Source organism: Nocardia sp. MDA0666, from assembly GCF_003023875.1.
GTDB classification, from domain to species: Bacteria; Actinomycetota; Actinomycetes; order Mycobacteriales; family Mycobacteriaceae; genus Nocardia; species Nocardia aobensis.
The window spans coordinates 1-54,029 of record NZ_PYHT01000036.1; the positions used below are offsets into that span (position 1 = coordinate 1).

Genomic DNA, 54,029 nt, shown 5'->3' on the forward strand with positions numbered 1-54,029 from the left:
ACGGGCGGGGGAACCGGTGGGGGAGGAACTGCTCGGCGATATCGCCGAATTCGCCGACCGGCTCTCGGGCCCGATCGGTGCGGCGCTGGCCGAGCACATCACCGACGACGAGATCGAGGCCCTCGAGGCGCGGGCGCGTGAGCTGCTGAACGATCCGGTGCTGCCGCAACCGATCAGCTCTCGCCCCATTCCCTGGCCGGCGTTCTGATCCGCGGCGGCTCCGGTCGCGTCGATCCGCCGACGTGCGGGCCGCATTCGGTGCGCGCGGCGCGCAACGGTTGACTTCGCCGGATCGGCGGCCTCGGCCGAGGTCGGATGTGGTGGCGAACACCCCGCGACGGGCCCGGTAGCCGGGGTCGGCGGGCGAGGTGCCCGCCCGGACCCTTACCCTCGAATCATGCAGTCCTGGTCCGAAATCTCCGTTCCCGCCGTCCCCGGATCCGGACCGCCGTTGCGGTTGTTCGATACCGCCGACCGGCAGGTGCGCCCGGTGTCGCCCGGAGCGACCGCCACCATGTACGTCTGCGGCATCACACCCTACGACGCCACGCATCTGGGGCATGCGGCGACCTATCTGGCCTTCGATCTGGTCAACCGGATCCTGCGCGACGCTGGCCACGAGGTGCACTACGTGCAGAACATCACCGACGTCGACGATCCGCTGTTCGAGCGGGCCGAACGCGACGGGGTGGACTGGCGCGAACTCGGCACCGGCGAGATCGAGTTGTTCCGCGAGGATATGGCCCAGCTGCGGGTGTTGCCGCCGCGCGATTACATCGGCGCGATCGAATCGGTCGGCGAGGTGGTGGAGCTGGTGGACAAGTTGCTGGCCGCCGGGGCGGCGTATGTGGTCGACGACGCCGAACACCGCGACGTCTACTTCCGCCACGACGCCACCGAACAGTTCGGCTACGAGTCCGGCTACGACCGGTCCACGATGGAGCGGCTGTTCGCCGAACGCGGCGGCGATCCGGAGCGCCCGGGTAAGCGCGACCCGATCGACGCGCTGCTGTGGCGGGCGGCGCGGCCGGGCGAGCCGTCGTGGCCGGCGCCGTTCGGCGAGGGCCGTCCGGGCTGGCATATCGAGTGTGCGGCGATCGCATTGAACCGGCTCGGTCCCGAATTCGACATTCAGGGCGGCGGCAGCGACCTGATCTATCCGCATCACGAGTATTCGGCCGCGCACGCCGAGGCGCTGGTGTCGCATCGCCGCTTCGCCCGCCACTACGTGCATGCCGGCCTGATCGGCCTGGACGGCGAGAAGATGTCCAAGTCGCGGGGCAATCTGGTGTTCGTGTCGAAGTTGCGGCGCGCCGGCGTGGATCCGTCCGCGATCCGGCTGGGCCTGTTCGCCGACCACTACCGCACCGATCGGCAGTGGTCGGATGCCGTGCTCGAGCAGGCGCAGCAGCGGCTCGCGCGCTGGCGGCAGGCGGCGGCGCTGGAGTCGGGTCCGGCGGCCGAGGAAACGGTCGCGCGGTTGCGTCAGCATCTGGCCGACGATCTGGACACCCCGAAAGCTCTTGCCGCCGTGGACAGCTGGGTGCAGCAGGCGCTGGAGTACGGCGGTCCGGACACCGCGGCGCCGGGACTGGTCCGCACGGCGGTCGACGCGCTGCTGGGCATCACCCTCTGAGCATCGGGTGACCGCCTGAGCACAGAGTGCGCGGTGCACCGGCTGCATGTTCGCAGTGAATGCAGGTGCAAGCCAACGCAACTGCGGGCCGGATAGCCGATCCGCGGGTGTCGCACCTGCGGATCGGCCGAATGCACCCGCTGCCGTCCGAAGAGAACGACCCTGTGCCCGTCACCGGGCACAGGGTGCGAGTCGGCTCGGCCGTTTTAGGCGCGGCGGTCGGCGAGTACCCACGAGGTGATCGCCACCGCGCCGGAGACCACCGCCACCGACGGCCACGCGCCGATCTTCTTGGCCAGCGGATGCGAGGCGCCCATAGCGCCCACCGAGAGCCCGGTCAGCGCGGCCGCCCCAGGAGTGCCCACCGCCGCACGCCAGCGCGGGACCGCGGCCGCGGTAGCCGCGGCGAAGACCACGCCACCGAGTTGCCGCTGTTTGGTCGCCTGGGCGAGCGCGAAACCGCCGAGCAGCCCACCGGCGGCCAGCGCCGACGTCGGCACCGAAGAAATTCCGGCCATACTCACAAACCTCCACACACTTAAACCCGAATCGGGACCGCGGCCGGATAGGATGCGCCACGACGCAGCGCCGACCGGCCGCGCCCCATTGTTCACCGTGTACACCGAGCGCCAGATGGCAGCCGGTGCAACGCACGGCGGGTCAGCCGAACAGCGGCAGCGACCCGACGACTTTGTCGACGTATTTGCGCGGCCGTGCAGCCCCGCGAGGTGGTAGTATTCGCCGAAAAAACAACGGATATGTGTAATCGGTTGGTAGATAACTATTTTCGTGCCCCGGATGCGGGTTTCGGCTGGTAGTGCTTGGCTTGGCGCTGATGGTGCTGGTCGGCGTGGTGGAGGTCGGCCTCCGTGACTGCTGAATATTCGCTCAATGTGGGGGCTTTCGCTCTTGATCGAGTGGAACGCCGTGCGCTCCGCAGCCGGACAACGCGTTGCGTCCACGGGTTCTCAGCAAGATCAACCGGCCGGCGACGATTCGAGCATTTACTAGAATAGTATTGACTAGCAAGATTGATCCCACGCATGCTCGCCTTATGCGAACGGCAGATAGCAACCTCACCGTCGAAGAGCTGGCCGCGCGAGTTGGTCTGCCCATCAGCACCGTGCGGATGTATCAGTCGAAGGGGTTGCTGCGTGCGCCGCGCCGAGTCGGACGCACCGCACGCTACGACAGCTCCCACCTGCAACGTCTCGAACTGGTGCAGCGTCTGCAGGACCGAGGCTTCTCACTCGCCTCGATTGCCGAGTTGTTGACCGCGCGCGAGCAGGGGGCGACAGTCGCTGACTTGCTCGCATTGCCGGGCGGGCCTGAGGATTGGGTACCACTCGGCGTGGGCGATATCCGATTGATGATCAAGCCGAAGGGACTGCGACCTGCCTTGCTGCGCAAGGCAACTCGGCTCGGATTGATCCGGTGGCGGCGCGGCCGTCCGCAGACGCGACGCTGGACGCTCAGCAGTGGCCTGCGGGTCGCCGAACTGGACTTGCCGCCGAGCGAGGTGCTCGATCAGATTGTCCGGCTGCGTGCACATACCGATCAAATCGCAGCCGATTTCGGCGACATCTTCGAGCGAACGCTGTGGCCCCGAATCCAAGTCGGCAGCACCGAGACCGACCAACTCGACCGGACTCGCGCCCTGCTGCAGGAGCTGACCAGCTTGGCCGAGGGAGTAGTCGTCAGCGCCTTGCGTGAATCGGTCCGGCACCTGGCCGAAGAATTCGTCGAACGACACGAGCTACTGCCCGTCGGCGGCGAACGGCCCGATTGGCTGGACCACTCGATTCCCGTACTCAGCGAGCGTCTGCTCGAAGCCCGCGAGGACGACAGCGAAGACGTGGACCAATTCCTCGCCGCCGATCATGCCCAGGAGCAGTGATGAATCCGCACCCCGCCCCCCAAATGACAAGAACTGACCAAGAACTCGGCGAACGAGTGCCACTCGGTAAGGCTGGCATGCACGGCGGGGGTATCGGGAGAATGGCCTGGACCTGGTTCGGGTACTGCTGGCACGTGATCGGGGGCGCCTTGGCCGGGTTCGCCATGTTCGTCCTCTGTGTGCTTGCGCTGGTGGGAGTGCTTTACTTCTGGGCCCTCCCGATGGGAGCAATCCTCGCGCTAGCAATCTGGGCAGCGACCGCGACCATCAGCACCATACGCATGCGCCGCCGAGGGCGGAACGCCACAACGATTCGATTCCTGGCCGGGTTCGGAATCATCCCCTGCTCCGCCGGCATAGCGGCGATCATCAGCGTATGCCTCGACGGGTGGGGCAATCCCTTCATCGGCTGATCCTCACGGCACCGCAGCAGGATCTCTCATCGAGACGGCGAAGTGGCGTCGAGAATGACGATCGGGTTCCTGCGATGGCCGGCATTGGAAGACCACCGGAGAGATGCGGCGGATCAGCGGCGCGAGATCGTGCACGTGCGAACCTCGATGATCTTCAGTCACGTCCGGCGCACGGTGGTCCTGCCGCTGGAGGGCGTCTCGCCCTGACTCGCTCCTGACCAGCCCCGGACGCGGAAGTCAGGCGGCCGCGGCGGCGCGGGCGTAGGTGTCGGCCAGTCCGGGCCAGCCGCCGGGTGAGCCGACCGCATCGCGCATGGATTCCCAGCCCTCGCCGTGGTTGCCGAAGTCGCCGTGGACGAGGGTGACGGCCGTGTGGGTGGCGTCGACGGCAGTGAAGGTGACATCGACGCGGCTGGTCAGCGCCGGGTCGGGCTGGTATTTCCAGTCCAGGGAGATGTCCCAGGAGAAGGCGAAGTGGCCGGGACGGTCCCAGACGAGAACACGGCCCCACGGGCATTCGGTGCCGTCGGCCTCGCGGCCGAACAGCCGTCCGCCGACGCGGGGTTCCACCACCACTTCCGCCAGCGGCCCCGCGCCGATGTGATGTTCCCGAGGCCACCAGCTGTCCATGCCGGTGGTGAAGACGTCGAAGGCGGTGTCGATCGGCGCCTCGACGGTGAGTTCGACGCGGACCTGGGTGTCGCTGGTTTGCTGTGTCATGACTTCTCCTCGGATGTGGTTGTGCCGCTGAGTATTTCGGCCGACAGCGGCTGCCCGGCGCGTGCCGCCGCCTCGGCCCGGTCGCGGAACGACGACATCGCCGTGGTCCAGAACCGGGTGAAGTAGCCGCGCAGTGCGTCGATGCCGTTCGGGTCGAGCCGGTAGATCCGGCGGGTGCCGATCGCCTCGTCGAGTACCAGCCCCGCCTGTTTGAGCACCTTCAGGTGCTGGGAGACCGCCGGACGGCTGACCGGGAGTTCGGCGGCCAGCTCGCCGACCGCGCAGGGTCCGCGCCCGAGTCGTTCGAAAATCGCTCGCCGGGTCGGGTCCCCGAGAGCGTCGAGCGCACCATCTTGGTAAGTCCCCACGAACCGTAAGTGTAGACTTACGTAATGCAGATCACAAGTCTTTGACGCCTCGAAAGAGCGGGTGATTAATTGTCTCGAGACGCAACAAGGAGGTTGTCGGTGTCGCCATTGCCGGGATCGGATCGAATCCGCGCCGCACGCACCAAGCTCGAGGCGGGAAGTGCCCTGTTCGCGGCCGTGCGCAAAGATCCGCGCATCGCCCGTGACCTGATCACCGGCCTGGTCGGCGCCGCCCGATCACAGCCCGCCCCCGAGGCCGTGCACGCCGAAGAGGCGGACGGTTACCTCACGCCCGCCGGGGTGAGCGACTACGCCAAATCCGCGCACGCCCGCCGCAGCATGGCCGTGGCACCCGACACGGTGGCCGCTTATCTGTCGGATCTGAGCCGGCTGGCCGACTGGTTCACCCTGCACGCCGGCTGGCGCGGCCAAGCCCCCGGCGCCGTCCGGGAGGGCCTGACCTTCACACAGCAGGCGCTGGTGATGGGCATCCCTGCCGAGTTGCGCTGGACGGTCGTCGAGGCCGGTGAGCGCGGTTTCGCCCTGGCCGGGGAGGGCCCGCAGGGCGTGCGGCTGGGATATTGGCTGACCGTCGCCGGTTCCGGCAATCAGACAACGGTGTATTTCGATGCCGGGCTGGGCGGCCCGCCGGTCGAGGGCCCGCTGGGCGCGTCGGTGGCCCGCAGCCTCGGCGAGGCGATGGAGCAGTCCCTGGCCCGGCTGCCGGAAGCGATCGCCGCGGCCGGGCCGGTGAAAAAGCGTGCGGCGCAGCCCATCCGGCACCGTGCCTCAGGCACTGATATCGATCCGCGAACCCCCGTATTGGTGGGCGTCGGGCAGATCACCCAGCGCACACCGGATTCCGGTTACGGTGATCCGGCCGCGCTCGCGGTCACCGCGTTGCGCCGCGCCGCGGCCGACAGCGGAGCAGGGGAGGACCTGCTGCGCCGCGCGGACGCGGTGTTCGCGGTGGCGTGCACGTCGTGGCAGTACCGCGATATGGGCGCGGTGGTCGCGCAGCGATTGGGCGTGGCCGGTATCGACACCGCGCAGTCGAGTCCCTTCGGCGGCGACGGCGGTCAGCTGGTGATCAACGAGGCCGCGGCGGCGATCGCAGCCGGTGACTACGACATGGTCCTGGTCACCGGCGCGGAGGCCGGAGCGACACAGGCCGCCGCGCAGCGCGCCGGTGTCGAGCTGTCCTGGCCGCAGCAGGATTCCGAGGTCGCGCCGACCCGATCGATCGGTATCGACAAGCCGGCCAACAATCCGGCCGAGACGGCGGCGGGCCTGATCGCGCCGATCAATATGTACGCCCTGCTGGAGTCGGCGAACCGGCATCGGCTCGGCCGCAGTCCCGGCGATCACGCCAAGGCCGTGGCCGAACTCTGGTCGCGGCTGTCGGCGGTGGCCGCGCGCAACGAATATGCCTGGCAGCCAGAGGAATTCGATGCCGATCGGATCGCCACCCCCGGTCCGGACAATCGCATGGTCTCCACGCCCTACACCAAGCTGGAATGCGCGAATCTGACCGTCGATATGGCCAGCGGCATCGTGATGTGCAGTGCCGCGGCCGCGCAGGAGGCCGGAATCGCGCAGGACAAGTGGATATTCATCCACGCCGGTGCCTCCGGCCACGACGAGTGGTTCACCAGTGAACGCGCCGAGCTGGCCGCCTCACCGGCGATCGCGACGCTGGGCCGGGCGGTGCTCGAACACAGCGGTATCGGTGTCGACGCGCTGACCCATGTGGATCTCTACGCGTGTTTCCCGGTGGCGGTGCAGATCGCGGCGCGCGAATTGGGGCTGGCGATCGACGATCCGGCACGTCCGCTGTCGGTGACCGGCGGGCTGACCTTCGGCGGCGGTCCGGGCAACAATTACGGCGGCCACGCGGTGGCGACGATGGTGGCGCGGTTGCGGGCGGAACCGGGCACCTTCGGCCTGGCGAGTTCGCTGGGCTGGTATGTCACCAAACACGCCCTGGGCGTGTATTCGTCGCTGCCGCCCGCCCAGCCCTACCGGCATCTGCGCCCGGTCATCGAGAATCCGCCGGCGCGTCCGGCCCGCGGCACCCACGACGGTCCGGCGGTGGTGGAGGCCTACACCGTCGCCTATGCCCGCGACGGGCAGCCGGAAGCGGCGATCCTGAGCCTGATCGAACCCGCGGGCGGCCGAATCCTGCTGCGCAACAACGATGCCGAGCTGATCGCGGAACTGGTCGACGGCGATCTGCTGGGCCTGCCGGTGACGGTATCCGGCCACGACATCAGCGTCGAGGGCCGCGAACGGGTGGAATTGCCTGCCCCGCCCGCACCACCGGTACTCGTGGAGCGGCGCGGCCCGATCACGATCATCACGCTGAACCGCCCGCAGGTGCGCAATGCGGTGAATCTGGCCACCGCCCTCGGACTGGAACGGGCCCTGGACGCCTACGAGGCCGATCCGTCGGCGCAGGTCGCGATCATCACCGGCGCGGGCGGATATTTCTGCGCCGGAATGGATCTCAAGGCCGCCGCGCGCGGTGAGACACCGATGACCGAGAAGCGCGGCCCGCTCGGTATCACCGCGCAGCCGCCGGTGAAGCCGTTGATCGCGGCGGTCGAGGGGCCTGCTCTGGCCGGCGGCTGCGAGCTGGCGCTGGCCGCGGATCTGGTGGTGGCGGCCCAGGATTCGACGTTCGGGATCCCGGAAGTCAAACGCGGACTGGTGGCCGTCGGCGGTGGCGTGTTGCGGCTGGCGCAGCGGTTGCCGCGTGCGGTGGCGATGGAGCTGGCGCTGACCGGTGATTCGATCTCCGCCGACCGCGCGGCGGCGCTGGGACTGGTCAATCAGGTGACCGAATCGGGGAAGGCGCTCGACGCCGCGCTGGAGCTGGCGCAGCGGATCGCGGTGAACGCGCCGTTGAGTCTGGCGGCGAGCAAACGCATCATCGACGAATCACCGGACTGGTCCACCGATGTCGCGTTCACCCGCCAGCTCGAGGTGTCGGGCAGTGCGCTGGCGTCGGAGGATGCGGCCGAGGGTGTGCTGGCGTTCGCGCAGAAGCGCACGCCGGAGTGGAAGGGCCGCTGAGCAGCGCCACGCGCACGGCCGCAACCGGTGCCGGTTGCGGCCGTGGCATTCACGCGGTCAGAGCGGTGTAGGCGTCCGCGTAGAACACCGACTTGATCGAGCCCAGGGTGCCCTGATCCTTGGCACCCAGCGGGGCCAGCAGCGCGGCGGCGGTGTCGACCTCCGTGCCCGCGGCGGCGGTGGCGTCGACCAGGCCGTATTCGTGTGCCTCGACCCCGCCGAATCGGCGGCCGGTGAGTACGGCGGCGGTGACGGCTTCCGCCGACAGCTTCGCCCGAACGAGCGCGGCCAGCGCCGGGGTGAACGGGACGTGGATGTCGACCTCGGGGAAGCAGAAGTAGCCGCGATCGGCGCGCATGACGCGCTGGTCGTGCGCGAGGGCGAGCATGGCGCCGGCGCCGAAGGCGTGGCCGGGCAGTGCCGCCACACTCGGTACCGGCAGCGTCAGCACGCGCGCCAGCAGACTCTGCACCTGTTCGACGTACCACGGCGTGCGGTCGCCGTTGGCGCTCAACCAGTCCAGGTCGAGTCCGTTGGAGTAGAACTTGCCGCCGGCGGTGGTGATCAATCCGGTGGCGCCGTCGGCGAGCACGGTGTCGAGATGAGTGTCCACGGCGGCGAGGAACTCGGGTGAGAAACGGTTCTCGTCCGTGCCGAGATCGAGGACGGCGACGCTGTCACGGTAGGTGAGGGTGGGGGACATCGGGTCTCCTTCGGTTTTTCGGTGATGGCGGTTTTTGTGCGGGTCACCGTTTCGGTGGTGGCCCGGCGGTGACGGCGGCACGGACGGCCGCCCGCAACCGCATGCGGGTGTCGGGGTCGGCGAGGCGGTCGCGCGACAGCAGCAGCGCGGTGGGCAGATCGACGATGCAGGCGGTGATCACCTCGACCGCGCGCCGATCCTCGCGTTGCCACAGGTGCGCCGACAGCCTCCGCATCACCGCGACGAGCCCGCGGTGTTGTGCGCGGACCTCGGCGGCCACACTCTCGGGCAGCTCCGCGGCCAGGACCTCGTCGTGGCGCAGCATCGACACCAGGCGCGAGGAGGCCGGATACCGTTCGGCGAACTCCGCGGGCGCCTCGGCCGCGCGCACGACCGCCTGCACGGCGGCATCGCTGCCGGAACCGTCGGCCAGCGCCGCGTCGACGAGTTCGTTCTGTACGTCGAGGAACCGGCGCGCGGCGCGAATCCACATGCGCGCCACCAGTTCCGCGCGCGAGCCGAAACTGTGGTAGATCGCCCCGTTCGACATCCCGCTGGCAGCCGCGACCGCGCGGATGGTCACCGCCGGCACACCGGCGGCCACGGCGAGCGCTTCGGCATGGTCGACAACGACATCGAGATCGTGAATGCGAGGGCGGGGCACATCCTCACCGTAACAGAGCAACTGCTCTATTACTCGGTGTTGTGCGCCACTCCGGCGAGGCCGCCGACATCGCGGTCCGTGATGATCCGAGGCGCTGCGCGGCGGCGAGCGCGCCGGTAGTGTCGCGCTCATGTGTGCTGCACCTTCGCCCGACCGATTCCGCACCGCATTGGTACTGGGCGGTGGCGGCCCCGTCGGGATCGCGTGGATGGCGGGGGTGATGGTCGGATTGCGTGCCGCCGGGCTCGATCCCGCGCGCGTCGACCGGATCGTGGGCACGTCGGCGGGTTCGGTGGTCGGCGCGGTGCTCGCGGCCGGAGGAGATCTGGAACACCTGGGCGCCACCCGGGCGCCCGGCGGTGAATCGTTCGCGCCGGATCCGCGGCGGCTCGCCGAGATCTTCTCGCTGCGGACCTCGGGCGGCGACGCCCGCGAAATCCGCCGCCGCATGGGCGAATTGGCGCTGGCCGCCGATGCCGGACATCCCGGCGACCACGTCGAGCGGATCGCCCGGCTGGCCGGTGTCACCGAATGGCCGGATGCCGACCTGCGTGTCACCACCATCGATATCGGCACCGGCGAACTACAGGTGTGGACCCGCGACACGGCGGCGACGTTGCCGCAGGCGCTGGCCGCGAGTACTTCGGTGCCGGGAGTCTTCCCGCCGATACCGATCGGCGAATCCCGCTACTTCGACGGCGGCGTGCGCTCGGCCCTCAATGCCGACCTGGCCGCCGGCGCGGAGATCGTGGTGATCATGGAACCGCTCGCGCACATGTTCCCCCGCACCCGCGCCGACAGCGCACACGGCGCGGCGACCGAGATCTCGCTCGCCCCCGACGCCGACGCGGTGGCCGTGTTCGGCTTCGACGTGTTCAACCCGGCCGCGTTGACTCCCGCCTATGAGGCCGGCCTGCGCCAATCAGCGGATGCGGCAAAACAATTGGTCGACGTCGGATTCGATGCCTGAGACCGGCGCCTGAAAACCGACGCCTCGCGCCGGGGCCTCGGATATCCGGCTCAGCTGCCGACCGCACCCAACCCGTGCTGCGGCAGTTCGGGCAGCGCGGTGCGGTAGAGCCAGCTGTCCCACAGCTCGCGCAGGGGTGCGGGGCTGTAGTGGCCGGCGAGGTCGGTGAAGTCCTCGGCGGCGACGGTGCCGTAGCGGTGCCGGGCGGTCCAGTCGCGCAGCAGGGTGAAGAAGGCGTCGTCGCCGAGGCGCAGGCGCAGCGCGTGCAGGGTGAGGGCGCCGCGTTTGTAGACTCGGTCGTCGAACATCGATGCCGGTCCGGGGTCGCCGATCACGAGGTCCTGCGGGGCCCGGGAGAGGTTCTGGCGGGCGGCACGGGCCAGCTGGTCGGCGCTGGGTCCGCCGCCGGCCTGGGACCAGATCCATTCGGCGTAGCAGGCGAACCCCTCGTGCAGCCAGATGTCGCGCCATTGCCGCACGGTGAGGCTGTTGCCGAACCACTGGTGGGCCAGTTCGTGCGCGATGAGCCGTTCCGCGCCGCGCTGCCCGTCGCAGTGGTTGGCGCCGAAGATCGACAATCCCTGTGCCTCGATGGGGATTTCGAGGTCGTCGTCGGTGACGACCACGGTGTAGCCGTGGAACGGGTAGGGCCCGAACCGGCGCTCGAATTCGGCCATCATCTGTGGTTGCCGGGCGAAGTCGTGGTCGAAGGCGGTGCGCAGCCGCGGCGGCAGCACCGCGGTCATCGGCACCTTCGTGGCGCGTCCGGCGTCGATGCGTTGCGACCGGTAGGGCCCGATCTGAATGGTGGCCAGGTAGGAGGCCATCGGCTCGGACTGCTCGTACACCCAGGTGGTCTGGCTGGATTTGGTGGTGCGGGCGGTGAGCACGCCGTTGGCGAGTGCGTGGTACGGGGAGTCGGTGGTGATCGAAATCCGGTAGCTGGCCTTGGAACTGGGGTGATCGTCGCACGGGAACCACGACGCCGCGCCGTTGGGCTGGCTCGCTACCAGGACGCCGTCGGTGAGTTCCTCCCAGCCGACCTCACCCCACGGTCCGCGCACCGGTTTCGGGGTGCCGCCGTAGTGCACCACGATCGACAGTGCCGCTCCCGCGGGGACCTGCCGGGCGGGTGTGATCGTCAGCTTCCCGCGGGTGTGGGTGTATTTGGCGGGTTTGGCGCCGTCGACGAAAACCTTTGCCACACTGAGTGTCTGCGACAGATCCAGCGCGAAGCGCGGCTGCACCGCGGTGGTCACCGCCGTGATGGTGGCTCGCCCGGTCAGCCGGTTGGCGGCGATCTTGTACCCCAGATCCAGTTCGTAGCGTGAGACCCGGTAGCCGCGGTTGCCGTTCTGCGGCAGATAGTCGTCGATCGGCGCCTCGGCGCCACCTCTACCCAGTTTCATCGACGACCTGCCTTCACTTGCCGCGCCGGGTATCCGGCCACGGCGCAATCGGATTGCCCTGCCACCGGGTCGACGGCGGGACGGTGTCTCCGCGCATCACCAGCGACGCCGGGCCCACCGTCGCACCGGCGCCGATGCGCGCCGCCGGCAGTGCCACACAGTGCGGGCCGAGGGTGGCACCGGCGTCGAGGGTCACGCTGTCCATGGACATGATCCGATCATGGAACAGATGTGTTTGCACGACACAGCCGCGTTCTACGGTCGCCCCGTCGCCGAGGCTGACCAGATCGGCCTCGGGCAGCCAGTACGATTCGCACCACACTCCGCGTCCGATGCGCGCGCCGAGCCCGCGCAGCCAGATGTTCATCACCGCGGTGCCGGTGGCCGCGCGCGCGAACCACGGCGCGGCAACGGTTTCCACGAACGCGTCGCACACTTCGTTGCGCCACACGAACGAACTCCACAGCGGATGTTCCACCCGCTGGATACGGCCGACGATCAGCCATTTCGCCGCCACCGCGCACGCCCCGGCGACCGCACCGGCGATCAGCAGCACCACACCGGAACACAGGGCGGCCAGCCAATATCCGGGCCCGGATGCCAGCCAGGCCAGTGTGAACAGCACACCCAGGCCGATGCCGAAGCTGAGGATCACGGGAACGAGCCGGCAGGTCTCCACCAGCGCGCGGGCCAGTTTGAGTTTCAGCGGCGGGTCGAAGGTGCGGGCGGTGTCGGAATCGCCGGCGGTGCGGCGCAACCGCACCGGCGGGCTGCCCAGCCACGACGAACCCGCTTTCGCCTTCTCCGGAGCCGCCGACAACACCGCCACCAAACCGTTCTTGGGCACCCGACGTCCGGGTGCGGTCATCCCGGAGTTACCCAGAAAGGCCCGCTTTCCCACCTTGGCGCCGCCGATGTGCATCCAGCCGCCGCCGAGTTCGTAGCCGGCGATCATGGTGTCGTCGGCGAGGAACGCCCCGTCGGCGACCTTGGTGAATTTCGGCAGCAGCAGCACCGTCGACGCCTCGACGCCCTTGCCGACGTCGGCGCCGAGCAGCCGCAGCCACAGCGGGGTGAGCAGACTGGCATACAGCGGGAACAGGAAGGTGCGCGCGGAGTCGGTGAGCCGTTCGGTGGCCCACGCCTGCCAGCCGACGCGGCTGCGCACCGGATGGTAGCCCTCGGTCAATCCGATCGAGAGCACCCGGATGGCGACGACGGTCACGGCGGCGAAGACGGCGAGCACGATCAGCGCGGCCACCGGCAGCATCAGCATCGCGTGCGCCAGTGCCCCGGTCAGGGTGGTTTCGTCGCGGATCCACCAGGCCAGCAGCAGTCCGCCCGCGGCGAGGGCGATCACCGGCAGCGCCGACAGCAGCATCGAGGTCACCCCGAAGGCGAGCACCCAGTGCAGCGCGCGCGGCGGTGTGGTGGCGGGCCAGCGATGTTCAGCAGGACCGACTTTCACCGCGGGTGATCCGGCCCAGCTCTGTCCGGCCTTCACCTTCCCGAACACGGCCGAGCCGGGTTCGATGACGGCGTTCTTGCCGATCACCGCGCCGGGCATCACCGTGGAGCGGGAACCGACCACCGCACCGGGCCCGATGCGGATCTCCCCGATGTGCACGAGGTCGCCGTCGATCCAGTATCCGGCCAGGTCCACTTCCGGTTCGACGCTGCACCCGTCGCCGAGTTCGAGCATCCCGGTGACCGGCGGCAGCGTGTGCAGGTCGACACCGTGCCCGATGCGTGCCCCGAGCGCGCGGGCGAACGGCACCATCCACGGTGCGCCGGACAGATTTTCCGCGCCCGCCGCCTCGGCCATGCGCACCGCCGTCCACAGGCGCAGATGGACCGAGCCGCCGCGTGGGTAGCTGCCGGGGCGCACGCCGCGTAGCAGCAGCCGGGCGCCGGCCACACAGATCGTCATCCGGCCGGGCGGTGAGATGAACAGGGCGAATCCGGCCAGCGCCCACCACCACGACAGTCCCGGCATCCACGGCAGCGCACCGAAGCGGGAGGCGATGTTGGTGACCACGCCGAGCCAGGTCAGCCATTGCAGGCCGGTGAGGGTGGTCAGTGGCACCGAGGCCAGCACCTGGACCCATTGCGCGCGCCGTGGTGTCGGGGTGACGTGGCGGGTGGGTGCCTGTTCGGACGGTGCGGCGGCGTCGATGAATTCGGCCAGCGCGCCCAGGCGCGGATGGTCGTAGAGGTCGGCGACGGTGATCTGCGGCAGCCGTTCGCGCAGCGCGGTGACCAGTTGCGCCGCCGACAGCGAACCGCCACCGAGGTCGAAGAAGTCCGAATCCAGGCCGTCGATGTCGGCGCCGAGCACCGAATACCACAGTCCCGCAAGCCAATACGCGGTGCCGTCCAATCCCGCGCCGGGTTCGCCGTCGGCGCCGGGCAGTGGCCACGGCAGCGCGTCACGGTCGACCTTTCCGGAGGTGCGCGTGGGCAATTCGTCGAGTACGGCCAGGCGGGGCACGAGGGCGGCGGGCAGTCGTTCGGCGAGCAGTTCCCGCGCGCGCGGCAGGTCGATGTCGTCGTCGCCGGTGGACAGGTAGCCGACGAGGATCGGGGTGCCGGTGGCGGTGGTGCGGACGGCGGCCGCGGCGGCGGTGACGCCGGGCAGATGTTGCAGCGCGGCGTCGAGTTCGCCGAGTTCGATCCGCCGTCCGCCGACTTTGACCTGGTCGTCGGCGCGGCCGAGGAAGATCAGCCCGGCGGGGTCGTTGCGCACCATATCGCCGGAGCGGTAGGCGCGCTGCCATCCGAGGGTCGGCATCGGCGCGTATTTCTCGGCGTCCTTGGCCGGGTCGAGGTAGCGGGCCAGTCCGACGCCGCCGATGACCAGTTCACCGGATTCCCCGTCGGGGACAGGCGTGCCGTCGGCGTCGACGACGGCCAGATCCCAGCCGTCCAACGGTAATCCGATGCGCACCGGCGGGGTGCCGGTGAGCTGCGCCGCGCACGCCACCACGGTGGCCTCGGTGGGCCCGTAGGTGTTCCACACCTCGCGGTCGTCGGTGCCGGCGAGCCGTTCGGCCAGTTCCGGGGGGACCGCTTCGCCGCCGAAGATCAGCAGCCGCACCGCGTCGAGCGCCTCGGCCGGCCACATGGCGGCCAGGGTGGGCACGGTGGACACGATGCTGATCTCGCGGCGCACCAGCCACGGCCCCAGATCCATCCCACTGCGCACCAGCGCGCGCGGCGCCGGGACCAGGCATGCGCCGTGCCGCCACGCCAGCCACATCTCCTCGCAGGAGGCGTCGAAGGCCACCGACAGTCCGGCCAGCACCCGGTCACCGGGCCCGATCGGCTCCTGCTGCAAGAACATTCGCGCTTCGGCGTCGACGAAGGCCGCGGCGTTGCGGTGGGTGACCGCGACGCCTTTGGGGGTTCCGGTGGAGCCGGAGGTGAAGATGATCCACGCGTCGTCGTCGACGGTGGGGCCGGTCGCGTCGGAATCGGCTGCCACCCGGTCGTCGTCGCGGCGCGTGGCGGTGCCTTCCGGTCCGGCGGCAGTGTCGTCTCGCCGGGTTGTGGGGGTGTCGTCTCGCGGTATGGCGGTGATGCCCTCGGCGGTGACGACCGCGGCGACCGCGGCCTCGCCGAAGACCAGCTCGGCGCGTTCCTCCGGATCGTCGGCGTCGACGGGCACGTAGGCGGCCCCGGCGTGCAGGACGGCGAGGATGGTCACGTACAGCCGCGCGGTTCCCGACGGGATCCGCACGCCGACCCGGTCGCCGCGACGGATACCCGCCGCCCGCAGCTCGGCCACCGACGCGTCGATCACCGCGAGCAACTCCTGGTACGTCAGCATCTCGGTGCCGTCGTCGACGGCATCGGCGTCGGGGTATGCGTGTGCTGTTTCGGCGAGGATGTCGACCAGTGTCCGGGGCTGTGCCGCCGCGGCCCCGCGCAGCAGCGACGAGACCGGAGCGTGCGCCGTGCGCTGCCCGGAGTCCGGGTCGCCGGCCTCGGGGGCCGATTGCCCGTCCGTGCCGGTCACCGTCCGGCCGGAGGGGCTGACATCTGCGCCGGTTCGGGAGTCGGTCACGGTCCCGGAATCCGTGCGTGATTCTGCGTCCGTCGAGGCTTCGAAGTCCGTCACGGCTGCTGCGTCCGTCGCGGCTTCAAAGTCCGTCGCGGCCGCGGAGTCTGTGAGTGCTTCGGAGTCCGGCAGGCCTTCGGGGGGCTCACCATTCGTGTCGCTGCCCGAGGGCGCGGTGGGCGGCGCATCGGTAGCGCCCGCACCCGACTGCGAACCGACGATCACGTTTCTGCCTGCCTCTCCCGTTCCGGCTATCGGACGTCCGGTTGTCTCACATTGGGGTTACCGTTGCGCAAACACCAGCTGTCCGGTTCACGCGCGTCCGGGCCGGCGCAGCCCCCGACAGTCGCACCGTCGGCCCGCCCTATTGTCCCAACACAACCGCGCGTACGGTCTCGCGGGGGCGACGGACGTGTTCGCTCGCGATATGCCGGGGCACGGTCGGCCACGAACTACCCCGTGCGGCCGGACGGTCAGCTGTCGACATGCACGTGCGGGCGCTGATTGGGGTCGGCGACGGCGCGGCGCAGGATCTCCCGGGTCACCGGCGCCACCTCGCCCTCACCGACGAACAGGAATTTCAGCAGGTTGAGCAGCGGATTGCCTTCGGTCCATTCGAAATACACGTGCGGATTCATGCCGGTGCGGTCCCGTATCGCGAGCAGGATCGCGGCGATCGAGTTGGGCACCGCTGCGGCTTCGACGGAAAGGATCTTGTAGCAGTCGATTTCGACCGCGCCGACGTGCAGGTCGGTGGAGAATTCCGAGGCGTCCTTGACGATCACCTCGAGGAACAGGATCGGCGCCTTGGCCGGGATGTGGCTCTCGATCCGCTGTTCGGCTTCCTTCTGCCGGTAGTCGTCGGGCCGGCGGGCGTCGACGTCGTCGAGGTCGTGGGTGACGATGCGGATGGTGCCCGAGGCGGCGATCTTGTCGATCAGCCAGGCGGCCTTGTCGTCGAAGTCGACCTCGATGGCCCGTAATTCGAAGGCGCGCCGCGCCCGTGAGACGAACGACACCACGATGATGGCGATGATGAACAGCGAGGCCAACTGCACGCCCTCGGGTCGTTCCACGATATTGGCGATGGTGGTGTAGACGAACACGGCCGCCACGGCGCCGAATCCGAAAGCCTTGCCGCGCTGATGTTTTCGCGCCGCGGACAGGGTGACGGCGACGGCGGCGGAGGTGATCAGCACCAGCACGCCGGTGGCGTAGGCGCCGCCCTGGGCGTCGACGTCGGCGTCGAAGTACCAGGTGATGCCGAAGGCGATCACCGCGAACACCAGCACCAGCGGCCGGGTGGCGCGCGCCCATTCCGGCGCCATGCCGTAGCGGGGCAGATAGCGCGGCACGAGGTTCAGCAGTCCGGCCATGGCCGAGGCGCCGGCGAACCACAGGATGGCGATGGTGGAGATGTCGTAGACGGTGCCGAAGCCGTTGCCCAGGTACTGGTGGGCCAGATAGGCGAGTGCGCGGCCGTTGGCGGATCCGCCGGATTCGAATTCGCGCTCCGGGATCAGCACCACGGTGATGAAGCTGGTGACGATGAGGAATGCGCTCATGATCAGCGCGGCGGTGGTCAGCAGTTTGCGCGCGCCGAGGATGCGGCGTTCCGGGTGTTCCTCGGTGTCGTCGGGGCCGCCTTTGATCTGCGGCATCACCGCCACTCCGGTTTCGAAGCCCGACAGTCCTAGCGCGAGTTTGGGGAATACGAGCAGCGAGATGCCCACCATCGCGAAGACGCTGCCGTGCTGGGCGGTCATGGCGTGGCCCCAGTCCACGACCAGGTGCGAGGCGGTGGCGACCTGCCACACGCCCACGACCGCGACGACCAGGTTCAAGGCGAGATAGACCCCGACCAGCCCGATCGCGATGCGGATCGCCTCGGCGAATCCCTTGAGGAAGATCGCTGCCAGCAGGGCGAGGAGGGTGAGGGTGATCGCGAGGCCGTGCCCGCGCAGCGCGTGCGGCACGAACGGGTTCTCGACGATGTGGGCGGCGCCGTCGGCCGCAGACAGCGTCATCGTGATCACGAAGTCGGTGGCGGCGAATCCGAGCAGGACGAGGATGAACAGTTTGCCGGTCCAGCGGGGCAGGATGTCGGCGAACATGGCCAGCGACCCGCCGCCGTGCGGGGATTCGCGGGCCACCCGCCGATACACCGGCAGCGCGCCCAGCAATGTCAGCGCGACCAGGACCAGCGTCGCCAGCGGGGACAGCACACCGGCGGCCAGGGCGGCGATGCCGGGCTGATAGCCGAGGGTGGAGAAGTAGTCGACGCCGGTCAGGCACATCACCTGCCACCACGACCGTTGGTGCTGTTCTTCGGCCTGCTTCACCATCGGGCCGGGATGGTGGGAGTAGCGGTCCTCGTCGGCGCCCTGCAGCAACCATTCCGTCAAAGCCGAACGCGGTCGTCCGGTGGCGGTGGCGGTCACGTGGTCCCCCTCGGGAGCATCTGTCCGGGCATCCCGGAGTCCAGCGATATCCGGGTCAATGTACGTGGGCCGCCACCGGAGTCGCGCGGACCGGATGCGCTGCCCCGCAACATAAAACGGCAAATCAGACACCATATCCGACAAATCCGGCGCTGCACCGGCCGGCGACTCCGGTTCACCGGCCGCGTGGCGCTGTGAGCGGAGTCACCCACCCCGATATCATCGCAGGTGGATCCCGCCGCTCGAGCCGGCCGCGCCGCCGGAGCCCGGTTTGCCGGACCGCCCACCGGGTACCCGTGTGTTTCGTGTCCCCCGTCGCGGTTTCGCGGCCGGGCGCGCAGCAACCGAAAACAGGTGAGGAGGAGCGCGCGTGAGCACCAGCCTGCCGCACGCCCAGCAACGACGTTCGGTGGCCGCCGCGGCCATGGGTAACGCCACCGAGTGGTACGACTACGGCGTCTACGCGGCCACGGCCTCCTATCTGACCGACGCGTTCTTCCCCGGCTCGCTGGGCACCCTGGGCACACTGCTCGGTTTCGCCATCTCCTTCGTGCTGCGCCCGATCGGCGGCATGGTGTGGGGTCCGCTCGGCGATCGGGTGGGCCGCAAAGTGGTGCTGGCCACCACGATCCTGTTGATGGCCGCGGCCACGGGCTGCATCGGCATCCTGCCCGCCCATTCGGCGGTGGGTATCGCCGCGCCGATTCTGCTGATCCTGTTGCGCGTGGTGCAGGGTTTCTCGACCGGCGGCGAATACGGTGGCGCGGCCACCTACATCGCGGAATCGACCGATGAGCGCCGCCGTGGATTCCTCGGCAGCTTCCTCGAATTCGGCACCCTGTGCGGATTCGTCGGTGGCTCCACGGTGGTACTGATCCTGCAGGTTCTGCTCTCCGACGACGCGATGGAATCGTGGGGCTGGCGGATCCCGTTCCTGCTGGCGGTGCCGCTGGGTCTGATCGGCTGGTATCTGCGCAGCAAGCTCGACGAGTCGCCGGTGTTCACCGAGGTCGCCGAGCATCAGAAGGCCCAGGGCGGGTTGCGGATTCTGTTGCGCGACTACCGCCGCGAACTGCTGACCATCGCCGGGCTGGTGGTCGCGCTCAACGTCGTCAACTACACGCTGCTGGCATATCAGCCGACGTATCTGCACAACACGTTGGGCATGGGCGATTCCGAGACCACGGCGATGGTGCTGATCGGTCAGATCGTGATGGCGCTGGTGCTGCCGCTCTCGGGTGCGGTCTCCGACCGGGTGGGGCGGCGGCCGATGTGGCTGGTGTCGCTGGTGGGGCTGGCGGTGCTGGCGATCCCCATGTACTGGCTGATGGGTCAGGGTGCGGCGTGGGCGATCGTCGGCTTCGTCGTGCTCGGCCTGCTGTATGTTCCGCAGCTGTCGACGATTTCGGCGACGTTCCCGGCGATCTTCCCGACGCAGGTCCGGTACGCGGGATTCGCGTTGGGCTACAACATCTCCACCGCCGCGTTCGGTGGTACCGCGCCGCTGATCAACGAGTCGGTCATCGATGCCACCGGCTGGCATCTGTTCCCCGCCTATTACATGGTCGGGGCGTGCCTGGTGGGTTTGGTGGCGTGGTTCTTCCTGCGGGAGACCGCGGGCGTTTCGCTGGCCGGTACCGAGGTTCCCGACGCGGCCGACGAGGAACCGGTTCCGCAGCCGACTTGAGCCACCCCGTCCACGGCTTGCGGCGGATGCCGCGCTCGTGTGTGATCGAGCGAGCCCGCATGCGGCAGGCACGGCCGGGAAGGAACGACGAGCCCAGATGCTCCCATTGGAGTCCGGTGATCCGGCGACCATCGGCCCGTATCGTCTGCTCGGGGTGCTCGGCGCCGGTGGGATGGGCCGGGTCTATCTGGGCCGCAACGCCGGTGGCCGCACCGTCGCGGTGAAGGTGGTACGCCCGGATCTGTCCGATGATCCCGAGTTCCGCACCCGATTCCGGCGGGAGGTGGCCGCTGCGCGACGGGTGACGGGTGCGCACGCGGTTCCGGTTCTGGATGCCGATGTGGAGGCGCAGCGGCCGTGGCTGGCCACCGGGTATGTGGCGGGGTTGTCGTTGCGTGAGGCGGTGGACTCGTTCGGGCCGCTGCCGGAATCAGCGCTGGTGCCGCTGGCCGCGGGTTTGGCTCGGGCACTGGGCGATGTGCACGCGGCCGGAGTGGTGCACCGCGACCTGAAACCGTCCAACGTGCTGCTGACCCTCGACGGGCCGCGGCTGATCGATTTCGGCATCGCCCGCGCCGTCGACGACGACTCGCTCACCACGACCGGCAAGGTGATCGGTTCGCCGGGATATATGGCGCCGGAACATATTTCGGGCGATGCGCCGGTGGGTCCGGCGGTCGATGTGTTCGCGCTCGGCGGGGTGCTGGTGTATGCCGCCAGCGGCAGCGGGCCCTTCGGCTCGGGTGATTCGATTCCGATGCTGTGGCGGGTGATGCAGGAACCGGCTCGGCTCGACGGCCTGCCGGCGGCGTTGCGTCCGATCGCGGGGGCGTGTCTGGACAAACAGCCCGGTAATCGCCCGACGCCCGCCGATATCGAAAGACAGTGTGCGGCTCTGGGTGACGCCCGGTCGGGGTGGTTGCCGGGACCGATCCTGGAGGCGATCAGTCGGCAGGCGGTGATGCTGCTGGATCTGGATTCCGATCCGGCGCCGCACATTCCGGCACAGCGGCCCGGAACGCCCGAACTTCCCTCGACGCTGATCGGGTCGGCGCGCCGGACCGGCGACGCCGGGCATCCGAACACACCCGGCGCGCCGAGCGAGGCTTCCCAGACGACCGTTCGGCGATCACGTCCGGGCGAGACGGGCCGGCCCTCACCCGATACGACGGGACGGTCCCTGAGCACCGGCATGCCCGGACAGTCGGGTTCATGGCCCGGTGCGCCGTCGCCACCGCCCTCGCCCTGGGCTCCGCACGGCGTCAGCCCGGGCGCCGGGCAGCGCGAAAACTCTCCCGCACAGCGGGATTCGTCGCGGCGCCGGGCGGTCGTGATCGGATGCGTGGCGGTGCTGTTGGTGGCCGCGGCGGTGATCAGTGCCACGCTCGCCTTCCGCAGTGCGTCGTCGGACGGTCCGGGAGCGGCAGTGGGCACCGAAACCGCGGTAGAGACCGGCGCTGTCGAGGAGACGTCGACGCCGGAAGCGACGGCCGAGACGACGGCCGCGGCGAGTGAGTTGTCGGCGCTGCCCGCCGATTACGCGGGCACCTGGAAGGGCACCGCGACCGACGGGCTGGCCACCTACGACATCGTCGTCACCCTGCGCGCGGGCGCGGTGGGGACGGAGCTGGGTAGTGCGAGCAATACCGGCCGAACCAGTGGTGTCACCTGCCGGCGCGCCGAAACCCTCACCTCGGCGAGCGAGTCCGTGATCACGCTGCGCGCCCGCTTGGTGTCGGGGCCGACCTGTATGGACGACGGCCAGTCCTCCACCCTCACGCTGAACCCGGATCACACCCTCGCCTATTCGATGACCGGTCCGATCGGCGCTATCAGCGGAACACTGCGACGCCAGTGAAACTTGTTGCAGCACAATGATTCAACTCAGGCGTCTCAGGAGGGCAGGCGCACCACCGCGATGGCCGGTTCGCTGAGGCTGCCCAGGTACAGCGTGCCGTCGGATTCGGCGACGCCGGTGACCATCGCGTACCGGTCGGCTTCGCGTTGCAGGTCGTGGACGAGGTTGCCGTCGAAGTCGTAGGCCTGCACCCAGACGGTGCGGGCAGGTTTCGGCTGCAGCGCGGGCGGAATGGCGCGCACGATGTGGCGCAGCACGCCGGGCAGCGGGAGCAGCCTGTCCAGGATGGGGTTTCGCGGTGTGACGAGCGCGGCCCAGATGTGGCCGTCGCTGCCGAGCCCGAGGTTGTCGGGGCAGCCGGGCAGGTTCTCCACGAGGTAGTCGGTGTCCCCGGCGCGGGGTCCGGTGAGGTGGTGGCGGGCGATGCGGTAGCTGCCCGTTTCGGCGACCAGCACGCAGGAGCGGTCGGGAGCCAGGACGATGCCGTTGGCGAATTGCAGTCCGTCGACGAGGGTGTCGACGCGCCCGTCGGCGGTGCGGCGAAACAGCCGGCCGGTGCCGGAGTGTTCGAGGATGTCGCCCATGTAGTCGTCGAGCGGGTAGCGGCGGGTGGATTCGGAGAAGTACACGGTGCCGTCGGTGTCGGCGACGACGTTGCTGGCGAAGTTCAGCGGCACGCCGTCGACCCGGTCGCAGAGGGTTTCCGCAGTGCCGTGCGGGCGGTCCAGGCGCAGCAGTCCGCGGTCGGCGTCGCAGATCAGCAGCGATCCGTCGGCCTCGGCGTGCAGGCCCAGGGGGCGGCCGCCGGTGTGTGCGATCTGCTCGACCGCGCCGGTGGCCGGGTCGACGGCGAGGACGGCGCCGTCGGCGATTCCGGTGAGGATTCGCCCGTCGGGTGCGAGTACCACGTCCTCGGGGCCGGTGCCGGGGAGTTCGAACAGCCGCAGTTCGGGCATGGGCGGTTCACTGTGCGGGGCGCGGGCCCGGGCGGGCGCCGGCGGGGGAGTCCAACGGGTCGGCTGGAAAGACATGACTCACCATACCCACGCCCGGTGACCGCGCCGGCCGTCGCGCTGGTGTCAGGCAGGCACGGTCGGGCCGGCGGTGCTGGTGACGTGGACGGGCAGGTTGTCGGCCCACGGCTGGCTTTCGACCATGTCGGCGACTCGCACTGTGCCCCTTTCGAATTCGCCGGTGGCGGCGTCGACGAGGCGGTAGGCCTGCACCTGGGTGTGGATGGGCTGGGCGTCGAGCAGGACGATCCGGACTTCGCCGGGTTCGAAGCGGCAGCGCTGTTGCAGGGCGGCGATGAGTTGTTCGTTGTGCATATGCCCGTCGCCGAAGTTCCAGCCGATGGCGGTGCTGCAGATGCGTTCGCCGTCGGTGATGGTGTATTCGTCTTCGCGGCCGGCGGGCATGGCGCGGTGCACAAGGGTGAACAGGGCGCGGCCGTGGGTGTTCATGGCGCGGAAGGCGTAACCGAGATACAGCGGGATCTGGGCTCGGTCCTTGCCGTAGTAGCGCTCCATCTGCGCCTGCGGCATGCTCGCGATCGCGACGATGTTGCGGTCGATCTTCTGCGCCGCCGAGGGTTTGACGCACCACACCGTGGTGTCCCAGTTGCCGGCGTAGTAGCGCATACCGGGCAGGAACGAGATCCGCGAGGGCAGCAGGTTGCCGGTGATCACGATCGCGACGAGCACCGCGAACAGCAGCACCGGCAGCCACGGGTGTTCCGCGGCGGCGAAGCCGATATCGGCATGCGCGACGAACAGCACCCCGAGCCCGAAGATCATGAACACATTCCACTCGAGTGGCACGCCCATCGGGATGGCGGTGAGGATCGCCAGGTGGAAGCACAGCAGGATCACCGCGGCGACCGTGGTGGGCCAGCCGCCGTGGGAGAAGAACAGCACGATCGGCGCGCACATCTCCACCGCGGTGCCGCTGTGGGCGACCCACCGCGACAACCGTCCCGGGCGCAGGTCGTCGGGGAAGTCGGCGAAGAAACGGCGCTTCAACCATCGCGGGCGCACGATCGGGCTGTTGGACATCATGGTCGAGACCACGAACGGGAAGTGCCGGTTCAGTTTCGAGGTCGCCGCACCCATCCAGATGACGACGAAGACGAGTTTCGCGGCGAGGATCGCGTCGGCGCCGCCGAACAGGAACGCCACCGCGAGCGAGCCGTACACCTCGCCGCGCGCGGCCAGGAAGATCACCTTGTCGCGCAGTGCCAGCACCGCCAGCACGGCCACGACGAGGCCGACGTGCCAGGCCGGCAGGAGTCCGACGTTCGTCTCGAGTGCGGGGATCGGGCCGGTGCCGTCGGACAGCAGCGCCCACAGCAGTACCGCCAGCAGCAGCGCGTAGAGCGCGGCGTCGACCGGGGTGCGCGTGGTGCCGCGGGTGAGCGGGACGACGCGCGGCCACGGTGGGAGCCGGATCGTGCCGGGCCGCAGCCAGTACAGGATGGATCCCATCGGCGGGAAGTAGCGGTTGTTGAGCGGGCCGAATCCGCAGCCGAGCCCGATCACTTCGAACAGCATCGTGTAGAGCACGACCTTTTCGAACACGATCGGTTCCGACCACCAGCTGCCGACGTCGGTGAATCCGTCGATGCCGCTGGTGCTCAGCGCGAACAGCCAGCCGCCGAGGATGTAGAGGCAGATCTTGACCACATAGAACAGGTGCAGCACCACCGGTGTGCCGAAGCCGACCTCGGCCCAGTGCCGCGCCATGAGCCGGATGCGCTCACTGCGGTCGCTGCTCTGCCACTGCTGTTGATCGACGACCGGTAGTTCCGGCTGAACGAACCCCATCAATCTCTCCGTTCCCGCGTCCGCGGCCGGTCACGGCACCATGACCGCGGTGTTGCCTTTCTCGCTCGACGTGACGAGGATGTCGCGGCCGATCGGATCGTCCACCGCGGCAAGGCTTTCCGGCGCCATCAATGCCAGGAACCGGCTGTCGTCGGCGTGCAGGCGCCCGACGACCAGTCCGGTACGCGGCTCGAATGCGTGGCGCACGGTGTAGGTTTCGATCCGCGCCGGTCCGTCGGCGCGCGCCCGGCTGGGCACCTGCGGGGCCGCCGCCACAGCGCGCTGCAACTGTGCGCTGCGGTCGGACACCCAGGGCGCCGGCGTGGTCGAATACACCCCGACCGAATATTTGCTCATGATGCCGCCGTTGGCGCCCACCAGGCCGAAAACGCCGGGCTGCTCCCGCATCCGGGCCACCGTTTCGGCGATCGCGTGCATGGAGTAGTTGTTGCCGGGGCCGCCGAAGAACGGCAATCCGCCGGTCACGGTGAGCCCACGCGGGTCGTCGGTGGCCAGTCCGGTGCCGTCGCAGAAGTTGAACACCGCGACGGGGAAGCAGCTGTAGAGATCGATGGTGGTCAGGTCGTCGAGGCCGATTCCGGCCACCCGCAACGCTTCTCGCGCCGCCGTCCACGCGGCGGGTGCGGCGCCGAGGTCGGGGCGCGCGAGCAGGGTCTGTTCCTCGAGGTCGGCGTGGCCGCGCAGATACACCAGTTTGTCGTCGGGGATGCCGAGTTCGCGGGCTTTGCCCAGCGACATCGCCACGGCCGCGGCGCCGAGGTTGACCAGATCGCGGGCCACCATCAGGCGCGGATACGGGTCGCAGATCATCCGGTTCGCCTCGGTGACGGTCGCCAGTTCCTCGGCGCTGCGCTCGACCGGCGCGGCGGCGAGCGGGTTCTTGGCGGCCACGGAGGTGAACGGCGCCAGCAGCTTTCCCATCTGCAGGCGATACTGCTGCGGTGTCGCGCCCACGCGCGCGCGGCGGGCGTTCTCCAGCAGGCCGTATTGGGTGGGTGCGCCCATGACGGCGTGGGCGATGAGGTTGTCGTCGACGAACGATTCGTATCCGAAGCCGCGGTCCTCGAGCTGCCCGGGGGCGGTTTCGGTGAAGTCGGGTTTGTCGTCTCGTCCGGCGTAGTAGCGCTCGGTCGAGATCGCGTCCGACCCGGTGATCAGCACCGATTCCAGTCGCCCGGCGGCGATGTCGGTGGCGAACTCGGTGAGCAGATGTTGCGGGCCCTGCCCGCCGACCACCTCGAGCACGGCGCGGGCCGGGTCGATGCCCAGTCGCCGCGCCACCGATCGCGGGTAGTTGTCGGAGCGGCCCAGCGGGGCGCGCTCCGGTGCCGAGATCTCGAATTGGCGTACCCCGGCGATGAGTTGGACGCTCGCGGCGGCCTCGGCGTAGCGGATGCCGGTGTCCTCGAGGGCGGCGCGGGCGGCCGCGGCGGCGAGCTCGACCGACGACATCTGCCGGTACTCGGACGTGTCGATGCGGTCGATCGCCTGTCCGACGCCCACGACGACCGGTGTGCGCGCATCCACCATCAGCGGACCCCACCACTGCGTGCGACCGTGCCGGCTCCCCGTCTCATGGATGTGACAGTAACACGGGAAATAGAACCTGTTACAGACGTTTGTCTCAGGTGGTGGCTCGCTGCGAGGCCGCGGCATGCTCGCCGAGATCGGCGAGGGTGAGCCGATGCCGGGGCGCGTGGTCGACGACGGTGTGGCGGGTGGTCACCAGATCGGGACCGACGTGCAGCAACCGGCCCACCGGCAGATCACGCCAGCCGGGGTCGGCGTCCATGCGTTCGGTGGCGATCACCACGGCCGGATGGTCGGCGAGCGCGGATGAATGGGCGCGGAGGGGTCCGGTGCCGGCGTGGTCGAGATGTTTGCCGCCGCCGGGTCCGCCCGCGGCGCGTTCGAGGACGAACAGGTCGTGGGTGTCGGGGTAGCGTAGCGCCCACAGATCCTGCGCGGTGGTGAGCACGAAGTTCAGCGCGAACACCGGCAGGTTGTCCGCGATCCACCCGACCGCCGCGCCGATGCCGGCGACGACATCGCCGTCGTGTTCGTCGATGCATCGGGTGATGAGGGCGAAGACCCGCTCGGAATCGGTCTGCCCGGCGACCAGATCGCGGTAGCCACCGAGGGCGCGTTCCAGTTCCGGCAGGCCGCCGACGACGCCGTTGTGGGCGAACAGCCGCCCGTGTTGTTCGAACGGGTGGGTGTTGGCCGCGACCGTCGCCCCGGTGGAGGCGTAGCGGACGTGGGCGAGGAAGGTCGCCGACTCGCATTCCATGGCCTCTCGCACGAACTGCTTGTCCTCGTAGGCGGCGATGGGCTGTTTGCGCACCAGCGGTTCGCCGTCGGCTTCGAAGGTGCCCAGCCCGGTGCCGTCGGGTTCGCGGCGACTCTGGCGGGCCAGGCTGTCGGGGGCCTCCAGCAACCAGAACGTGGCATGCACCCGCTGCGGTGCCGCACTGAGCCCGAACAATCGGCACATCGATTCACCTTTCGCCGCACCGGCGCTGACCTGATGATCCGTGTCGGACGAAACCGCTTGTCACGGTTCATTATTCAGTGAACGATCTGCGGGGAGCCGAACCGACAACGCGGCCCGGGCCGCCGAACCGACCCTACCCGGCCGCCGCGAAACGCGGGGGCCCTTCGGCCCTGGATCGGCGGTTGCCCGCCGTGCACTATGAGGTGATCGAAACGTGGCGGAGCCGGAAGGGGTGCTCGTGGCGAGGAAACGGTGGAGCGAACTGAACGAGCGGACGCGACGGCTGATCGTGGCCGCGACCGTGGTGGAAGGGATCCTGAAACTGGCGGCGCTGGTCGATATCGCGCGCCGGCCGGCCGCCGAGATCCGAGGGTCGAAACTGCGGTGGGCGACCGCGGTGACGCTGCTCAACTCGGCGGGCGCGGTGCCGATCGCCTACTTCCTCGCCGGGCGCCGGCAACCGGGCACGCACTCCTGAAGCCGGTCACAGTTCGCCGCGATAGTCCTGGCATCGGCAGGGCTGCGTCGGCAGCCCGGCGCCGCGATCGCGCGACACCAGCACTCCGGCGTCCACGGCGCTGCGGCAGCGGCCCGATACCGGGTCGTGCACGATATTGGAATGCCCGCAGTGCGAGCACAATCGGCGCGTCACCTTCCGCGGTACCAGGACCAGCAGCACCAGCGCCGAGAAGGCGACGGTGACACCGACGAACCTGAGCAGATGTGGCCAATCCATCTCACGACCTCACTTTCCGGCCGAGTCCACCGCGGCCGACCGCGATCAACGCCGTCGCAGGTGCATGCCGTAGGGGACCGCCTCGAGCAATGTCACGTTCACCGACGCCCCGCTGGGAATCCGGTACGAGCACACCTGCCCGGGCCGGGCGCCGGTGAGTGCGCTGCCCAGCGGTGACTCGGGCGAGTAGACCTCGAGTTCCTCGGTGTCGGCGCCGTCGCGCCGGCCCAGCAGGAACGTTTCGGTCTGCTCGTCGTCGAACCGGACGGTCAGCACCATCCCGGGTTCGGCGATGCCGTCGTCGGCGGGCGCCTGCCCGACCACGGCACGATCCAGCAACTCCTCCAACTCCAGCCGGCGCAACCGCCGCCCGGCCGCGGACTGCCCGTCCTCGTCGCCCGGGCCGTGTTGCGCCGCCCGCAACTCCAGCAATTCCCGCCGCAGCCGCTCGTACGCGTCCTGCGTCAACCAGACGCTTTCGGTTCCCGTCATCTCATTCTCTTCGTCCACTGCCGACAACACCCGGCCCCCGGACGACACCACATCCGCCGCACCGAGGGTCCACCTCCAGAGTGACCCGCCGGCATACCCGCTACATTGTCGGCAGGAAACAATCTCGGCGGGCGCTGTTGTCGATCCCGGACAGCGTGACGATCGTCCGAAGTTCCGGAAGGAGTCGTGAGCTGCACCGATGGTCAAACTGGACCGGTTGATCAATATCGTGAGCCGCTACGGCGCCCGCCTCCACGGCACAGTCGTGGACCGCGCCGTCGAGATCCACAGCGTCGCGGTCCACGACCCGATCCGCCCGCACGCGGCTACCGGCGATGTGTTCCTCGCGGTCGGTGCGGCCGACCTCGCCGAAGCCCTCACCCTGGGTGTGGACGCCCGCGCCCGGGTGATCGTGGCCCGCACCTCCGAGACACCGGATGCCCGGATCCGGCAGCTGCTCGACGATCGCGGGCCGGCGCTGATGACCGTCGATCCGAGCGTGTCCTGGAGCCAGATCGCCTCGGTCGTCTACGGGCTGGTCCTCGAGGGCCGCGAAACCGAATCCGGCCGCGGTCCCAGCGATCTGTTCGCCCTCGCCGACACCATCTCCGCCTCCCTCGACGGGCCGGTCACCATCGAGGATCAGCTCTCACGCGTGATGGCCTACTCCACCGCGCACCACGACACCGACCCGGTCCGCTCGGACACCATTCTGGGGCGGCGCATGCCCGATCGGGTGCGCCGATTCTTCGAGGAGCAGGGCATTTTCGCGCATCTGGCCCGCTCCGATGCGCCGCGCTACATCCCGCCGGCACCCGAGCACGGACTGCACGGGCGCACGGTGGCCGCGGTGCGCGCGGGCCGGGAACTGCTGGGTTCGGTGTGGGTGTCGGGTCGCGAGCCGCTGTCGGCGGATCGGGCCCGAATCCTGCAGGAGGGCGCGCACACCGTCGCGCTGCATCTGCTGCGGTCCCGGGTCAGTGCCGATCTGGAACGGCAGGTGGAGTCCGAACTGGTCATCGAGCTGATCGAAGGCAGCCCCGACGCGGAGGCCGCGATCGGCAAACTCGGCATCCCGGCCCGCGATCTTCGCGTCATCGCCTTACAAGCGCATGCCGAGCAGGAACGCAACGCCGGCATCCTGCTCGCGTTCGAACGCGCCACGACCGGTTTCGGCTGGTCGCGCCTGGGCCGCAGCACCCTGTTCGGCAATACCGTCTACACCGTGCTGCCCGCCGGTGACGATCCGGCGCCGGCGTATCGGTGGATCGCCGACATCGCCGCGAGCCTGCCCGCGCATATGAGCGTGGTGGCCGGCATCGGCGGCTGCGCCGACGCGCGGGAGTTGCCCGCGAGCCGTCAGGAGGCCGACGAGTGCATGGCGCTGCCGGCGGCCACCACCCCGGCACCGGCCTGCTACGACACCGCCTGGGATCGGGTCCTGATCCAGCGCCTGCGATCGATGGCCTCCACCGGCCGGCTGCCGTCCCGAGATCCCGTCGCCCAGCTGGCGGAGATCGACGAGCGAGCCGGCACCCACTATCTGCCCACGTTGAAGGCATGGCTGGAAGCGCACGGCGATCCGAACACCGCGGCCCGCGCTCTCGACGTCCATCCCAACACCGTGCGTCACCGGATGCGGCGGATGCGTGAACTGGACTTCCTCGATCCGGACGATCCGGCCAAACGCACAGCGATGCTCATCGCTTTGTCGATCCACACCGGCTGATCACCGATCGGCGAAAACCGATGGAGACGATGGTCGGACCTGGCTAGCGTGGCGCGGCGTGAGCATCGACGCGCGCGCCGGGCAGTGGGTGGAACTCAACCGCGCCAATTGGGATGAGCGGGTGACGTGCGCGGAAAACGCTTGCTGCACTTGCAATGTCACATCGGGACCGACACGTTGGCGTGGGCGCGCCACGGCGCGACCGTCACGGGCTTGGACTTCTCCGCGCCGGCCGTGCGCACCGCGACCGGTCTCGCCGCCCGCGTCGGCGTTCCCGGCGCGCGGTTTGTGACCTCGAACGTCTACGACGCAGCGACCATGCTGGACGGGGACCGCTACGACATCGTCTACACCGGTGTCGGCGCACTGGTCTGGTTGCCGGATCTGGTGCGCTGGGCGTCGGTGGTGGCGGAGTTGCTCGCGCCGGATGGATTCCTGTATCTGACCGAATTCCACCCGTTCGGCGACATTCTCGCCGAGCACGACGGCCGCACCGTCGCCTACGACTACTTCGATCCGGCGCCGCAGGTGTGGGAGGAGCCCGGCACCTACGCCGACCCGGACGCGCCGACCACCGCGACTGTGACCGTGCAGTGGCAGCACGGCATCGGCGAGATCGTCACCGCGCTGGCCGCTGCCGGGCTGCGCCTGGATTTCCTCCACGAACACGACTTCACCCTGTACCCGCGCTTCCACAATCTCACCGAGGAGGGCGGGCAGTATCGCCTGCCGCCCGGACAGCCGCGAGTGCCGTTGCTGTTCTCCCTGCGGGCGCCGAAACCGGACTGCTGAGTCACCAAGGCGCTGTGCGGTTTTCGGCGCACACCGGTCTCCGGTGTCGCTGTCAGTGTTCGTCGTAGTGGCCGTCGTGGGCCGCGTGGCGATGGCCGTCGTGGAGATAGTCGACGTGATCGTCGTGCGGGATGGCGACGTGCCCGCAGCCTTCGCCGTGCACATGCTCGTGTTCGGCGTGTTCGGTGTGCCCGGCCGGTTCGCATTCGTCGACGTGGTCGCCGTGCAGCCGATGGATATGCCCGTCGTGCAGGTAGTCGACATGGTCGCCGTGCGGCACCGCGACGTGCCCGCAACCCTCGCCGTGGGTGTGCTCGTGGCCGGGATGGGTGGTGTGCCCACTGCTCGTCATCAGCGTTGCTCCCTTCGCTACGGCTACCATCGATACATTCGTATCCTCGCATGCATCGAGGTATTTGCGAAGGGGTTGCTACAGACCGGACCTCGGGCACTTCGCGTCGACGATCATGCACTGCAGCGCCGGAGCTGGAACACGTCTGCGACGAGGAATTCGGCGCGGTAACCCCATGTCGTCGAGTGCGGGGCGCCGACGGGTTATCCGGTGGCCCGGTGGTGATCCGGTGGCGGGGTGAGGTCTTCGACCACGACGAGATTTCCCCCGGCCTGCTTCGCGCGGTACATGGCGGCGTCGGCGGATTGCAACAGCCGGTCCGGGGTCGGTCGCGGGCATCGCGGGCAGGTCGTCGCGTCGTAGACCGCGACGCCGACGCTGGCGGTCACCTCGACCGTGGTGCCGGACGGTTCGGCGACGGTGCGGCGCAGACGTTCGCCCTCGGCGTGGGCGGCGTCGGCGGCGGCGATCGGCGTGGCGACCACGAATTCCTCGCCGCCCGTGCGGGCCACCACCGCGGTTCGTCCGGCGGCCTCGTGCAGGCGCCGGGCGGTCCGCACGAGCACGGTGTCGCCGACGCGGTGTCCCCAGGTGTCGTTGACGTTTTTGAATTTGTCGAGGTCGAAGGTCATGACGCTGACGGCGGGGTGCTGGTCGACCAGCAGCGGGAGCCGGATCTCCAAGCCGCGGCGGTTCAGCAGTTCGGTCAGGGGATCCGACATCGATTCGGTGCGCAGCAGCCAGTAGAGGATCTGCAGTGCGGGTACCGCGCTGACCACCGACACGAACAGCAGCAATCCGACCGCGACCGCGAGGCGCAGTTGTCCGCCGCCGGTGGCGATGCGCACCGACATCACGATCACCGCCAGCAGCGACCACGCCGAATGGGCCGCCAACACCCGCGCATTGTGGAAGAAGCCGAGGTAGCTGCCGGTGACCACGAGCAGTACCGTGCCCATCGCCGCGAACACCCGATCCGGCACCTGCAGGAATTCCAGGATGAACAGCACGTCGGCGCCGCCGATCAGCAGCAGCGATTCAGTTCTGCCCGGCCAGCGCAGCAACCACCAGCGCAGTGCCCACAACGCCCCGCACGACACCCCGACCGTGGACGCGATGCCGGGATGGCCGGGCGGTCCCACCGGTGATCCCGTGATCACCGCTCCCATCGCCGCGATCATCGCCCCGGCGACACCGACCAGCACTTTCAGCGGACCCAGCGCGGATCGGGCCGTCAGGCTGCGTACCAGCCAGCAGTAGTCGACCGGATCGTTCCACCAGGCCCGCAGTGTCTTGCCGCCATTCATCGACTCACCCTCGCACCCGGCCGGTTGCCCGGCCGTCGCTCGTATCCGGTGCGAGAATCCCGGTGCGAGGATCTCGGGAATCTCATCGGCTGATCCGCAGCAGTCTAGACCGGCAACTCGGACCCTCCGGGCGAAAATGTGCTACTTCCATGACCGGCGCCGCGGATGATCGTCCCCGGTGAATGCTCTCGATGCCGCCTCGCGCCCGTATGGCTCGACCCCACCGCGTGGATCGGCTCAGTGGTCGCCGGCCGCCAGGAGCAGGCGGGCCACCGAGGTCAGCCGGACCGCCATCTCCCGATAGCTGTAGTAGCCCATCCCGGCCTGGATCATCGCCCCGCTGACCGCGATGTTCAGGGCGTCGAGAAGGTCGTCGGTACAGGTGTCGCCCAGGGCGGTGCGGACGCGGTCGCTCATGGCTGCGCCGATGCGGGTGCGCAGGGCCGACACGTCGGGATCGTGGCTGAGGATCGCGGCGGAGGCGGCCAGGCTCAGTTCCGGCTCTTCGGACATCAGCTCGCCCATCTCGGTGAATACGCTCGCCAGCCGCTGCGACGGTGTCTTGCCGGTGACCGGTCGAGCACACCAGGTGCGGATCCGGCGCCAGTACGCTTCGGCCACCAGATGCTGTTTCGCCGAGAAATAGCCGTAGGCGGTCGCGTGCGTGAGCCCGGCGCGCCGGCACACCTCCCGCATGGACAACTGGTCGTAGCCCTGCTCCCGCAACACCTCGAGACCGGCGTCGAGCAGGCGGTCCACGGTCTCGGCGGAGCGGCCGCCCAGCGAGCGCCGGGGCGGGCGGGGTTGTATCGCGGCCTCCACCATGAATCAGACACTAGGATATACGCCTGTAAACAGCAAAAGCCGACGCCGGACCCAGCGGGTGCGGAACTACCGACGAGGCACGATGGCATCCACATCCACTCCCGCGCCGGATCGCGCCGAATTCGATCTGGGGCAGGTCAGCTTGCACGCCTTGACCTGGGGCGATCCCGCGGCGACTCTTGCGCTGTGCCTGCACGGCTACCCCGACACCGCCTGGACGTGGCGCCATCTCGGGCCCGCGCTGGCCGACCACGGGTACTACGCCGTGGCGCCGTTCAGCCGCGGATATGCCCCGTCGACGGTGCCGGCCGACGGTGACGTGTCGACCGGTTCGCGGGTCGCCGACGCACTCGGCATCGCCGAGCGCCTGGGCGCCGAGCGAGCCGTCGTCATCGGCCACGACTGGGGCGCCTTCACCGCGAATGCCCTTGCCGCCCTGCCCGAATCGCCGTTCGGGGCCTTCATCGCGGCGGCGGTTCCACCGTTGGCGAGCGTCAGGATCACCCGCGACGATCTCGCCCGCCACGTGGCGCGGATCCTGGCGCAGTCGGTGAACAGCTGGTACATCCTCGCCAACCAGATTCCGGTCGTTCCCGAACGCTTCTTCACCCCGATGACCGCGTTCCTGTGGCGCCGGTGGTCTCCCGGATACGACGCCACCGACGACCTCGCCCACCTCGCCGCGGCCGCACCGCCGCAGCACCGCTCCGCGATCATCGGCTACTACCGGCAACTGGTCCGCCCGCGGTCGACGCGGCCCCGCGACCTCGACCGGCTGCTGATGTCGCCACCGATCCACCCGATCCTGCAGCTCTACGGCGCCACCGACGGCTGCCTGCGGCCCGGCTTCTTCCAGGATCTCGACCGGCACCTGCCCGTGGGCAGCCGCGTCGTCCGCATCGACGACGCCGGGCATTTCCTGCACCTGGAGAAACCGGAGGCGGTGAACGAGATCATCCTCGACTACCTCGCAGGCGGGCAGTAGCGGTTCACTGCGTCGTTTCCCCGATCAGCCTGCGCAGCAGGGCCGCGTGGTAGAACAGCGACTCGACATCCTCGGGCCGATCCAACTCCCCGAAATGCACCCGGCGCGAGCCGGTGCGCATGAACACACACGCCCACACCACCGCCGAATAGACGTAGAACCACCGCAGATCGCCGAGTTCGACACCGGTGAGGCGCCGATACGTGTCACGAACGTCGTTCTCGCGCAAGACGTCCGGCAATCCCGGCAGTCCGGCGAGCCCGCTCAACTCCTGAAACACCAGGTGCGCGAACACACACCACGCCACATCGAGTTCGCGTGGCCCGACCGTCGTCATCTCCCAATCGAGCACGACGGCGGGACGGAAGTCGCGATAGAGCACGTTGCCGATGCGCGCGTCGCCCCACAGCAACACGGTCTCACCGGCGGCGATCTGTTCGGGCCAGTGCGTGTCGAGCCAGTCGAAGGCGCGCTCGACCAGCGGTGACCGACCGATATCGGCCACCGCGAACTCGTACCACGCCCGCAGCCAGGTGAGGTTCTTGCGCAGGGCGGTGTCGCCGGCGCGGTCGGCGACGAGGAAGTCGAATGCGGTGCCCGCCTCGGGAATCGAGTGCAGGGTGGCGAGCACCTCGATAGTGGCGTCCTGCAGCAGGCGCTGCTGCTCGGGTGCCGCGTCGAAGAACCAGTTGCCGCCGAACGTATACGGCATCACATCGGGCGGGACGATCCCCTCGACGTAGTCCATGATGAAGAAGGGGGCACCCAGCACCGTCGCCGTGTTCTCCAGAAACCGCACCCGCGGAACCGGAATACCGGCCCGACCGGCGGCCTCGATCACAGCGGCTTGATGGTCGAGACGGTAGACGGGAAAGACGGGAACGTCGGAGCCGGTGGGCGCCACCCGCATCACCCATTTCCGGTGCACGGGCACGCCGTCGTCGTCCCATCGGGCGCCGAGCACGATCGTCTCCGAGGACATGCCGTTGGCGTCGATCCCGCCGACGACGGAGATCTCGGGCCGCTGCCCGTCCGGCATGACCGTGGCCAGCCAGTCGGCGAGCAGCGCGGGCAACTGGGTGACGTCGCGGCTCGAACTTTGCAGCCGGCTGACGTTCTCCACGGTCGGTTCGCTGGCCACAGGCCGGCTCCTTTCACTCGGGCGGGTCACCCACGGGCCACTCGGCGCTCATCGGGCGCCGATCGTGACCGGCATATGCCGGATACCGCTGTGTTTGTTGCTGCGGACGTACTCGACGGGCCCACGCGGAGTGAGGGTTTCGACCCGATCGAGCAGCGCGTCGAACATGACCCGCATCTCCATCCGCGCGAGCGAGGCGCCCAGGCAGAAATGCACGCCCCGCCCGAAAGCCAGGTGCGGGTTGGGGTTTCGGGTGATGTCGAACCGGTGGGGATCGGTGAACACACTGTCGTCGCGGTTGGCCGAGGCCCACCACAGCGTGACCTTGTCACCGGCGGCGATGCGGTGGCTGCCGATCCACACGTCCGCGGTGGCCGTGCGCCGGTTGTAGGGGGTGGAGGACGCCCAGCGCAACATCTCCTCGACCGCGGCCGGGAGGCGAGTCCTGTCCTGCTGCAACTGTTTCCACAGTTGCGGCGATTCGCTGAGCGCGGCCATGCCGAGAGCGATGGAGTTGCGTGTGGTCTCGCTGCCCGCGGCGACGATCAGGCTCAAGAACAGGTGTTGTTCGGCGTCGGTCAGCGGCTCGCCGTCGACGAGGGCGTGCGTGATCACCGACAACAGATCCGCACCCGGTGCGCCGCGTTTGCGCTGCAGCAGGCCCGCGGCATAGGCGAACATGCGGGCCTGTGCCCGGGCGAGACGGTCGTCGACCTCGCCGACTTCGCGGCCATCGTAGTCCAGGGTGACGTCGGCCCAGTTCATCAGTTCGTGGCGATCGGCTTGCGGCACACCGGCCAGCTCGGCGACGGCCTGCAGCGGCAGTTCCGCAGCCACATCGGTGAGAAAGTCGCACTCGCCCTTCGCCACCGCCGCATCCACGATGGCGGCCGCGCGCCGGCGCAGGTCGTCCTCGATCCGCCGCAGCGCCCGCGGGGTGGTGCTGGGTGCGAGCAGGCGACGGATCTTCGCGTGGCGGGGGTCGTCCATCATGTTCAGCAGCGCCCCGACCGGCACGCCCAGCGGCATATCCTCGAGCGTCGTGCCGCCGCCGTCGCGTCCGCCGCCGGATTCGGAGGAGAAGACCGTGGTGTCGGTGGCCGCGGCGACGATGTCGCCGTATCGGCTGAGCACCCAGAAACCGTCGCCACCGGGGCTGTGCGCGGTGGGCGGATGAAACCAGACCGGCGCCTCGCGTCGCAGCCGATCGAATATCGGATGCGGGAAGCCGTTGGTGAACCGGTCCAGGTCGGTGAGGTCGATGTCCCCGTGCACGACGTGTCACCTCCTTGCCCACATCACGCTTGCCCACATCAGGAGATCGCCTGTCGGCGGCTGCCGGGCGCCATCGCACGACCCCGGCAGCCTGCACCTTACAGGTGTCAATCCGGCCGTAAGGCGATATTGGGAGCGCTCGGTCCCACCCCGCCGATCGGAACGGCGGTCACGGTGTCTGCCCGATCTGGCGCAGGAACCTCAGGTTGTCCTCGATATGCCAATCCTCGATGATCCGGGCGTGGTCGTCGCCGAGGTGCTGGATGTCGATGGCGTCGAATTCGATGGCCTGCCCGGAACCGCCGGCCCCGTTGTAACTGCCGATGAAATGGCCGCGGAAGACCAGCCGTGCCGTGAGGGTGTCTCCGGTGACGTACAAATCCGACAGCTCACAGGTGAGGTCGGGGACGGCGGCGCGGAAGGCCTTCGACGCCGCGGCGGGTCCGGCCGGTCCCTGGGGCCGGCCCGGCGGCAGGGTGTTGTCGCGGAACGACGGTGTGACAGCTTGCCGGAGGTAGTCGACGTTGCCGGTGTTCCAGAAGGTGTAGAGCCGTTGTGCCGCACGAACTTCGCGTGCGGCCCGGTCGGCGCCGAGTCCGCCGTCGATGTGCACGGCTCGCGGTACGACCAGGTCGCCGGAACGGTCGACGGGGTCGGCCGGGTGCGGCGGCTGCGCCGAGCAGGCACCGAGAAGCAGTGCGGCGCAGACGAACAGCGCGATCCTCATCCTCATGCCAGTCTCCCGCCGCCGTCGACATGCAGGGTGGTGCCGGTGAGGAAGGGGTTGGTCAGCGCCAGCAGTGCCGCGGCGGAGATGTCGGCCGGTGTCCCGACCCGGCGAGCCGGATTGCGATGGGCGACGGTCCGGAAGAACTCCTCTTTTCCCGGGCCGTCCCACACACCCGAGTCGACGATGCCGGGGGAGATCGCGGTGACGCGCACCGGCGCCAGCTCGACCGCCAGCGCCTCGGCCAGAGCGGCGGCCGCCGCGTTGGTGGTGGCCATCACCGCCCGCCCCGGGGCCGGCCGCCACGCCGCGACACCGGAGAACAGCAGCATCGCACCTCCGGCGCGAAATCGCGGAGCGAAGTGTTTGGCGAGCAGGATCGGCCCGATCACCTTGGCATCGAAGGCGCGGCGCACCGCATCGTGGTCGAGTGTGGTGACCGGACCGTTGGCGTGGTCGGCGGCTGGTGACACCAGGTAGTCCACCTCGCCGATACGTTCGGCCACGGCGCGCACGGTTGCCTCGTCTGCCAGGTCCACTTCGGGCCGGCCCACCGAAACCACCTGTGCCCCTCGCGCTTCGGCGTCGAGGGCGATCCGGCGGCCGACGCCCGATCCGGTGCCGATGATGAGCATCTTCTTGTCTTGCAGCGTTGTCATGCCCGGTTCAGCAGCGCACCGGCGAAAGATAATCCCTTCGCCAGATGAATGTTTTCAATCCATGCCATAGGATTTGCGAATGCCAACTCTGCGGGCACTGGAATGCCTCATCGCCGTGCTGGACGCCGGGTCGATCACCGACGCCGCCACCGCCCTGCACATGTCGCAGCCCGCGCTGTCACACCAGCTGGCGGCGCTCGAACGGGAGATCGGCGCACCGGTCCTGGAACGACTGCCGCGCGGGGTGCGCGCCACCGCTATCGGCCGCGCCGTCGAGGCCGACGCCCGTACGGCGGTGACCGCGGCCGCTCGCGTCGTCGACGGCGGCAAGGCCGTGGCCGAAGGCGAAGGCGGCCTCCTGCGGCTGGCGTGCGCGGAAAGCCTGACCGCGAGTCTGCTCGCCCCCGTCCTGCGCACCTGGTTTCGCCGCCACCCCGCGGTGCGCGTCACGCTCACCGAGGCAACGAGCGCCGACGACCTCGTCCGCCACCTCGAATCCGGGTCGGCCGACCTGACATTGGGGCCCCGGCCGACTCGCTGGACCGGCGCAACCGAACTCGTCGGCACCGAAGAGATCGTGGCCGTCCTTCCCGCGGGCCATCCTCTGAACCGGCACGACCGTCTCGGCTTCGACGACCTGCGCGATCAACCGCTGGTGCACTACCACCGCGACAACGGCCTCGCCGGCTGGCTCGACGCCCGGGCCGCCGCCCACGGCGTCACGCTCAGCCCGGTCATGCGCACCCGGCAGGCGGCCACCGCGGCGCAACTGGCCGCGGCCGGACTCGGCATTGCCCTGGTGCCCGTCACCACCCTCGGCCCCGGCCTGCCGGGCACCCTGAAACGCCTGCACCCCAGCGTGTCTCGCGATCTCGTCTGCCTGCTCGCCACCCCTGCCGACCCACTACTGCGCCGCTTCGCCTCCGACCTCGTCCGCCGCGGCGTTCCGATGAATCCCTCGGCCGCACGGCAACTCACCTGATCCGCGACGGCTCCGAGTTGCGCGGCCGCAGACCGTCGAGCATCAGTTCGAGCAGGCGCCGCCAATCCCCGCTGCCGGTGCGAATCGTCGCCGAGATCGCCCCGACGAGCAGGTAGGCGTCGGCGGCGGTGCAGTCCTCTCGCAGCGCACCGGCCGCGCGATCGCGCGCGATGATCTCGCCGACAACAGCTTCCAGCCGGGCACGCGACGAGCCGCGCGGCTCGCTGCCCGACGACCGGCGGGTGGCTTCGATGGCCGCCGACAGGCCGCGATCGGCGCTGAGTAGCTCACCCACATGCATCAGATAGCGCTGCAGCCCCTCACCGGCGCCGGCGTGAGCCAGACATTCTGCGCGAGCGTAATTCTCGATCTCCGCGAAGCGCTGTTCGGCGGCCGCGTCGACAAGCTCCGCGAGCGTGGGGAAGTGGCGATAGACCGTGCCGACTCCGACACCCGCGGCGCGCGCCACGTCGGGCAACTGCACCTGAGAGCCCTTCTCGGCGAACAATTCTCGAGCCGCGCCCAAGAGGCGGTCGCGGTTGCGTGCCGCGTCGGCGCGGGGCTTTCGTGGCGTCGCGGGCATTGACACCTGTCCGTCCTTTCCGGCTACCATCGAGACGGAAGCGGATTCCGCTTCCGCTTTCGTCGGAAGGGTAGCACGATGTCACACAACAGATTTCTCCGACTGACCCCAGGTGAGGTACGCCCGGGCCGGGTTCCGATACCGCCGGCCTTCGCGGTCAAGGCCACCACCGCCGACACCGAAGGCCGGTTCTCACTGCTCGAAGTGACCCTGGCCCGCGATATCCCACGACACACCCACGATGTGGCCGACGAAAGCATCTATGTGCTCAGCGGCGAACTCGGAGTCGACTTCGACGACCGGTCCTTCGTCGCACCGGCCGGAACCTTCGTCCTCCTGCCACACGGGATTCCACACGCCCTGCGCGCGGTCTCGAACCCACCACCCAGACTCGTGCAGATCTCGTCGCCGGGCGGATGGGAATGCTATCTGGAAGACCTGTTCGAAGCGGGACCCACCGTACTCACCGACGGCGCGCTCGACCCACGCAAGATCAACCCCATCGCCGCCGCGCACAGCATCCACTACGACGAGCACTGAACGGAACCCGACACCGGTCCAGGGGAGGGTTCAGCGCGGGCCCGGTGCAAGCTCCGCGGCGAGGTCGCTCGCCCACTCCCGAACATGCTGCGGGTCACGGAAATCACCCGCCATCGTCTTGGCCATCGCCGCCGCCGGGAAACCGTGGGCATCGGCCTCCAAACGGCCACCGAAAATCGTGTAATCCCGGGCATTCACGCGACGCACGGTCCGCTCGACGGCTTTGATCCCCGGAACCTTCCCGGAACCGCCCGAGGCGAGCGAATCGTCCAGCGGCCCACTGGCGAACAGCCACACCGGCCGCGTGCGCAACTGCCGCGCGAAACGACGGGCGAAGCGGCGGGCGTGACGATGCCAGCGGCCGGTGTAGAGCGCACCGCCGAGGACCACCGCCCCATAGCCGTCGAGGGAGCGAACCTCACGCGCATTGCGGACCTCGGCGTCGACACCGGCCGAGCGCAGCGATTCGCCGATCCACTCCGCCATTTCGGCAGTACCGCCCCGTGTGGAGCCGTACGCCACGAGAACAGGTTCCGATGTCACGGTGCACCTTCTTCTCACCGGCCGCGGGGGGCGGACTACGGGTAGGCGATATTCGCGGCGGGCTGGGGCAGAAGCAGGATCCGCCCGATCGTCGCCGTCCATTCGCCGATCGCGGGCCAGTCGCGCAGGTCACCGAAGCGCCCGCCGCCGAGCAGGCGGTAGATGATCCGCGCCTTCAACGACACTCCCACGTTCTCGAAATGGCCCGCGAAGGCGCGGTAGCCGACCGGATGGATCGAATCGCGCACCGCGGCGATCTTCGGCGGCACGATATTGCCCATCCGCCGCCCGATCGGCCCCCGCAGCGCCGGTCCGAGCCCCACGGTGAACAGCCACACATTCATCGCGGCCAGCTCGTAACGATGACTCCGAACGAACCCCGACATCTCGGGAAGCACATCCATGTTGTGCACGGCACTGCCGAGGATCACCGCGTCGAACCGCGACAACTCGGGCGCATGCGCCACATCGGCCACCTCCACATCGGCTCCCCGGTTGGCCAGCGCGGCCCCGATATAGTCGGCGATCTCCCGGGTCGACCCCTGCGACGAGGCGAAAACGACTGCGATGCGAACAGTTTCGTGAGTCATGTGTCGAGCCTGCGCCCCGGGCCTCGCCCCCTCCCAGAGGCGGCGTACCTCATGCGAAGAGGACGAACGTCACCGGTGGACCGCCCCGCGAAACCGCCGGGCCCAACATTGGGACCCGGCGCCGCGGATGCGTCAGTGGATATGGTCCTGCCAGTCCGCGGGCACCTTCCCCGCGGGCCCCGGCACCGGCTGCGTCTCCGGGTGGCTCGTCGGTGGCGCGAGCTCCGGTCCCTCGCCGACCGCGCCGTCGCGGTAGTCGTAGAACCAGTCCTCACCCGGTTCGAAGCTCTGGATGATCGGATGGCCGGTGCTGCGGAAATGGGCGGTGGCGTGCTGGGCGGGGGAGGTGTCGCAGCACCCCACATGCCCGCAGCGCGCGCACCGACGCAGATGCACCCACCAACCGCCGGCGGCGACACATTCCGCACACCCGGTTCCGCTGGCGGGCACCTCGACGTCGATATCGCTGCCGGAATCGCTCACCGCTGCTCTCCTTTCAGGGTCGCGACCACCGCTTCGGCCACGCCGCGCGCACTGGCGGGGTTCTGACCGGTGATCAGCCGCCCGTCGGTGACGACGTAAGGTCCGAACGGCTCGTCGGCCATGCTGTAGTCGGCGCCCAATTTCACGAGTTCGTCCTGAAGACTGAACGGTACCGCGTCGGCACGCTGAGCGGCCTCCTCTTCCGGCCACGAGAACCCGGTCACCCGCCGCCCGGCGATCAGCGCCGCCCCGCTCTCCAACGGGACGTTCAGCAATCCGACCGGACCGTGACACACCGCCGACACCACGCGGCCGCTGTCGTGGAAGGCCGCGGTGAGCGCGCCCAGATCGTCGCCGGCGAAGTCGAACATCACCCCGTGCCCGCCGGTGAAGTAGATCGCGTCGTAATCCTCGACCTCGATCTCGCCGATACTGCGCGTGCGGTCGAGCAGATCCATGAATTCCCGGTCGCGGTAGCGGCGGTCGGTGCCGAGATCGGCGAGGACGTCGTGGGCCAGGCTCTCCGGATCGATGGGCACGAATCCGCCTGCGGGACTGGCGATGTCGACGATGTCGACGATGTAGCCGTGTTCGGTGACGTAGTCGTAGAAGTGGGTCAGCTCGCCGAGCCACAGCCCGGTGCGATAGCCGACCTTCTCGTATTCCCCGGCATTGGTGACGATGACCAGAATCCGGTCGGTGGCCACGGCGATCTCCTTCCGGTCGATGCGATGGGCGACCGGCCGTCCGAGATCACTGTCGTCCGATCCCGGAAGACCACCGGCCGCGTGACATCGATCACAACCTAACACGGGCTGCCGCGCGCCGACTGCCGCGTCACGCGCCGATGCCGAGGACCGGAGCCGTGACGGTTCAGGCCGGCTGACCGTCCGCGGCCGTGTGCCGGACCTCCACGATCGGCAGCCGCAACGCGGCAGGGGAGGAGTTCGGAACGACGGGGGCTACCGGCGCGATCGGATCGATGCGCCGGTAGGGCAGATCCATCGGCGGCCGCGGATCGCGCTCGTCCTTATTCGGCCACATCGACGCCGCCCGCTCGGCCTGCGCGGCGATCGTCAACGACGGATTCACCCCGAGGTTCGCCGAGATCGCCGACCCGTCCACGATGCTCAACGTCGGATATCCGTGCACGCGGTGATACGGATCGATCACACCGTGCTCACGGTCGCCGCCGATCACACACCCGCCGATGAAATGCGCCGTCATCGGCACACCGAAAATATCGGGCCAGGTACTGCCCGCGGTGGCGCCGAGTTTGTCCGCCACCCGCCGCGTCACCTCGTGGCCGGCCGGAATCCACGACGGATTGGGCTCACCGTAGCCCTGCCTGCTGGTGTAGCGGCGGCCGAACAGCCCACGCCGGGTGAACGTGGTGATCGAATTGTCCAGGCTCTGCATCACCAGCAGAATCAGCGTCCGCTCACTCCATCGCCGGGTGCGCAACAACCGCACCGTCCGCAGGGGATGGGTGGCCGCGATCGCCAGCACCCGCACCCACCGCGGCACCGCCTTCCCGCCGTCGACCAGATAGGTCTGCAACAGCCCCATCGTGTTCGAACCCTTGCCGTAGCGCACCGGCTCGATATGGGTGTCGGCGGTCGGATGGAACGACGACGTGATCGCCACGCCCGCCGTCAGATCCAGGCCGGTGTCCACCCGGGTGCGGCCCGCACCCAGAATCGCCTCGGAATTCGTGCGGGTCAGCACGCCCAGCTGCGGCGACAGCGCGGGCAGCACCCCGGTGTCACGCATCCGGAACAGCAACCGCTGCGTCCCCCAGGTCCCCGCCGCCAGCACCACGTACCGCGCCGAGAAGCTGCGCCGCCCACCCCGGAATCGGCCCGTGCGGCGCGTCTCGACGCGCCAACTGCCGTCGTCCTGCGGTCGCAGCGCGGTCACGGTCGTCATCGAATGTACTTGCACCCCAGCGCGTTCGGCCAAACCCAGATAGTTCTTGACCAGCGTGTTCTTCGCGCCGTGCCGGCAACCGGTCATACATTCGCCGCATTCGATGCAGCCGGTGCGCTCGGGTCCGGCGCCGCCGAAATAGGGGTCCGGGCTCACCACTCCGGGCTCGCCGAAATACACGCCGACCGGGGTCGGGACGTAGGTGTCGGCGACGCCCATCTCCTCGGCCACCGAGCGGATGATCTCGTCGGCCGGAGTGGTGTGCGGATTCTCCACGACACCGAGCATGCGCCGGGCCTGGTCGTAGTGCGGGGTGAGTTCGCCGTCCCAGTCGGTGATCTCGGCCCACTGGCGGTCCTCGAAGAACGCGCGGCCCGGCTTGTAGAGGGTGTTGGCGTAGTTGAGCGATCCGCCGCCCACTCCGGCGCCGGCGAGGATGAAGCAGTCGCGTAGCCGGTGGATCCGCTGGATGCCGTAGCAGCCCAGTGCCGGCGCCCACAGATAGCGCCGCAGATCCCAGCTCGTGGTGGCGAAGTCGGCGTCCTCGTAGCGCCGCCCGGCCTCGAGCACCGCGACCGAATATCCCTTTTCCACCAATCGCAATGCCGTCACACTGCCGCCGAATCCGGATCCGACGATCACCACATCGACATCGAAAGGCCGCGCTGCCTTCATGACACCTCCTGCCGAGGACGCTAACAAGTCACCACCGGGCCCGCGAGGTTCTCGTGGCGGGTACCAAACCGTGCGGTGTGCACTGCCCCTGAGTCACAATGGGCCGGCAAGGCGCACAGTGACGTTCAGCGGATCCGGATCTCAACTCGTTGCCAAGAGCCCAGCCGGCCACCATTATTACGTCACTGTGACGTTTTATGACAGGAGTCCGGGAAGCTGGGGAAGTGGCCGATAAGGGGGCGGAGTAGACCTGGCGCGAGCAGCAGAAAATTTTCCGGCAAATCGGACCTGAGGCGAAAAAGTTCATCAGGCGGATTTCGGCGGATTTGCACGAGACTTCGGCGGCATCGAGCACCGTCGGAAGCAGACAGAAGAAAGCCGAGCGATGAGCCGAGGCGCCGACGCCCGCGCGAAACACACTGACACACAAGCGTAAACGCAGCCTCCAGCGCTCGTTCCATTGCGCCGATAATCTACATTATGTCAAGTAATGGCGGTCCGGCCCCGAAGACCCATCCCATCCCCTCACCGATCCAGTCGGCGGTTGAGGATCTTCGCGATCTCGGCGACCACAGCGGGTTCGGTCATCGCCAGATGCTCGGCGGCGATATCGACGTTCGAAATCTGACCGCTGACGAACCGAGCCCATCCCTCGTGGCCCGTGGCGTCGGCGCGCCGGTCCGTCGTGGCGGTGAAATACAGCATGTCGGCATCGAGTACCGGCGGCTGCCAGGCACTCGCGGCGCGGATCGAGAGGTTGTAGGCGTCGGTCATGCGTTCGATGGTCGCGGCGTCGATGGCGAAGCTGTCGCCCAACTGTCGGCGGATCAGGTCGGCGGCCTCTTCGGCGGTCGCGTCGGCGCCGACGACATCGATGCCCATGACCGGGCCGAGATTGCTGATCAACTCCCCTGGCGTGGCCTCGGCGACCTCCGTGGCGTCGATCCCCTCGGCTTCCGCGTCCAGCAGCGCCAGCAACGCGACTTCCTCACCGGCCGAACGCATTTCGGCGGCGACGGCGTGCGCGATCTGCCCGCCCAGCGACCAGCCGAGCAGATGGTAGGGCCCGTGCGGCTGGATGGCGCGGATCTCCTCGAAGTAGCGGCGCGCGATCTCCTCGAACGTCTGCGGGCCGGGCACTTCCCCACCGATCTGCGGCGCCTGCAGGCCGTAGATCGGGCGGTCGCCGGCGAGGTGGTCACCGAAGGTGTAATAGCACCACGACAGTCCCGAGGCGGGATGGATGCAGAACAGTGGTGGCCGGCTGCCGCCGGTGCGGATCGGCAGCACGACGTCCAATCCGAAGGCGGCAGGCCCGGATTCGTGGTGCCCGTTGCTCATTCCGGTTTCGATGCGCTTGGCGAGGTCGGCCGGATTCGGATCCGACAGCATCCATCCGAGCGGGATCTCGAAGTGCAGTTCCTTGGTGAGTTCGCTGGCGACCTGCACCGAGCGCAGCGAGTTGCCGCCGAGGGCGTAGAAGTCGTCGTCGGCTCCGACGTGGGTGACGCCGAGGACGTGTTCGAACGCGCGGGCGATCTCGCCTTCCAGCCAGGACGACGGTTCGCGGAACTCCCCTACCGCGGCCACCGGTTCGGGTAGCCGGGCACGGTCGAGTTTGCCGGATGCGGTGAGCGGCACGGTGTCGAGCACCATGAGCGTGGCGGGCACCATGTAGTTGGGCAGTTCGGCGGCGGCGTGCGCGAGGACGGCGTCGGTGTCGACGGTGGCGCCGGCGGCGGGTACGAGATAGCCGACGAGCTGGGCGGCGATCTCGCTGGAGTGGACGACGGCGATGGCGCGGGCGACGCCGGGATGTTCGGCGAGCACGGTTTCGATTTCGCCGAGTTCGATGCGCAGGCCGCGCAGTTTGACCTGGAAGTCGGTGCGGCCCAGGTATTCCAGTTCGCCGTCGCGGCGGCGGCGCCGCACGAGGTCGCCGGTGCGGTACATGCGCCCGCCGTCGTTGTAGGGGTCGGGCACGAACCGTTCGGCGGTGAGGCCGGGGCGGGCGTGGTAGCCGCGGGCGATCTGGGTGCCCGCGAGGTACAGGTCCCCCGCCACTCCGGGCGGCACGGGGTTGAGCCGGGCGTCGAGGACGTAGGCGCGGGCGTTCCAGACGGGCCGGCCCATCGGCACACTGCCCTGGTCGGCGGCGGTGACGCGGTGGGAGGTGACGTGCACGGTGAATTCGGTGGGTCCGTACAGGTTGTCGAGTTCGACGTCGGGCAGTACGCGCCGGACGGCGGCCACGGTGTCGGAACCGAATGCCTCTCCCCCTATGAGCAGCGCGCGCAGCGAGGTCAGGGTGCGCGCGGGTGCGGCCTCGGCGAAGACGGCGAGCATGGACGGCACGAACGAGGTGATCGTGACCTGTTGTGCGGCAATGATTTCGGCGAGATAGGCGGGGTCGGTGTGGCCGTCGGCGCGGGCGATGACGAGGCGGGCGCCGACGCCGAGGGTGGCGAACAGTTCCCAGACCGAGACGTCGAAGGTGGCCGGTGTCTTCTGCAGGACCACGTCGTCGGCGGTGAGTTCGTATTCGTCGCTGAGCCAGCGGATCTGGTTGGCGGCCGCGCCGTGCGGGACGGCGACGCCCTTGGGCCGGCCGGTGGATCCGGAGGTGAACAGGACGTAGGCGGTGTTGTCGGGTCGCAGTGCGGCGTGGCGTTCCCGGTCGGTGACGGGTGTGTCGTCGAAGCCGGACAGGTCGATGCCGTCGAGGGTGGACAGGACGACGACGGGGTCGGCGGTGGCCAGCATGTAGTCGATGCGGTCGGCGGGCAGGTCGGGGTCGACGGGCACGTATCCGCCGCCGGCGGCGAGGGCGGCGTAGAGGGCGGTGACCTGGTCGAGTGAGCGGCGCATCCGGACGGCGACCAGCTTTTCCGGGCCGACGCCGCGGGTGATGAGCCAGCGTGCGAGCCGGTTGACGCGGGCGGAGAACTGCGCGTAGGTCAGGGACTCGTCGTCGTAGGTGACGGCGGTGCGGTCGCGGTATGCCGGTACGGCGCCGGCGAACATGGAGGTCAGTGTCTCGTCGGTGGCCAGGGCGTGCTGGGTGGAGTTCCAGCGGACCACGACGTCGTGGCGTTCGTCGGCGTCGAGCAGGTCGACGTCGTGGACGAGCCGGGTGGGGTCGGCGACGAGGGCGCGTAGCAGCCGGTCGAGGCGGGCGGCGATGGCGGTGACGGTGTCGGGGTCGAACAGGTCGCGGGCGTAGGTGATGCCGCCGGTGATGCCGGCGGGGCCGCCGTGGTCGTCGTAGCTGTCGGAGACGGTGATCTGCAGGTCGAACAGGGAGGTGTCGAGGTCGGCTTCGACGGCGGAGAGGGTGAGTTCGGGGAGTTCGAATTCGGTGCCGGTGAGGTTCTGGAAGGCGAGCATCACCTGGAACAGGGGGTGGTGGGCGTGGGAGCGGGCGGGGTTGAGTTCCTGGACGAGTCGTTCGAACGGGACGTCGGCGTGGCCGAAGGCGGCGAGGTCGGTGTCGCGGACCTGTTCGAGCAGGTCGGTGAACGTCATGTCGGTGCCGACGTGGGTGCGCAGGACGAGGGTGTTGACGAACATGCCGACGAGGTCGTCGAGTTCGGGTTCGCCGCGTCCGGCGTAGGGGGTGCCGATGGTGATGTCGTCGGTGCCGGCGAGGCGGGCGAGGACGGCGGCGAGGGCGGCGTGGAAGACCATGAACAGGGTGGTGTTGTGGGCGCGGGCGATGTGTTGGAGCCCGGCGTGGAGTTCGGGGTCGACGGTGAGGGGCACGGCGGCGCCGGCGTAGGTTTGCACGGGCGGTCGCGGCCGGTCGGTGGGCAGGGCGAGCAGTGCGGGGACGTCGGCGAGTTGTGTTGTCCAGTAGTCGATCTGGGCGTGCAGGAGCGAGTCGGGGTCGCTGTCGTCGCCGAGGACGGTGCGTTGCCAGAGGGCGTAGTCGGCGTATTGGACGGGCAGGGGTGGCCAGGCGGGGGCGTCGCCGTCGAGTCGTGCGGTGTAGGCGATGGTGAGGTCGCGGGCCAGTGGTGCCAGGGAGGATCCGTCGCCGGCGATGTGGTGGACGACGAGGGCGAGGATCCAGGTGTCGTCGCCGATGTCGTAGAGCCGGATGCGCAGCGGCACGGTGGTGGTGACGTCGAAGACGGTGGCCAGCAGCGACGAGAGGGTGTGTGGGAGTTCGGTTTCGGCGATGCGGGTGACGGGCAGGGGTGGGACGGCGTCGGCGGGTGGGAGGATTTTCTGGGTGGGTTCGCCGTCGACGGCCGGGTAGATGGTGCGCAGTACTTCGTGCCGGGTGATGACGTCGCCGATGGCGGCGTGCAGGGCGTCGGTGTCGAGGCGGCCGGTGAGCCGGATGACGATGGGGATGCTGTAGGCGGGGGTGTCGGGTTCGAAGCGGTTGAGGAACCACATGCGCTGTTGTGCGTAGGACAGCGGGAGGTGGTGTGGGCGTGGTTGTTCGGTGAGGGCGATGCGGCGGGTGTCGGCGTGGGATTCGGCGCGGGCGGCGAGTTTGGCGACGGTGGGTGCGTCGAAGATCATCGAGACGGGGACGCGGGTGTCGAGGGCGGCGCCGATGCGGGCGGCGGCGCGGGTGGCGACGAGGCTGTTGCCGCCGAGGTCGAAGAAGTTGTCGTCGGCGCCGATGGCGGTGTCGAGGCCGAGGAGGTCGGCGAAGATGCCGGCGACGATTTCCTCGACCGGTGAGGCGGGTGCGCGGAATGTTTCGGTGTGCAGGACGGGTTCGGGTAGTGCGTTGCGGTCGAGTTTTCCGTTGGGCGACAGTGGGATCGCGTCGAGGATCATGACGGCGGCGGGCACCATGTAGGGCGGGAGGGCGTCGGCGATCGCGGTGGTCAGTTCGGTGGCGGTGGGTGTGGCGCCGGGTGTGGGGACGACGTAGGTGACCAGCATGGCGGGGGCGTTGCCCTGGCGGTGGGCGATGGTGGCGGCGAAGGCGATGTCGGCGCGGGCGTCGAGGACGGCGTCGATCTCGCCGAGTTCGATGCGGTAGCCGCGGACTTTGACCTGGAAGTCGTTGCGTCCGACGAATTCGATGTCGCCGTGGGTGTTCCAGCGCACGAGGTCGCCGGTGCGGTACATGCGGGTGCCTGGTTCGCCTGCCGGGCAGGGCACGAATCGGGTGGCGGTGGTGGCGGTGCGGTTGAGGTAGCCGCGGGCCGGTGCGCGACCGGCCAGGTAGAGTTCGCCGACCACGCCGGCGGGGACGGGATGCAGGCGGGTGTCGAGGATCAGCGCGTGCATGCCGGGTAGTGGGGTGCCGATGGTGGGACGGTCCCCCGGGTGCAGCGCCCGGGTGGCGGTGGCGAGGATGGTGGTTTCGGTGGGGCCGTAGAGGATGCGGAATTCGCGGGTGCCGCGGCGGTCGGTGCCTGCCCACCGGTTGATCAGTTCGGCGGGGACTTCTTCGCCGCCGGAGAGCACCAGTTGCAGGTCGTCGAGTCCGGTGGGGTCGACCGAGGCGAGGGCGGCGGGGGTGACGAAGGCGTGGGTGACGTGCCGGGTGCGTAGCAGGTCGGCGAGGTCGTCGCCGCCGTAGGTGGCGGGGGGTGCGATGACGAGGGTGGCGGCGCCGGCGGTGGCGAACAGGATTTCCATCAGGGAGGCGTCGAAGGACGGTGAGGCGAAGTGCAGGAATCGGGCGCCGGGTTCGATGTGGTAGTCGGTGCGTTGGGTGGCGACGAGGTCGGCGATGCCGGTGTGGGTGACGGCGACGCCTTTGGGGCGGCCGGTGGATCCGGAGGTGAAGACCACGTAGGCGGTGGTGGTGGGGCGCAGGGGCCGTAGCCGGTCGTGGTCGTCGATCGGGCTGTCGGGGTGGGTGTCGAGCTGTGCGATGGTTTCGGGGGTGTCGAGGGTGATCCAGTGGGCGGTGTCGGGTAGTCGGTGGCGTGCGGTGGTGACGGTGATGCCCAGTGCGGCAGCCGAATCGGTGATCATGTGGTCGATGCGGTGGGCCGGGTAGGCGGGGTCGACGGGTACGTAGGTGGCGCCGGTTTTCACCACGGCCCACCAGATGAGCACGGATTCGGCGGAGCGGGGCGCGGCGGCCAGGACGGGGATTTCGGGTCCGGCGCCGTGGTCGATGAGTAGCCGGGCCAGGCGGTTGGAGCACCGGTCGAGTTCGGTGTAGGTGAGGTCGTCCTCGCCGGTGGTGAGGGCGAGTCCGTCGGGGTTGCGGCGGACGGCGTCGGCGAATATGCCGGGCAGCAGCGGTGATTCGGGGGTGGGTGCGGTGCGTGGGCCGATGCTGGAGAGCAGGGTGCGGCGTTCGCGGGGGTGCAGCCAGTCGATGTCGCCGACGGGGATGTCGGGTGTGGTGGCGACGGTTTCGAGGATGCGCAGCAGTCGATGCACGAATCCGGTGACGGTGTCGGGGTCGAACAGGTCGCGGGCGTACATCAGCATGCCGGAGAGGCCTTGGGCCGCACCGGTTTCGGTGGAGGTGTCGGAGATGACGAGTTGGAGGTCGAATTGGCTGGTGCCGGTGTCGACGTCGGCGCGGGAGACGGCGACGTCGGGGAGGGCGATGTCGATGGCGCCGGTGTTCTGGAAGGCCAGCACCACTTGGAACAGGGGGTGTGCGGCGGTGGTGCGGTGCGGGTTGAGTTCTTCGACGATGCGTTCGAAGGGGACGTCGGCGTGATCGAGGGCCTGCAGGTCGGTGTCGCGGGTCCGGGCCAGCAGTTCGGTGAACGGTTCGCCCGGGTCGAGGGGGGTGCGCAGGGCGAGGGTGTTGACGAACATGCCGACGAGGTCGTCGAGGCCGGGTTCGCCGCGTCCGGCGACGGGGGTGCCGATGACGATGTCGTCGGTGTCGGCGAGTCGTCCGAGCAGGACGGCGAGTGCGGCGTGGACGACCATGAACAGGGAGGTGCCGTGGTCGCGGGCCAGTGTCTGCAGGTGCTGGTGCAGGGATGCGGGGATGTCGAGGGGGACGCGGCCGCCGGTGAGGGTGGCGACGGTGGGCCGGGGCCGGTCGGTGGGCAGGTCGAGCAGGTCGGGTGCGCGGTCGAGGGTGGTGCGCCAGTAGTCGAGCTGGGTCGACATCAGTGAGGTGGGGTCGTCGGCGGCGCCGAGGACTCGGCGTTGCCACAGCGCGAAGTCGGCGTATTGCACGGGCAGTGGCTGCCAGTGTGGGGGTTGTCCGGTGTGGCGGGCGGCGTAGGCGGTCATGACGTCGCGGGCCAGCGGGCCCATGGATTGTCCGTCGCCGGCGATGTGGTGCACGACGAGGATCAGCATGTATTGGCTGGTGGTGTCGGTGTCGGTGGTGATGTCGAACAGGGCGACGCGCAGCGGTACCTGGGTGGAGACGTCGAAGCCGCGGCGCACGAATTCGGTGAGCAGTTGCGGGAGGGTGTCGCGGGCGGGGTGGCCGGTTTCGAGGGTGACCGGTGCCCGGTCGAGGATGAGCTGGCGGGGTTCGCCGTCGGTTTCGGGGTAGATGGTGCGCAGCACTTCGTGACGGGCGAGGACGTCGTCGAGTGCGGCGCTCAGTGCGTCGGTGTCGAGGCGTCCGGACAGGTGCAGCATGACGGGGATGTTGTAGGCGGCCGAGTCGGGTTCGAAGCGGTTGAGGAACCACATGCGTTGCTGGGCCAGCGACAGCGGGATGGGGTCGGGGCGGTGGCCGGCGGTGAGTGGGATGCGGGCGGTGCCGTGCAGGGTGCGGGCGCGTCGTGCGAGTGCGGCGACGGTGGGTTCTTCGAAGATGGTGCGGACCGGGATGCGCACGTCGAGGGCGGCGCCGATGCGGGCGGCGACGAGGGCGGCGCTGAGCGAGTCGCCGCCGAGGGCGAAGAAGTCGTCGTCGGCGCCGACGTGTTCGGCGTCGAGGACTTGTTCGTAGGCGCGGGCGACGATGTCTTCGGCCCAGGTGGTGGGTGCGCGGAAGGTGCGGGCGGTTTCGGGGGGCCGGGGTAGTCGGTCGCGGTCGAGTTTGCCGGTCGGGGTGAGCGGCACCTCGTCGAGGATCATGACGGCGGCGGGCACCATGTAGGGCGGAAGTGCCTGGGCGAGTGTGGTTTTCAGGTCGGTGTCGGACAGGGTGGTGCCGGCGGCGGGTGTTACGTAGGAGACGAGGGTGGTGGGGCGGCCGTCGTCGGTGCGTGGGACGGTGACGGCGAAGGCGACGTCGGGGTGGCTGGCCAGGGCGGCGTCGATTTCGGCGAGTTCGATGCGGTTGCCGCGCACTTTGACCTGGAAGTCGTTGCGTCCCACGAATTCCAGGTCGCCGCTGCCGGTGCGGCGCACGATGTCGCCGGTGCGGTACATGCGGGTGCCGGGTGCGCCGAAGGGGCAGGCGACGAAGCGGGTCGCGGTCAGTGCGGTGCGGTCTTTGTAGCCGTCGGCGAGTCCGGGGCCGAGCAGGTACAGCTCCCCCGCGACGCCGTGCGGGACGGGCCGCAGCCAGGTGTCGAGGACGGTGGTGGTGACGGGGCCGGCGGGGGTGCCGATGGTGATCGGCGCGCCGGGGGTCAGTGGTGCGCTGGCGGTGGCCCAGATGGTGGATTCGGTGGGTCCGTAGAGGTTGATCATGGTGCGTCCGGGCGCCCACCGGTCGACGAGTTCGGGTCCGACGGGTTCGCCGGCGGTGGCCAGCACGCGCAGGGTGTCGAAGCGGTCGCCGGGGATGGTCGCCAGCGCCGACGGTGTCAGCACGACGTGGGAGATGTGTTCGTACTGAATGAGTTTCGCCAGGTCGGGGCCGCCGTAGACGTCGGGTGGGGACACGACGAGCCGGCCGCCCGCGCCGTGGGCCATGAGCAGTTCGAAGATCGAGGCGTCGAAGCTGGGTGAGGCGACCTGCAGGACGGCGGAGTCGGCGGTGACGCCGAGGAGGCGGTGCTGGGCGGCGACGAGGTCGGTGAGGCCGCGGTGGGTGACCAGGACACCTTTGGGGGTTCCGGTGGATCCGGAGGTGTAGATGAGGTAGGCGGTGTGGTCGGGGGTGAGCGTGGCCCCGCGTTCGGTGTCGGTGATCGGTGCGGCGGATTCGGTGTCGAGGGCGTCGGCGGTGTCGGGGTCGTCGAGGGTGAGCCAGTCGATGCGCTGGGTCGGGCGGGTGCTGTCGGGGTGGGTGCTGCCGGTGTGGGTGATGCCGAGGGTGGCGCCGGAGTCGTCGAGCAGGAAGGCGATGCGGTCGGCGGGCAGGCGGGGGTCGATCGGCACGAACGCGGCGCCGGTCTTCGCGGCGGCCCATATGGTGACGACGGCGTCCAGGGAGCGTGGCAGCGCGCTGGCGAGCACGGTGTGCGGGGTGAGGCCGCGGCGCAGCAGCAGCCGCGCGAGCCGGTTGGATCGCTGGTCGAGGTCGCGGTAGGTGACGGTGTCGGTGCCGCAGGTGGCGGCGACGGCGTCGGGGTGGGCGGCGGCGGTGGCGGTGAGGATGTCGCCGAAGGTGTGCGGCTGGTGGCTGTCGCCTATGCACA

Annotated in this window: 42 protein-coding genes and 1 pseudogene; 15 read left to right on the forward strand and 28 right to left on the reverse strand. The window is 69.2% G+C overall.

What is annotated here, in order from left to right; genetic code table 11:
- Both C8258_RS33030 and mshC read left to right on the forward strand, forming a co-directional pair.
- Window positions 1-208, forward strand: a pseudogene (locus C8258_RS33030) (phosphatidylinositol kinase); the annotation flags it as partial.
- 189 nt (window positions 209-397) lie between these two features.
- Window positions 398-1,636: a cysteine--1-D-myo-inosityl 2-amino-2-deoxy-alpha-D-glucopyranoside ligase gene (gene mshC / locus C8258_RS30490; RefSeq protein WP_106958080.1), complete on the forward strand. Its 1,239-nt coding sequence runs from the start codon at window positions 398-400 to the stop codon at window positions 1,634-1,636.
- Window positions 1,637-1,842: 206 nt separating this feature from the next.
- Here mshC and C8258_RS30495 read toward each other — a convergent pair whose 3' ends face one another.
- The gene (locus C8258_RS30495) at window positions 1,843-2,154 is read right to left on the reverse strand and encodes a hypothetical protein (protein ID WP_199195903.1); all 312 of its coding nucleotides are present in this window, start codon (window positions 2,152-2,154) and stop codon (window positions 1,843-1,845) included.
- Between the two features lie 536 nt (window positions 2,155-2,690).
- Between C8258_RS30495 and C8258_RS30500 the strand changes: the two genes are divergently transcribed.
- The 3 genes from C8258_RS30500 (at window position 2,691) to C8258_RS32735 (ending at window position 4,153) form a co-directional block, all read left to right on the forward strand.
- Complete coding sequence (locus C8258_RS30500; protein ID WP_106958081.1) at window positions 2,691-3,533, forward strand: MerR family transcriptional regulator; 843 nt, start codon at window positions 2,691-2,693, stop codon at window positions 3,531-3,533.
- A 101-nt stretch (window positions 3,534-3,634) separates the two neighbouring features.
- Window positions 3,635-3,946, forward strand: a complete 312-nt coding sequence (locus tag C8258_RS33445) for a hypothetical protein (protein WP_233225444.1) — start codon at window positions 3,635-3,637, stop codon at window positions 3,944-3,946.
- Between the two features lie 54 nt (window positions 3,947-4,000).
- Window positions 4,001-4,153 carry a hypothetical protein gene (locus C8258_RS32735; protein ID WP_158271333.1) on the forward strand — a complete coding sequence of 51 codons (153 nt, stop codon included), beginning with the start codon at window positions 4,001-4,003 and terminating at the stop codon, window positions 4,151-4,153.
- Window positions 4,154-4,183: 30 nt separating this feature from the next.
- Here the strand turns inward: C8258_RS32735 and C8258_RS30510 are convergent, their stop codons facing one another.
- Both C8258_RS30510 and C8258_RS30515 read right to left on the reverse strand, forming a co-directional pair.
- Complete coding sequence (locus tag C8258_RS30510) at window positions 4,184-4,666, reverse strand: SRPBCC family protein (protein ID WP_106958083.1); 483 nt, start codon at window positions 4,664-4,666, stop codon at window positions 4,184-4,186.
- On the reverse strand, window positions 4,663-5,034 hold the full coding sequence (locus tag C8258_RS30515; RefSeq protein ID WP_106958084.1) for a helix-turn-helix transcriptional regulator: 372 nt from the start codon (window positions 5,032-5,034) through the stop codon (window positions 4,663-4,665). Before C8258_RS30515 ends, C8258_RS30510 begins: the two co-directional genes overlap by 4 nt.
- Before the next feature lie 99 nt (window positions 5,035-5,133).
- Here C8258_RS30515 and C8258_RS30520 point away from each other — a divergent pair, with 99 nt between their 5' ends.
- Entirely contained in the window at window positions 5,134-8,109 is a 2,976-nt protein-coding gene (locus C8258_RS30520) for a crotonase/enoyl-CoA hydratase family protein (protein ID WP_233225445.1), read from the forward strand.
- 49 nt (window positions 8,110-8,158) lie between these two features.
- On the opposite strand, the gene C8258_RS30525 is transcribed toward C8258_RS30520, so the two are convergent.
- Window positions 8,159-8,812 carry an enoyl-CoA hydratase-related protein gene (locus tag C8258_RS30525; RefSeq protein ID WP_106958086.1) on the reverse strand — a complete coding sequence of 218 codons (654 nt, stop codon included), beginning with the start codon at window positions 8,810-8,812 and terminating at the stop codon, window positions 8,159-8,161.
- 43 nt (window positions 8,813-8,855) lie between these two features.
- Window positions 8,856-9,476, reverse strand: coding sequence for a helix-turn-helix domain-containing protein (locus C8258_RS30530; protein ID WP_106958087.1), 621 nt, complete (start codon window positions 9,474-9,476; stop codon window positions 8,856-8,858).
- A gap of 130 nt (window positions 9,477-9,606) precedes the next feature.
- On the opposite strand from C8258_RS30530, the gene C8258_RS30535 reads away from it, so the two are divergent.
- On the forward strand, window positions 9,607-10,446 hold the full coding sequence (locus tag C8258_RS30535; RefSeq protein WP_106958088.1) for a patatin-like phospholipase family protein: 840 nt from the start codon (window positions 9,607-9,609) through the stop codon (window positions 10,444-10,446).
- 50 nt (window positions 10,447-10,496) lie between these two features.
- On the opposite strand, the gene C8258_RS30540 is transcribed toward C8258_RS30535, so the two are convergent.
- The 3 genes from C8258_RS30540 to C8258_RS30550 all read right to left on the reverse strand — a co-directional run bounded on the left by C8258_RS30540 (window position 10,497) and on the right by C8258_RS30550 (window position 18,260).
- Window positions 10,497-11,855: a M1 family metallopeptidase gene (locus C8258_RS30540; protein ID WP_106958089.1), complete on the reverse strand. Its 1,359-nt coding sequence runs from the start codon at window positions 11,853-11,855 to the stop codon at window positions 10,497-10,499.
- Window positions 11,856-11,868: 13 nt separating this feature from the next.
- Entirely contained in the window at window positions 11,869-15,921 is a 4,053-nt protein-coding gene (locus tag C8258_RS30545) for a Pls/PosA family non-ribosomal peptide synthetase (protein WP_369974848.1), read from the reverse strand.
- A gap of 467 nt (window positions 15,922-16,388) precedes the next feature.
- Entirely contained in the window at window positions 16,389-18,260 is a 1,872-nt protein-coding gene (locus tag C8258_RS30550) for an amino acid transporter (protein WP_233225447.1), read from the reverse strand.
- Window positions 18,261-18,780: 520 nt separating this feature from the next.
- Between C8258_RS30550 and C8258_RS30555 the strand changes: the two genes are divergently transcribed.
- Complete coding sequence (locus tag C8258_RS30555) at window positions 18,781-20,043, forward strand: MFS transporter (RefSeq protein WP_106958114.1); 1,263 nt, start codon at window positions 18,781-18,783, stop codon at window positions 20,041-20,043.
- A 97-nt stretch (window positions 20,044-20,140) separates the two neighbouring features.
- Complete coding sequence (locus tag C8258_RS30560; protein ID WP_106958091.1) at window positions 20,141-21,901, forward strand: serine/threonine-protein kinase; 1,761 nt, start codon at window positions 20,141-20,143, stop codon at window positions 21,899-21,901.
- 35 nt (window positions 21,902-21,936) lie between these two features.
- On the opposite strand, the gene C8258_RS30565 is transcribed toward C8258_RS30560, so the two are convergent.
- The 4 genes from C8258_RS30565 to C8258_RS30580 form a co-directional block, all read right to left on the reverse strand.
- Window positions 21,937-22,857, reverse strand: coding sequence for an SMP-30/gluconolactonase/LRE family protein (locus tag C8258_RS30565; RefSeq protein WP_106958092.1), 921 nt, complete (start codon window positions 22,855-22,857; stop codon window positions 21,937-21,939).
- 123 nt (window positions 22,858-22,980) lie between these two features.
- On the reverse strand, window positions 22,981-24,723 hold the full coding sequence (locus C8258_RS30570; protein WP_106958093.1) for a DUF3556 domain-containing protein: 1,743 nt from the start codon (window positions 24,721-24,723) through the stop codon (window positions 22,981-22,983).
- Between the two features lie 30 nt (window positions 24,724-24,753).
- The gene (locus C8258_RS30575; RefSeq protein ID WP_199195906.1) at window positions 24,754-26,277 is read right to left on the reverse strand and encodes an acetyl-CoA acetyltransferase; all 1,524 of its coding nucleotides are present in this window, start codon (window positions 26,275-26,277) and stop codon (window positions 24,754-24,756) included.
- Window positions 26,278-26,368: 91 nt separating this feature from the next.
- On the reverse strand, window positions 26,369-27,238 hold the full coding sequence (locus C8258_RS30580; RefSeq protein WP_106958095.1) for a class II glutamine amidotransferase: 870 nt from the start codon (window positions 27,236-27,238) through the stop codon (window positions 26,369-26,371).
- 238 nt (window positions 27,239-27,476) lie between these two features.
- Here C8258_RS30580 and C8258_RS30585 point away from each other — a divergent pair, with 238 nt between their 5' ends.
- Window positions 27,477-27,716, forward strand: a complete 240-nt coding sequence (locus C8258_RS30585; RefSeq protein ID WP_106958115.1) for a DUF5652 family protein — start codon at window positions 27,477-27,479, stop codon at window positions 27,714-27,716.
- Between the two features lie 6 nt (window positions 27,717-27,722).
- Here C8258_RS30585 and C8258_RS30590 read toward each other — a convergent pair whose 3' ends face one another.
- Both C8258_RS30590 and C8258_RS30595 read right to left on the reverse strand, forming a co-directional pair.
- On the reverse strand, window positions 27,723-27,974 hold the full coding sequence (locus C8258_RS30590; RefSeq protein ID WP_106958096.1) for a hypothetical protein: 252 nt from the start codon (window positions 27,972-27,974) through the stop codon (window positions 27,723-27,725).
- Window positions 27,975-28,019: 45 nt separating this feature from the next.
- Complete coding sequence (locus tag C8258_RS30595) at window positions 28,020-28,466, reverse strand: GreA/GreB family elongation factor (protein WP_036505644.1); 447 nt, start codon at window positions 28,464-28,466, stop codon at window positions 28,020-28,022.
- Between the two features lie 199 nt (window positions 28,467-28,665).
- Between C8258_RS30595 and C8258_RS30600 the strand changes: the two genes are divergently transcribed.
- Together C8258_RS30600 and C8258_RS30605 are read left to right on the forward strand one after the other, a co-directional pair.
- Window positions 28,666-30,195 (forward strand): CdaR family transcriptional regulator, encoded by a 1,530-nt coding sequence (locus C8258_RS30600; RefSeq protein ID WP_106958097.1) that lies wholly within the window; start codon window positions 28,666-28,668, stop codon window positions 30,193-30,195.
- Between the two features lie 126 nt (window positions 30,196-30,321).
- Window positions 30,322-30,987 carry a bifunctional 2-polyprenyl-6-hydroxyphenol methylase/3-demethylubiquinol 3-O-methyltransferase UbiG gene (locus C8258_RS30605; RefSeq protein WP_106958098.1) on the forward strand — a complete coding sequence of 222 codons (666 nt, stop codon included), beginning with the start codon at window positions 30,322-30,324 and terminating at the stop codon, window positions 30,985-30,987.
- 52 nt (window positions 30,988-31,039) lie between these two features.
- Here C8258_RS30605 and C8258_RS30610 read toward each other — a convergent pair whose 3' ends face one another.
- From C8258_RS30610 to C8258_RS30620, 3 genes are all read right to left on the reverse strand, one after another.
- Window positions 31,040-31,339: a hypothetical protein gene (locus C8258_RS30610; RefSeq protein ID WP_106958099.1), complete on the reverse strand. Its 300-nt coding sequence runs from the start codon at window positions 31,337-31,339 to the stop codon at window positions 31,040-31,042.
- 203 nt (window positions 31,340-31,542) lie between these two features.
- On the reverse strand, window positions 31,543-32,646 hold the full coding sequence (locus C8258_RS30615) for a GGDEF domain-containing protein (protein WP_036505626.1): 1,104 nt from the start codon (window positions 32,644-32,646) through the stop codon (window positions 31,543-31,545).
- Window positions 32,647-32,883: 237 nt separating this feature from the next.
- The gene (locus tag C8258_RS30620; protein WP_106958100.1) at window positions 32,884-33,471 is read right to left on the reverse strand and encodes a TetR/AcrR family transcriptional regulator; all 588 of its coding nucleotides are present in this window, start codon (window positions 33,469-33,471) and stop codon (window positions 32,884-32,886) included.
- An 82-nt stretch (window positions 33,472-33,553) separates the two neighbouring features.
- On the opposite strand from C8258_RS30620, the gene C8258_RS30625 reads away from it, so the two are divergent.
- The gene (locus C8258_RS30625; protein ID WP_106958101.1) at window positions 33,554-34,456 is read left to right on the forward strand and encodes an alpha/beta fold hydrolase; all 903 of its coding nucleotides are present in this window, start codon (window positions 33,554-33,556) and stop codon (window positions 34,454-34,456) included.
- A gap of 4 nt (window positions 34,457-34,460) precedes the next feature.
- On the opposite strand, the gene C8258_RS30630 is transcribed toward C8258_RS30625, so the two are convergent.
- The 4 genes from C8258_RS30630 to C8258_RS30645 form a co-directional block, all read right to left on the reverse strand.
- Window positions 34,461-35,597 (reverse strand): phosphotransferase family protein, encoded by a 1,137-nt coding sequence (locus tag C8258_RS30630; protein WP_106958102.1) that lies wholly within the window; start codon window positions 35,595-35,597, stop codon window positions 34,461-34,463.
- A 48-nt stretch (window positions 35,598-35,645) separates the two neighbouring features.
- Window positions 35,646-36,872 carry a cytochrome P450 gene (locus C8258_RS30635; RefSeq protein ID WP_106958103.1) on the reverse strand — a complete coding sequence of 409 codons (1,227 nt, stop codon included), beginning with the start codon at window positions 36,870-36,872 and terminating at the stop codon, window positions 35,646-35,648.
- A gap of 169 nt (window positions 36,873-37,041) precedes the next feature.
- Window positions 37,042-37,605 carry an ester cyclase gene (locus tag C8258_RS30640; RefSeq protein WP_106958104.1) on the reverse strand — a complete coding sequence of 188 codons (564 nt, stop codon included), beginning with the start codon at window positions 37,603-37,605 and terminating at the stop codon, window positions 37,042-37,044.
- Entirely contained in the window at window positions 37,602-38,258 is a 657-nt protein-coding gene (locus C8258_RS30645) for an SDR family oxidoreductase (RefSeq protein ID WP_106958105.1), read from the reverse strand. The genes C8258_RS30640 and C8258_RS30645 overlap by 4 nt, the downstream gene beginning before the upstream one ends.
- Window positions 38,259-38,337: 79 nt before the next feature.
- Between C8258_RS30645 and C8258_RS30650 the strand changes: the two genes are divergently transcribed.
- Window positions 38,338-39,240 (forward strand): LysR family transcriptional regulator, encoded by a 903-nt coding sequence (locus C8258_RS30650; RefSeq protein ID WP_106958106.1) that lies wholly within the window; start codon window positions 38,338-38,340, stop codon window positions 39,238-39,240.
- Here the strand turns inward: C8258_RS30650 and C8258_RS30655 are convergent.
- Window positions 39,233-39,823: a TetR/AcrR family transcriptional regulator gene (locus C8258_RS30655; protein WP_106958107.1), complete on the reverse strand. Its 591-nt coding sequence runs from the start codon at window positions 39,821-39,823 to the stop codon at window positions 39,233-39,235. The genes C8258_RS30650 and C8258_RS30655 overlap by 8 nt on opposite strands.
- 78 nt (window positions 39,824-39,901) lie before the next feature.
- On the opposite strand from C8258_RS30655, the gene C8258_RS30660 reads away from it, so the two are divergent.
- Window positions 39,902-40,363 carry a cupin domain-containing protein gene (locus C8258_RS30660; protein WP_106958108.1) on the forward strand — a complete coding sequence of 154 codons (462 nt, stop codon included), beginning with the start codon at window positions 39,902-39,904 and terminating at the stop codon, window positions 40,361-40,363.
- 30 nt (window positions 40,364-40,393) lie between these two features.
- Here the strand turns inward: C8258_RS30660 and C8258_RS30665 are convergent, their stop codons facing one another.
- The 6 genes from C8258_RS30665 to C8258_RS30690 form a co-directional block, all read right to left on the reverse strand.
- Window positions 40,394-40,906 (reverse strand): flavodoxin domain-containing protein, encoded by a 513-nt coding sequence (locus C8258_RS30665; protein WP_199195904.1) that lies wholly within the window; start codon window positions 40,904-40,906, stop codon window positions 40,394-40,396.
- A gap of 35 nt (window positions 40,907-40,941) precedes the next feature.
- The gene (locus tag C8258_RS30670; RefSeq protein ID WP_106958110.1) at window positions 40,942-41,496 is read right to left on the reverse strand and encodes a flavodoxin domain-containing protein; all 555 of its coding nucleotides are present in this window, start codon (window positions 41,494-41,496) and stop codon (window positions 40,942-40,944) included.
- Window positions 41,497-41,628: 132 nt separating this feature from the next.
- Window positions 41,629-41,979, reverse strand: a complete 351-nt coding sequence (locus tag C8258_RS30675; RefSeq protein WP_106958111.1) for a UBP-type zinc finger domain-containing protein — start codon at window positions 41,977-41,979, stop codon at window positions 41,629-41,631.
- On the reverse strand, window positions 41,976-42,686 hold the full coding sequence (locus C8258_RS30680; protein WP_199195905.1) for a type 1 glutamine amidotransferase domain-containing protein: 711 nt from the start codon (window positions 42,684-42,686) through the stop codon (window positions 41,976-41,978). Before C8258_RS30680 ends, C8258_RS30675 begins: the two co-directional genes overlap by 4 nt.
- Before the next feature lie 166 nt (window positions 42,687-42,852).
- On the reverse strand, window positions 42,853-44,583 hold the full coding sequence (locus C8258_RS30685) for an FAD-dependent oxidoreductase (RefSeq protein ID WP_106958112.1): 1,731 nt from the start codon (window positions 44,581-44,583) through the stop codon (window positions 42,853-42,855).
- Between the two features lie 525 nt (window positions 44,584-45,108).
- Window positions 45,109-54,029: non-ribosomal peptide synthetase (locus C8258_RS30690; RefSeq protein WP_146161373.1), on the reverse strand; the 8,921-nt coding region annotated here is incomplete at its 5' end.

Coding starts and splice junctions, on each gene's coding strand:
- C8258_RS30595 (WP_036505644.1), bottom strand. CDS start 28,466: ATGACGGGAACCGAAAGCGTCTGGTTGACGCAGGACGCGTACGAGCGG.
- mshC (WP_106958080.1), top strand. CDS start 398: ATGCAGTCCTGGTCCGAAATCTCCGTTCCCGCCGTCCCCGGATCCGGA.
- C8258_RS30570 (WP_106958093.1), bottom strand. CDS start 24,723: ATGGGGTTCGTTCAGCCGGAACTACCGGTCGTCGATCAACAGCAGTGG.
- C8258_RS30625 (WP_106958101.1), top strand. CDS start 33,554: ATGGCATCCACATCCACTCCCGCGCCGGATCGCGCCGAATTCGATCTG.
- C8258_RS30525 (WP_106958086.1), bottom strand. CDS start 8,812: ATGTCCCCCACCCTCACCTACCGTGACAGCGTCGCCGTCCTCGATCTC.
- C8258_RS30560 (WP_106958091.1), top strand. CDS start 20,141: ATGCTCCCATTGGAGTCCGGTGATCCGGCGACCATCGGCCCGTATCGT.
- C8258_RS30600 (WP_106958097.1), top strand. CDS start 28,666: ATGGTCAAACTGGACCGGTTGATCAATATCGTGAGCCGCTACGGCGCC.
- C8258_RS30645 (WP_106958105.1), bottom strand. CDS start 38,258: ATGACAACGCTGCAAGACAAGAAGATGCTCATCATCGGCACCGGATCG.
- C8258_RS30510 (WP_106958083.1), bottom strand. CDS start 4,666: ATGACACAGCAAACCAGCGACACCCAGGTCCGCGTCGAACTCACCGTC.
- C8258_RS30580 (WP_106958095.1), bottom strand. CDS start 27,238: ATGTGCCGATTGTTCGGGCTCAGTGCGGCACCGCAGCGGGTGCATGCC.
- C8258_RS30500 (WP_106958081.1), top strand. CDS start 2,691: ATGCGAACGGCAGATAGCAACCTCACCGTCGAAGAGCTGGCCGCGCGA.
- C8258_RS30685 (WP_106958112.1), bottom strand. CDS start 44,583: ATGAAGGCAGCGCGGCCTTTCGATGTCGATGTGGTGATCGTCGGATCC.
- C8258_RS30565 (WP_106958092.1), bottom strand. CDS start 22,857: ATGCCCGAACTGCGGCTGTTCGAACTCCCCGGCACCGGCCCCGAGGAC.
- C8258_RS30555 (WP_106958114.1), top strand. CDS start 18,781: ATGGGTAACGCCACCGAGTGGTACGACTACGGCGTCTACGCGGCCACG.
- C8258_RS30540 (WP_106958089.1), bottom strand. CDS start 11,855: ATGAAACTGGGTAGAGGTGGCGCCGAGGCGCCGATCGACGACTATCTG.
- C8258_RS30535 (WP_106958088.1), top strand. CDS start 9,607: ATGTGTGCTGCACCTTCGCCCGACCGATTCCGCACCGCATTGGTACTG.
- C8258_RS30655 (WP_106958107.1), bottom strand. CDS start 39,823: ATGCCCGCGACGCCACGAAAGCCCCGCGCCGACGCGGCACGCAACCGC.
- C8258_RS33445 (WP_233225444.1), top strand. CDS start 3,635: ATGGCCTGGACCTGGTTCGGGTACTGCTGGCACGTGATCGGGGGCGCC.
- C8258_RS30615 (WP_036505626.1), bottom strand. CDS start 32,646: ATGAATGGCGGCAAGACACTGCGGGCCTGGTGGAACGATCCGGTCGAC.
- C8258_RS30610 (WP_106958099.1), bottom strand. CDS start 31,339: ATGACGAGCAGTGGGCACACCACCCATCCCGGCCACGAGCACACCCAC.
- C8258_RS32735 (WP_158271333.1), top strand. CDS start 4,001: ATGACGATCGGGTTCCTGCGATGGCCGGCATTGGAAGACCACCGGAGA.
- C8258_RS30495 (WP_199195903.1), bottom strand. CDS start 2,154: ATGGCCGGAATTTCTTCGGTGCCGACGTCGGCGCTGGCCGCCGGTGGG.
- C8258_RS30590 (WP_106958096.1), bottom strand. CDS start 27,974: ATGGATTGGCCACATCTGCTCAGGTTCGTCGGTGTCACCGTCGCCTTC.
- C8258_RS30670 (WP_106958110.1), bottom strand. CDS start 41,496: ATGACTCACGAAACTGTTCGCATCGCAGTCGTTTTCGCCTCGTCGCAG.
- C8258_RS30650 (WP_106958106.1), top strand. CDS start 38,338: ATGCCAACTCTGCGGGCACTGGAATGCCTCATCGCCGTGCTGGACGCC.
- C8258_RS30550 (WP_233225447.1), bottom strand. CDS start 18,260: ATGGTGAAGCAGGCCGAAGAACAGCACCAACGGTCGTGGTGGCAGGTG.
- C8258_RS30620 (WP_106958100.1), bottom strand. CDS start 33,471: ATGGTGGAGGCCGCGATACAACCCCGCCCGCCCCGGCGCTCGCTGGGC.
- C8258_RS30640 (WP_106958104.1), bottom strand. CDS start 37,605: ATGAGGATGAGGATCGCGCTGTTCGTCTGCGCCGCACTGCTTCTCGGT.
- C8258_RS30660 (WP_106958108.1), top strand. CDS start 39,902: ATGTCACACAACAGATTTCTCCGACTGACCCCAGGTGAGGTACGCCCG.